Source organism: Cellulomonas sp. SG140 (assembly GCF_025770785.1).
Taxonomy (GTDB): domain Bacteria; phylum Actinomycetota; class Actinomycetes; order Actinomycetales; family Cellulomonadaceae; genus Cellulomonas.
Map to the genome: position 1 here is coordinate 57,466 of NZ_JANZLA010000011.1, position 44,748 is coordinate 102,213.

Annotated in this window: 45 protein-coding genes (1 of these 45 only partly in view); 32 read left to right on the top strand and 13 right to left on the bottom strand. The window is 73.2% G+C overall.

Translation table 11 applies throughout. The annotated features are described in order from the left end of the window. A protein-coding gene (locus N0B34_RS16805) for an extracellular solute-binding protein (RefSeq protein ID WP_263732426.1) crosses the window boundary here: on the bottom strand, nt 1–596 show its beginning. It extends 715 nt beyond the left edge of the window; 596 of the gene's 1,311 nt are visible here — the first part of the coding sequence; its start codon is at nt 594–596; the stop codon falls past the left edge of the window. A 315-nt stretch (nt 597–911) separates the two neighbouring features. On the opposite strand from N0B34_RS16805, the gene N0B34_RS16810 reads away from it, so the two are divergent. From N0B34_RS16810 to N0B34_RS16830, 5 genes are all read left to right on the top strand, one after another. Then, entirely contained in the window at nt 912–1,982 is a 1,071-nt protein-coding gene (locus tag N0B34_RS16810) for a LacI family DNA-binding transcriptional regulator (protein ID WP_263732427.1), read from the top strand. 86 nt (nt 1,983–2,068) lie between these two features. Further along, nucleotides 2,069–3,352: an endo-1,4-beta-xylanase gene (locus tag N0B34_RS16815; RefSeq protein ID WP_263732428.1), complete on the top strand. Its 1,284-nt coding sequence runs from the start codon at nt 2,069–2,071 to the stop codon at nt 3,350–3,352. Nucleotides 3,353–3,433: 81 nt separating this feature from the next. Continuing rightward, on the top strand, nt 3,434–4,984 hold the full coding sequence (gene lysS, locus N0B34_RS16820; RefSeq protein ID WP_412175767.1) for a lysine--tRNA ligase: 1,551 nt from the start codon (nt 3,434–3,436) through the stop codon (nt 4,982–4,984). Nucleotides 4,985–5,007: 23 nt separating this feature from the next. After that, nucleotides 5,008–5,175, top strand: coding sequence for a hypothetical protein (locus N0B34_RS16825; RefSeq protein ID WP_412175764.1), 168 nt, complete (start codon nt 5,008–5,010; stop codon nt 5,173–5,175). 73 nt (nt 5,176–5,248) lie between these two features. Continuing rightward, a complete protein-coding gene (locus N0B34_RS16830) occupies nt 5,249–5,584 on the top strand; it encodes a histone-like nucleoid-structuring protein Lsr2 (protein WP_263732430.1) in 336 nt (111 codons plus the stop codon). A 131-nt stretch (nt 5,585–5,715) separates the two neighbouring features. Here N0B34_RS16830 and xylB read toward each other — a convergent pair whose 3' ends face one another. After that, entirely contained in the window at nt 5,716–7,128 is a 1,413-nt protein-coding gene (xylB, locus tag N0B34_RS16835; protein ID WP_263732431.1) for a xylulokinase, read from the bottom strand. Further along, a complete protein-coding gene (gene xylA / locus N0B34_RS16840) occupies nt 7,125–8,312 on the bottom strand; it encodes a xylose isomerase (protein WP_263732432.1) in 1,188 nt (395 codons plus the stop codon). Before xylA ends, xylB begins: the two co-directional genes overlap by 4 nt. Nucleotides 8,313–8,392: 80 nt before the next feature. Here xylA and N0B34_RS16845 point away from each other — a divergent pair, with 80 nt between their 5' ends. The 4 genes from N0B34_RS16845 (at nt 8,393) to N0B34_RS16860 (ending at nt 13,033) form a co-directional block, all read left to right on the top strand. Continuing rightward, nucleotides 8,393–9,688 carry an ROK family transcriptional regulator gene (locus N0B34_RS16845; RefSeq protein WP_263732433.1) on the top strand — a complete coding sequence of 432 codons (1,296 nt, stop codon included), beginning with the start codon at nt 8,393–8,395 and terminating at the stop codon, nt 9,686–9,688. Beyond that, nucleotides 9,685–10,734 (top strand): lactonase family protein, encoded by a 1,050-nt coding sequence (locus N0B34_RS16850; RefSeq protein WP_263732434.1) that lies wholly within the window; start codon nt 9,685–9,687, stop codon nt 10,732–10,734. The genes N0B34_RS16845 and N0B34_RS16850 overlap by 4 nt, the downstream gene beginning before the upstream one ends. Before the next feature lie 115 nt (nt 10,735–10,849). Continuing rightward, nucleotides 10,850–12,181 (top strand): glycosyltransferase, encoded by a 1,332-nt coding sequence (locus N0B34_RS16855; protein WP_412175765.1) that lies wholly within the window; start codon nt 10,850–10,852, stop codon nt 12,179–12,181. Between the two features lie 111 nt (nt 12,182–12,292). Further along, nucleotides 12,293–13,033 (top strand): phosphoglyceromutase, encoded by a 741-nt coding sequence (locus N0B34_RS16860; protein WP_263732435.1) that lies wholly within the window; start codon nt 12,293–12,295, stop codon nt 13,031–13,033. A 100-nt stretch (nt 13,034–13,133) separates the two neighbouring features. Here the strand turns inward: N0B34_RS16860 and phoU are convergent, their stop codons facing one another. Beyond that, nucleotides 13,134–13,805 carry a phosphate signaling complex protein PhoU gene (gene phoU / locus N0B34_RS16865; protein ID WP_263732436.1) on the bottom strand — a complete coding sequence of 224 codons (672 nt, stop codon included), beginning with the start codon at nt 13,803–13,805 and terminating at the stop codon, nt 13,134–13,136. A 147-nt stretch (nt 13,806–13,952) separates the two neighbouring features. On the opposite strand from phoU, the gene N0B34_RS16870 reads away from it, so the two are divergent. The 6 genes from N0B34_RS16870 (at nt 13,953) to pstB (ending at nt 20,145) form a co-directional block, all read left to right on the top strand. After that, complete coding sequence (locus N0B34_RS16870; RefSeq protein ID WP_263732437.1) at nt 13,953–15,203, top strand: sensor histidine kinase; 1,251 nt, start codon at nt 13,953–13,955, stop codon at nt 15,201–15,203. Further along, entirely contained in the window at nt 15,200–15,925 is a 726-nt protein-coding gene (locus N0B34_RS16875) for a response regulator transcription factor (protein ID WP_263732438.1), read from the top strand. Before N0B34_RS16870 ends, N0B34_RS16875 begins: the two co-directional genes overlap by 4 nt. A gap of 164 nt (nt 15,926–16,089) precedes the next feature. Continuing rightward, nucleotides 16,090–17,220: a phosphate ABC transporter substrate-binding protein PstS gene (pstS, locus tag N0B34_RS16880; RefSeq protein ID WP_263732439.1), complete on the top strand. Its 1,131-nt coding sequence runs from the start codon at nt 16,090–16,092 to the stop codon at nt 17,218–17,220. Between the two features lie 219 nt (nt 17,221–17,439). Beyond that, nucleotides 17,440–18,360 (top strand): phosphate ABC transporter permease subunit PstC, encoded by a 921-nt coding sequence (pstC, locus tag N0B34_RS16885; RefSeq protein WP_263732470.1) that lies wholly within the window; start codon nt 17,440–17,442, stop codon nt 18,358–18,360. Continuing rightward, nucleotides 18,360–19,322: a phosphate ABC transporter permease PstA gene (gene pstA / locus N0B34_RS16890; protein ID WP_263732440.1), complete on the top strand. Its 963-nt coding sequence runs from the start codon at nt 18,360–18,362 to the stop codon at nt 19,320–19,322. Before pstC ends, pstA begins: the two co-directional genes overlap by 1 nt. A gap of 43 nt (nt 19,323–19,365) precedes the next feature. Continuing rightward, on the top strand, nt 19,366–20,145 hold the full coding sequence (gene pstB / locus N0B34_RS16895) for a phosphate ABC transporter ATP-binding protein PstB (RefSeq protein ID WP_263732441.1): 780 nt from the start codon (nt 19,366–19,368) through the stop codon (nt 20,143–20,145). Nucleotides 20,146–20,195: 50 nt separating this feature from the next. Here the strand turns inward: pstB and N0B34_RS16900 are convergent, their stop codons facing one another. Next, nucleotides 20,196–20,699 carry a hypothetical protein gene (locus N0B34_RS16900; RefSeq protein WP_263732442.1) on the bottom strand — a complete coding sequence of 168 codons (504 nt, stop codon included), beginning with the start codon at nt 20,697–20,699 and terminating at the stop codon, nt 20,196–20,198. A 238-nt stretch (nt 20,700–20,937) separates the two neighbouring features. Here N0B34_RS16900 and N0B34_RS16905 point away from each other — a divergent pair, with 238 nt between their 5' ends. The 7 genes from N0B34_RS16905 (at nt 20,938) to rlmB (ending at nt 27,258) form a co-directional block, all read left to right on the top strand. Further along, nucleotides 20,938–21,420 carry a CarD family transcriptional regulator gene (locus tag N0B34_RS16905; RefSeq protein ID WP_122148867.1) on the top strand — a complete coding sequence of 161 codons (483 nt, stop codon included), beginning with the start codon at nt 20,938–20,940 and terminating at the stop codon, nt 21,418–21,420. 48 nt (nt 21,421–21,468) lie between these two features. Next, entirely contained in the window at nt 21,469–22,200 is a 732-nt protein-coding gene (gene ispD, locus N0B34_RS16910) for a 2-C-methyl-D-erythritol 4-phosphate cytidylyltransferase (protein ID WP_263732443.1), read from the top strand. Next, the gene (gene ispF, locus N0B34_RS16915; protein ID WP_263732444.1) at nt 22,197–22,712 is read left to right on the top strand and encodes a 2-C-methyl-D-erythritol 2,4-cyclodiphosphate synthase; all 516 of its coding nucleotides are present in this window, start codon (nt 22,197–22,199) and stop codon (nt 22,710–22,712) included. The genes ispD and ispF overlap by 4 nt, the downstream gene beginning before the upstream one ends. Before the next feature lie 144 nt (nt 22,713–22,856). Then, complete coding sequence (locus N0B34_RS16920) at nt 22,857–23,501, top strand: TetR/AcrR family transcriptional regulator (RefSeq protein ID WP_263732445.1); 645 nt, start codon at nt 22,857–22,859, stop codon at nt 23,499–23,501. Further along, nucleotides 23,501–24,796 carry an MFS transporter gene (locus N0B34_RS16925; protein WP_263732446.1) on the top strand — a complete coding sequence of 432 codons (1,296 nt, stop codon included), beginning with the start codon at nt 23,501–23,503 and terminating at the stop codon, nt 24,794–24,796. Before N0B34_RS16920 ends, N0B34_RS16925 begins: the two co-directional genes overlap by 1 nt. Before the next feature lie 9 nt (nt 24,797–24,805). Beyond that, nucleotides 24,806–26,242 (top strand): cysteine--tRNA ligase, encoded by a 1,437-nt coding sequence (gene cysS, locus N0B34_RS16930; RefSeq protein WP_263732447.1) that lies wholly within the window; start codon nt 24,806–24,808, stop codon nt 26,240–26,242. Further along, nucleotides 26,242–27,258 (top strand): 23S rRNA (guanosine(2251)-2'-O)-methyltransferase RlmB, encoded by a 1,017-nt coding sequence (rlmB, locus tag N0B34_RS16935; protein ID WP_263732448.1) that lies wholly within the window; start codon nt 26,242–26,244, stop codon nt 27,256–27,258. The genes cysS and rlmB overlap by 1 nt, the downstream gene beginning before the upstream one ends. A gap of 10 nt (nt 27,259–27,268) precedes the next feature. Here rlmB and N0B34_RS16940 read toward each other — a convergent pair whose 3' ends face one another. The 8 genes from N0B34_RS16940 to N0B34_RS16975 form a co-directional block, all read right to left on the bottom strand. Further along, nucleotides 27,269–28,546 (bottom strand): DUF4032 domain-containing protein, encoded by a 1,278-nt coding sequence (locus N0B34_RS16940; protein ID WP_263732449.1) that lies wholly within the window; start codon nt 28,544–28,546, stop codon nt 27,269–27,271. A gap of 159 nt (nt 28,547–28,705) precedes the next feature. Further along, nucleotides 28,706–29,827, bottom strand: coding sequence for an ABC transporter ATP-binding protein (locus N0B34_RS16945; protein ID WP_263732450.1), 1,122 nt, complete (start codon nt 29,825–29,827; stop codon nt 28,706–28,708). Nucleotides 29,828–30,056: 229 nt separating this feature from the next. Further along, nucleotides 30,057–31,139: a DsbA family protein gene (locus tag N0B34_RS16950; protein ID WP_263732451.1), complete on the bottom strand. Its 1,083-nt coding sequence runs from the start codon at nt 31,137–31,139 to the stop codon at nt 30,057–30,059. A gap of 188 nt (nt 31,140–31,327) precedes the next feature. Next, nucleotides 31,328–32,524 (bottom strand): EAL and HDOD domain-containing protein, encoded by a 1,197-nt coding sequence (locus tag N0B34_RS16955; protein WP_263732452.1) that lies wholly within the window; start codon nt 32,522–32,524, stop codon nt 31,328–31,330. A 43-nt stretch (nt 32,525–32,567) separates the two neighbouring features. Continuing rightward, on the bottom strand, nt 32,568–33,026 hold the full coding sequence (locus tag N0B34_RS16960) for a flagellar assembly protein FliW (protein ID WP_263732453.1): 459 nt from the start codon (nt 33,024–33,026) through the stop codon (nt 32,568–32,570). Then, nucleotides 33,023–33,934, bottom strand: coding sequence for a flagellar hook-associated protein FlgL (gene flgL, locus N0B34_RS16965; RefSeq protein WP_263732454.1), 912 nt, complete (start codon nt 33,932–33,934; stop codon nt 33,023–33,025). The genes N0B34_RS16960 and flgL overlap by 4 nt, the downstream gene beginning before the upstream one ends. Further along, nucleotides 33,931–35,406, bottom strand: a complete 1,476-nt coding sequence (gene flgK, locus N0B34_RS16970; RefSeq protein WP_263732455.1) for a flagellar hook-associated protein FlgK — start codon at nt 35,404–35,406, stop codon at nt 33,931–33,933. The genes flgL and flgK overlap by 4 nt, the downstream gene beginning before the upstream one ends. A gap of 7 nt (nt 35,407–35,413) precedes the next feature. Further along, nucleotides 35,414–35,899, bottom strand: coding sequence for a flagellar protein FlgN (locus N0B34_RS16975; protein ID WP_263732456.1), 486 nt, complete (start codon nt 35,897–35,899; stop codon nt 35,414–35,416). A gap of 375 nt (nt 35,900–36,274) precedes the next feature. On the opposite strand from N0B34_RS16975, the gene N0B34_RS16980 reads away from it, so the two are divergent. The 10 genes from N0B34_RS16980 to fliG all read left to right on the top strand — a co-directional run bounded on the left by N0B34_RS16980 (nt 36,275) and on the right by fliG (nt 44,609). After that, on the top strand, nt 36,275–37,135 hold the full coding sequence (locus N0B34_RS16980; protein WP_263732457.1) for a sigma-70 family RNA polymerase sigma factor: 861 nt from the start codon (nt 36,275–36,277) through the stop codon (nt 37,133–37,135). A 134-nt stretch (nt 37,136–37,269) separates the two neighbouring features. Beyond that, nucleotides 37,270–38,448: a flagellin gene (locus tag N0B34_RS16985; protein WP_263732458.1), complete on the top strand. Its 1,179-nt coding sequence runs from the start codon at nt 37,270–37,272 to the stop codon at nt 38,446–38,448. A 150-nt stretch (nt 38,449–38,598) separates the two neighbouring features. Continuing rightward, nucleotides 38,599–39,981 (top strand): flagellar filament capping protein FliD, encoded by a 1,383-nt coding sequence (fliD, locus tag N0B34_RS16990; RefSeq protein ID WP_263732459.1) that lies wholly within the window; start codon nt 38,599–38,601, stop codon nt 39,979–39,981. A 19-nt stretch (nt 39,982–40,000) separates the two neighbouring features. After that, nucleotides 40,001–40,426 carry a flagellar export chaperone FliS gene (gene fliS, locus N0B34_RS16995; RefSeq protein ID WP_263732460.1) on the top strand — a complete coding sequence of 142 codons (426 nt, stop codon included), beginning with the start codon at nt 40,001–40,003 and terminating at the stop codon, nt 40,424–40,426. Further along, the gene (locus N0B34_RS17000) at nt 40,423–40,749 is read left to right on the top strand and encodes a hypothetical protein (RefSeq protein ID WP_263732461.1); all 327 of its coding nucleotides are present in this window, start codon (nt 40,423–40,425) and stop codon (nt 40,747–40,749) included. The genes fliS and N0B34_RS17000 overlap by 4 nt, the downstream gene beginning before the upstream one ends. A gap of 162 nt (nt 40,750–40,911) precedes the next feature. Further along, nucleotides 40,912–41,259, top strand: coding sequence for a flagellar basal body rod protein FlgB (locus tag N0B34_RS17005; protein WP_412175766.1), 348 nt, complete (start codon nt 40,912–40,914; stop codon nt 41,257–41,259). After that, a complete protein-coding gene (locus tag N0B34_RS17010) occupies nt 41,259–41,654 on the top strand; it encodes a flagellar basal body rod protein FlgC (protein WP_263732462.1) in 396 nt (131 codons plus the stop codon). Before N0B34_RS17005 ends, N0B34_RS17010 begins: the two co-directional genes overlap by 1 nt. A 2-nt stretch (nt 41,655–41,656) precedes the next feature. Beyond that, complete coding sequence (fliE, locus tag N0B34_RS17015) at nt 41,657–41,998, top strand: flagellar hook-basal body complex protein FliE (protein ID WP_263732463.1); 342 nt, start codon at nt 41,657–41,659, stop codon at nt 41,996–41,998. Beyond that, nucleotides 41,998–43,608, top strand: a complete 1,611-nt coding sequence (gene fliF, locus N0B34_RS17020; protein ID WP_263732464.1) for a flagellar basal-body MS-ring/collar protein FliF — start codon at nt 41,998–42,000, stop codon at nt 43,606–43,608. The genes fliE and fliF overlap by 1 nt, the downstream gene beginning before the upstream one ends. Further along, nucleotides 43,605–44,609 carry a flagellar motor switch protein FliG gene (gene fliG / locus N0B34_RS17025; protein WP_263732465.1) on the top strand — a complete coding sequence of 335 codons (1,005 nt, stop codon included), beginning with the start codon at nt 43,605–43,607 and terminating at the stop codon, nt 44,607–44,609. The genes fliF and fliG overlap by 4 nt, the downstream gene beginning before the upstream one ends. Nucleotides 44,610–44,748 lie beyond the last annotated feature (139 nt).

A 44,748-nucleotide genomic window follows, 5' to 3' on the forward strand; every position in this document is an offset into this window, starting at 1 on the left:
GCGATGGGCTCGATGCCGGCCGCCTTGAGCTTGGTCACGGCGTCGTTCAGATCCGCCATGGTCTTCGGCGTCGAGGTGATGCCGGCCTTGGTGAACAGGTCCTTGCTGTAGAAGATGCCGCCCGGCAGCACCGCGACGGGCATCCCGTAGACCTTGCCGTCCACGGAGAACGCGCTGAAGGCCGCGTCGCCGACGGCCTTCTTGGTGGCGTCGTCGATCGACTTGGTGAGGTCCTGCGCCTGGCCGGCCGCCACGACGTCGGCGAGCTTGCCGCCACCGCGGGCCATGAAGATGTCCGGCGCGTCGCCCGAGTTCAGGGCGGTCTGCAGCTTGCCGTCCATGTCCTCGTTCTGGATGGCCTGGATGTTGATGGTGACGTTCGGGTTGGCCGCCTCGAAGTCCTTGACCGTGCTCTCCCAGTACGCCTTGCCGTCACCCGTGGTCGAGTTGTGCCAGAAGGTCATCGTGACCTTGCCGCCGCCGGCGGCGGAGCTGCCCGTGGACCCGGAACCCGAGCCACCGCTGCTGCACGCGGTGAGCACGAGGGCGCCCGCCGCCAGGACGGCCGCAGCCGCCAGGGACTTCCTTGCCTTCATGAGATCTGTCCTCTTCGTTGAGCTGCACTCAAGTGGTCAGGTCCCCCCGGAGGGGTGAACCGGTGCTCTGCCGGGTCCGGTGCGTCAACCGGGACCGGCGGTGGTGCGTGCGGCGCTAGGCGTCGCGGCGTCGGTCGTCGCTGCCCCGGGGGGCGAGGACCACCCTGGGGGTGGTGACCGTCGTGGTGTCGGGTCTCTTCATCGAGTGGACTCCTCGTCGTCTTCGAGAGGGGGACGCAGGAGCGACTTTGACACCCGTCCGACAGGGCTGTCAAACGTTATCGATAACGTTTTAGTAGCGATACGCTGATCCGCATGGCAGACCGGGTGACCATCACCGACGTGGCACGGGCCGCCGGCGTGTCGGTCGCCACCGTCTCCAAGGTGCTCAACGACCGCTACGGCGTCGCGAGCTCGACGTCGGAGCGCGTCCGCGACGTGATCGCCCACCTCGGCTACGAGTCCAGCCTGGTGGCGCGCAGCCTGCGCTCGCACAAGACGCACGTGATCGGCATCCTGGTCGCCGAGTTCGAGCCCTTCAGCACCGAGATCCTCAAGGGCGCCGCCGAGGCGCTGGGGGACACGGGCTACGAGCTGCTCGCGTACACCGGAGGCCGCCACAACGAGGGCGCGGGCTGGGAGCGCCGCTACCTGTCCCGCCTGTCCGGCACGCTGATCGACGGCGCGGTGCTGGTCACCCCGACGGTGGTCGACGTGCAGTCGACCGTGCCCGTCGTGGCCATCGACCCGCACGAGGGCCCGACGGGCCTGCCGACGGTCGACTCGGACAACCTCGCCGGCGCCGTGCGCGCCACCGAGCACCTGCTCGAGCTGGGCCACCGCCGCATCGGCCTGGTGGCCGGCCGTCCGGACCTCGAGTCGTCCCGCCTGCGTGAGGAGGGCTACCGGCAGGCGCTCGCCGCCGCCGGCATCGCGGTGGACCCGGCACTGGTCCGGGTCGGCGACTACCGCAAGCCGACGTCCCGTGGGCCGGCGACCGAGCTGCTGACCATGCCGGACCGGCCCACCGCCGTGTTCGCCGCCAACGACCTGTCCGCCATCAGCACCATCGAGGTGGCGCGCGAGCTGGGGCTGCGGGTGCCGGAGGACCTGTCGGTGATCGGATTCGACGACATCCCGGAGTCGCGCACCACGACGCCCCCGCTGAGCACCGTGCGGCAGCCGATCCAGCAGATGGGCGCCACGGCGATCGAGCTGCTCATCGCGCTGCTCGACGGCACGCCGGTGGACTCCACGCACGTGCGGCTGCCCACCACGCTGGTGCGCCGCGCGTCCACGGCGCCGGTGCCGTCCCCCGTGGTCCCGGCCACGGTCCCCGCCACCGCCCCCGCGCCGGCCGCCGCCGAGGCGGCCGCGCTCGGCTGACCGGCCCGTCGGCACAGCCGGCACGGCGTCGCGCGCCTCCGGGCGTCGCCCGCCAGACCCTCGTCCCACCGCGCAAAGGAGCGTCCGTGCACGACGTCGTCGTCCCCCGTCCCGCCGAGCTGTCCCACCGCACGGCCCGCACCGTCGTCACGGCCCTCGGCCCGGACGGTCGCCCCCTGGCGGACGCCGACGTGGTGGTCGCCCAGCAGCGGCACGCCTTCGGCTTCGGCAACATCGGGTTCGACCTGATCCCGCTGGCCAACGGCGAGGTCGAGGCCGGCGGCTCGGTGTTCGGCGGCGCCCGCGCCGACCTGCTGCCCGTGCTGGCCGAGCAGTGGCTGGCGCTGTTCAACACCGCGACGCTGCCGTTCTACTGGCGCGGATTCGAGCCCGAGCGCGGGCACCCGGACACGCAGCGGCTGCTGCGCACCGCCCGGTGGTTCGCCGACCGTGGGGTCGCGCTCAAGGGCCATCCGCTCGCGTGGCACACGCTCGCCCCGCAGTGGCTCGAGGAGCTGTCGGTGGACGAGGTCGCCGAGGCGGTGCGCGCCCGGATCACCCGCGAGGTGACGGACTTCGCCGGGCTGATCGACACGTGGGACGCCATCAACGAGGTGGTGATCATGCCGGTGTTCGACAAGGAGCCGAACGGGCTGACCCGCCTCGCGGCGCGGGACGGCCGCGTGGCGACCGCCCGGCTGGCGTTCGAGACGGCGCACGCCGCCAACCCAGCGGCGCGGCTGCTGCTCAACGACTTCGACCTGTCGCCGCGGTACGAGGCGCTGATCGAGGAGTGCCTGGCCGCCGGCGTCCGCATCGACGCGCTGGGGCTGCAGAGCCACATGCACCAGGGCTACTGGGGCGAGCAGAAGACGGCCGACGTGCTGGGCCGGTTCGCGCGGTTCGGGCTGCCGCTGCACCTCACCGAGACCACGCTGCTGTCCGGCGACCTGATGCCGGCGGACGTCGTCGACCTCAACGACTACCAGGTGCCGTCCTGGCCCTCGACCCCCGAGGGGGAGGCGCGGCAGGTGGACGAGGTGGTGCGCCACTACCGCACCCTGTTCGCCCATCCCGCAGTGCACGTGGTCACCTACTGGGGGCTGTCCGACGACGGCTCGTGGCTCGGCGCCCCCGCGGGCCTGGTCCGCACCGACGGCACGCCCAAACCGGCCTACGACGCGCTGCTCGCGCTGGTGAAGGGCGAGTGGTGGCTGCCGCCCACGACCGTCCGTACCGACGCCGACGGCCGGTTCGTGCTCGACGGGTACCTCGGCGACTACACGGTGACGGCATGGGGCCGGCACGGTGCCCTGACGCTGTCCGCCGACCGGCCCGCCGAGTCCGTGGTGGTCGACGCGGCGGTCTGACGGGTCCGGCGCCGCCTGGCCCGTCGTCGCACCGGCCCGGCAGGCCCGTCCGGCGCCGCGACCTAGGATTGCGCGGTGACCGTGAGCCCCACCCCGTCGCAGCCCGCCGCGCCCGTCGAGCGCACGCAGGCGGCCGCCCCCGCGTCCGACGACGTCCCCGAGCAGATCGCCATCCGCCGGGCGAAGCGCGAGCGGCTGCTGTCCGAGGGTGTCGCGCCGTACCCCGTCGGGGTGCCCCGCACGCAGACGATCGCCGCGGTGCGTGCCGCGCACCCGGACCTCGAGCCGGGCCAGGAGACGGACGACGAGGTGGGCGTCGCGGGCCGGGTCGTCTTCCTGCGCAACACCGGCAGGCTCTGCTTCGTCACACTGCAGGACGGCGAGGGGACGCGGCTGCAGGCGATGCTGTCGGAGGCCAACGTCGGCGCCGAGCGGCTCGCGGCGTTCAAGGCCGACGTCGACCTGGGCGACCACCTCTTCGTGCACGGGCGCGTGGTGTCCAGCCGACGCGGCGAGCTGTCGGTGATGGCCGACGAGTGGGCGATCGCCGCCAAGGCCATCCGGCCGCTGCCCAACCTGTACGAGGGTGCCGAGCTGTCCGACGAGGCGCGGGTGCGCCAGCGCTACGTCGACCTGATCGTGCGGCAGGGCGCCCGCGACATGGTCCGCACGCGGGCCGCCGTCGTCCGCTCGCTGCGCGAGAACCTGTGGCGACGCAGCTTTCTCGAGGTCGAGACCCCCATGCTGCAGGCCCGGCCGGAGGGTGCGGCCGCGCGTCAGTTCGAGACGCACATGAATGCGTTCGACATCCCGCTGTTCCTGCGCATCGCACCGGAGCTGTTCCTCAAGCGCGCCGCCGTCGGCGGGGTGGAGCGCGTGTTCGAGATCAACCGGAACTTCCGCAACGAGGGCGTGGACGCCACGCACTCGCCGGAGTTCGCGATGCTCGAGGCGTACGAGGCCTACGGCGATTACGACACGATGGCGGCCCTCACGCAGGACCTGGTGCAGACCGCCGCGCAGGAGGCGTTCGGCACCACCGTGATGACGTTGGCGGACGGCACGGAATACGACGTCGGCGGGCAGTGGACGCATCTGCCGATGTACGACTCGCTGTCCGAGGCGATCGGCGAGGAGATCACGCACGACACCTCCGACGACCATCTTCGCAAGCTGCTGGAGAAGGCCGAGGTGGAGCTGGACCCGGCGGTGCGCAACCACGGGAAGATGGTCGAGACGTTGTGGGAGCACCACGTCGGCCACCACCTGGTCGCACCGACGTTCGTGCGCGATTTCCCGGTGGAGACCTCCCCGCTGACCCGTGACCACCGCTCCAAGCCGGGGCTGGTGGAGAAGTGGGACCTGTACGTGCGCGGCATGGAGCTGGCGACGGCGTACTCCGAGCTGGTGGACCCGGTGGTGCAGCGGGCCCGGTTCGAGGCGCAGGCCCTGCTGGCGGCGCGGGGGGACGACGAGGCCATGCGCATCGACGAGGACTTCCTCACCGCGATGGAGTTCGCGATGCCGCCGTCGGGCGGGATGGGCATGGGGATCGACCGCCTGCTGATCGCGCTGACGGGCCTCGGAATCCGCGACACCATCCTGTTTCCGTTGGTCAAGCCGCAGGGGTAGGTCCTATGTCCGGGTGGGGTGGCGTGCTCGCCGCGGTGCTGCCGTCGATCGGCGTCGGCCTGATCTTCTGGTTCGGGCTGCGTGCCGTGATGAATGCAGACCGCAACGAACGCCGTGCGCAGGCGCAAATCGATGCGCAGCAGCGGCAGCAGTCTCGCGAAGAAAATGTGGACGGCCCGCCTACCGTTTGACGGACTTTTCACGGGGGTGTCATCCTGGGCGCGTCGGCGCACAATGCGCTGGCGGGACCCCCGGGAGCACGCAATGGCACAGAAGGTCCAGGTTCTCCTGGTCGACGACCTCGACGGCGGAACTGCTGACGAGACGGTCACGTTCGGTCTGGACGGCGTCTCGTACGAGATCGACCTCACGACGGAAAATGCCGCCAAGCTGCGCGACGCGCTCGCCCAGTGGACCGGTCACGCACGCAAGGTGAGCGGTCGCGGCGGTGCCGCGAAGACGTCGGCAGCGCCCCGCGGGCGCGCCTCGCGCGGCGACGCGCAGGCGATCCGCGACTGGGCGAAGGCGAACGGCCACCACGTCTCCGAGCGCGGCCGGATCTCGGCCGAGGTGCGCGCGGCGTACGAGGCCGCCCACTGACGCCTCGCACCCACGAGCGACGAAGGGGCCCGGTCACCTGATGGTGACCGGGCCCCTTCTCGTCGGCCGCTTCGTCGTGACCCCGCACCGGCTCGTGCCGCCGGCCGGGAACGGCCGAGCTTCCCCGACCCTCAGTGCACCCGCTCGAGGGTGAGCTCGCGGGCGGCGGCGTACCGCTCGCGCACGTGCGGCTGGGGGTCGCCGGTGAACCGCTCCGGCTCGCCACCGAGCTGCCATTCCGGGGGAGTGTCCCCGCCGGACAGCACCCAGGCGGCCTGGCGGGCCGCACCGTCGGCGACGTACTCGCCGGCCGGCGGCACCAGCACGTCGAGCCCCAGGACGCCGGGCGCGAGCCGGCGCACCGCCTCCGAACGGGCCCCGCCGCCCACCAGGAACGCCCGCTGCACGGGCACCCCGACGGCACGCAGCGCGTCGATGCCGTCGGCGAGCGAGCACAGCAGCCCCTCGACGGCGGCCCGGGCGATGTGCTCGCGGGTCGAGCTGGTCAGCGTCATCCCGTGCAGGGACGCCGTGGCGGTGGGCCGGTCGGGGGTGCGCTCACCCTCGAAGTACGGCACCAGCACCAGGCCGTCGGCACCGGAGGGTGCGGACAGCGCGAGCCGGGACAGCTCGTCGTAGTCCACGCCGAGCAGCCGGCACGCCCAGTCCAGGATGCGTGAGGCGTTCAGCGTGCACGCCAGCGGCAGGTACCGCCCCGTCGCGTCGGCGAAGCCGGTCACCAGGCCGGACCCGTCGGCGGTCGGGGAGTCGGCGACCGCGGCCACCACGCCCGACGTGCCGATGGACACCGACACGTCGCCCGGGCCGAGGCCCAGGGCCAGCGCCGCGGCGGCGTTGTCCCCGGCACCGGGGCCGAGCGGCACCCCTGCGGCCGTTCGACCCGCCACGTCGTGCGGACCGAGCACCCGCGGGAGTGCGGGGGCGCTGCCGAGCGCCCGCTCCAGCAGGTCCAGCCGGTACGCCTCGTCGAACGGCGACCAGTAGCCCGTGCCGGACACGTCGGACCGGTCGGTGGCCAGGCCCTCGAAGCCCAGGGCGTCGAACCCGCCGGCCAGCCGCCACGTCAGCCAGTCGTGCGGCAGCGCGACGGCCGCCACGCGGGCCGCGTTCGCCGGTTCGGCGTCCCGCAGCCAGCGCAGCTTGGTGACCGTCAGCGACGCGACCGGCACCGAGCCGATCGCCGACGCCCACGCCTGCGGACCGCCGAGCTCGTCGATCAGCTCGCGTGCCGCCGGTGCCGACCGCGTGTCGTTCCACAGCAGCGCGTCCCGGACCACCTCGCCGGAGGCGTCCAGGGCGACCATGCCGTGCTGCTGCCCGCCGACGGCCAGCGCCTCGACGTCGTCGAGCCCGCCCGCCTGGTCGATCGCGACCTGGAGGGCCGCCCACCACGCCTGCGGGTCCACCTCGGTGCCGTCGGGATGCGCCGCGCGACCGGAGCGCACCAGCGCTCCGGTCGCGGCGTCCCGCACGACGACCTTGCAGGACTGGGTCGACGAGTCGACCCCGGCGACGAGGTTCATCGCGCGCCGAGAGCGTGCTCGAGCGCGAGCTGGTTGAGCCGGACGAACCGGAAGCCGCGCGCCGCGACGGCGTCGACGTCCAGGTCCTCGAACGCGGACCGGTCGGCCAGCAGGTCGGCGATCGTCTCGCCCTCCGCCATGGTCGGCTGGGCCAGCTCGAACACGCCGGCCTCCTCGAGGGCGGCCTGCACCTCGGGGTCGGCACGGAACGCCTGCGCGCGCTCCTTGAGCAGCAGGTACGTCGCCATGTTCGCGGCGGCGGAGTCCCACACGCCCTGCATGTCCTCGGTGCGCGAGGGCTTGTAGTCGAAGTGGCGCGGGCCGGTGTACGTCGGGCCGCCGGACGGGAAGCCGTTCTCCAGCAGGTCGACGGTGCCGAAGGCCGAGAACAGCTCGCCGTGGCCGAACACCAGGTCCTGGTCGAACTTGATCGACTTCTGGCCGTTCAGGTCGATGTGGAACAGCTTGCCGGCCCACAGCGCCTGCGCCAGGCCGGTGGTGTAGTTCAGGCCCGCCATCTGCTCGTGGCCGGTCTCCGGGTTCAGGCCGACGATGTCGCCGTTCTCCAGCTTGGCGATGAAGGCCAGGGCGTGGCCGACGGTCGGCAGCAGGATGTCGCCGCGGGGCTCGTTCGGCTTCGGCTCCAGCGCGATGCGGAGCTTGTAGCCCTTCTCCTTGATGTACGCGGCGACGGTGTCGATGCCCTCGGCGTAGCGCTCGTGGGCGGCGTACAGGTCCTTGGCCGAGTCGTACTCGGCGCCCTCGCGGCCGCCCCACATGACGAACGTGTCGGCGTCGAGCGAGGCCGCCAGGTCGACGTTGCGGAGGATCTTGCGCAGGCCGTAGCGGCGCACGCGGCGGTCGTTCGAGGTGAACGCGCCGTCCTTGAAGATCGGGTGGCTGAAGGTGTTGGTGGTCACCATCTCCACGGTGATCCCGGTCTCGGCCAGCGCACCGCGGAAGCGGTCCAGGATCTTCTCGCGGTCGGCGTCCGAGGAGCCGAAGGGCACCACGTCGTCGTCGTGGAAGGTCACGTGCGCGGCGCCGAGCTCGGCGAGCTTGTGCACCGACTCGACCGGGTCGAGCCACGGGCGGGTGGCGCTGCCGAACTGGTCCTGCGCGGCCCAGCCGACGGTCCACAGACCGAAGGAGAAGTGGTCGTCACGGGTGGGGGTACGCGTCATGGGGAGTGCTCCTCGTCGAGTTGCCGGGCGTATTAGTTCCCGCCATGAATTTATCGAGGCCGGGCGGTAGGGTCAAGCCCGTGCCGGCAGCCGACCCGTGGGCCTCGCAGTCCCGCGGCGCCCGTTCGGGCGTCGCCCGCCAGGAGCACCTGCGCGAGCACAACCTGTCCGTGGCGCTCGCTCACGTGCTGGACGCGCGTGAGCCCCCGTCCCGCGCCGAGCTGGCCGCGGTCACCGGGCTGGCCCGCCCCAGCGTCACCTCGCTGGTGGAGCAGCTGATCCGCGGCGGCATGGTGCGCGAGCTGATGCCGCGCCCGGCCCAGCGCGCCGGGCGGCCGGCCGTGCCGCTCGCCCCGGCACGGGGCACCTTCGCCGGCATCGGCATGGAGGTGAACGTCGACTACCTCGGCCTGCGGGCGGTGGACCTCGCCGGCACCGTGCTCGCCGAGCGGGTCGAGGCGGGGGACCAGCGGACGCGGTCGCCGGAGCAGACGCTCGACCGGCTCGCCGAGCTGGTCGCGGGCGTGCTCGCCCGGCTCGCCGGCCAGGGCGTGCGGGTGGTCGGCACCTCGCTCGCGCTGCCGGGCCTGGTGGACGCCGGCACCGGGCCGCTGCGGGTCGCGCCGAACCTCGGCTGGCGCGACGTGGACGTGGTGGGCCGGCTGGTTCGGCACCCGGCCCTGGCGGACCTGCCGCCAGAGCTGGCGAACGAGGCGAAGCTCGCCGCGCTGGCGGAGGCGCGGGTGCGCCGCGGCACCCCGCAGCCGAGCTTCGTGTACGTGTCCGGCGAGGTCGGCATCGGTGGTGCCGTGGTGCTGGGCGGTGAGCTGTTCCGGGGCCAGCACGGCTGGAGCGGCGAGATCGGGCACGTCGTCGTCGACCCGTGCATGCCGGGGGGCCCGCGGCTGGGCACCCTCGAGGCGCGTGCCGGGCAAGAGGCGATGCTGCGGGTGGCCGGGCTGCCGGACGGTGCGCCGGTGCACCGGCTGGTCGCGGCCTGCGCCGCCGGGGACGCCCGGGCCCTGGCGGCGGTCGCCGGCGCGGGACGGGCGCTCGGCATCGCCCTGTCGGGCGTGGTCCACGTGGTGGACGTCGACCAGGTGGTGCTCGGCGGCACCTTCGGCCAGCTGTACGGCTACGTGCGTGACGAGGTGTCCCGGGCGCTCGACGAGCTGGTGATCACGGCGCCGTGGTCGCCCGTGACGGTGGGTGCCGCGCGGGCCGGGGAGTTCCCCGCGATGAGCGGTGGGGCGCTGGCGGCGCTCCGTCGACTGGTGCAGCAGCCGTCGGCGTGGCTGGATCGGAGCACGACCACCACGACGACGACCACCACGACGGCGGGGACCGCGGCCACCGCGGCGGGAGGACCGGCATGACGATGCTCTGGATCGGTACGTACCCCAGTGCGGGCTTCGGCACGCCGACGGGCCGCGGCGAGGGGGTGTGGCGCGTCGAGCTGGACGCGCTCGACGGGATGCTCGGCATCCCGCAGCAGGTGGTGGTCACGCCGGCACCGTCGTTCGTCGCGACCCACCCCGACGGTCGGACTGTGTACGCCGTCGACGAGAGCTCGCCGGGCGCCGTCAGCTGCTTCGCCGTGCGGGACGGCGCGCTGGTGACCACCGCGACGGTGCCGTCCGGCGGGTCGGCTCCGTGCCACCTGCTGCTGGACGCCGAGGCCGGCCTGCTCTACGTCGCCAACTACGCCGACGGCGTGCTCGGGGTGCTGCGCCTGGCGGCCGACGGCACGCTCGCCGACGACGAGCCCGCCCAACGGCTGCCGGGCGACGGCCACGGCCCGCGCGCCGACCGGCAGGAGGGCCCGCACGCCCACTACGTCGTCATGACCCCGTCCGGCGCCCACGTCCTGGTGATGGACCTGGGTGCCGACCAGGTGCGCCGCTACGCACGGGACGTCGCCGGTCGCCGGCTGGTCCCGGCCGGCGTCGCCGCCACGCTGCCGCCCGGCACCGGTCCCCGGCACCTCGCCTTCAGCCCCGACGGCCGGTTCGCCTACGTCACCGGCGAGCTGGACGCGTCGGTGCACGTGCTCGCGTGGGACGGCGCGACCGACACCGGCACGTCGGTGCAGGTGCTGCCGGCCACCGCGGCGCCCGCCCGCCCGGACGCCGAGGTGAAGCCGGCGCACGTGCTGATCGACGGCGACGAGGTGGTGGTCGGCGTGCGCGGCACGGAGGTGCTGTCCCGGTTCACCCGCCATGCCGACGGGCTGCTGACGCACCGCGCCGACGACGCGCTGCCGGGCCGCACCCCGCGGGACCACGAGGTGGTGGCCGGCTGGACGATCGTCGCCGAGCAGGACTCCAGCGCGCTGACCGTGCTGGACGGTGACGGCGGCGTGGTGTGCACGCGCTCGCTGCCGGTGCCGGCCTGCGTGGTCCCCGTCGTCGACCTGCGGTGACTCGACGCGCCGTGAGTCGACCCGCCGTGGGTCGACGCGCCGTGACGGGACGGGAGCCTGCCGGCTCCGCCGACGCACGCCCGCGCACGCCTGCGCCGAAGGTGAGAATGACCCGGTGAGCACCGAGCACGCACCGCGCGTCGCCATGCTCTCGGTGCACACCTCGCCCCTGGACCAGCCGGGCACGGGCGACGCCGGCGGGATGAACGTCTACGTGCTCGAGCTCTCCCGGGCGCTGGCCGCCCGCGGTGCCCGCGTGGAGATCTTCACGCGCGCCACGTCCTCCGAGCTGCCGGAGACGGTGGTGCTGGGCGGTACCGACGCCGCCGGAGAGCCCCTTTCCCGCGCCGACCGGCGCGCGGTGCTGCTGGCGGACGACGTGCCGGCCGGCGTGACGCCGCCCGTGCTGGTGCACCACGTCCCGGCCGGACCGTTCGAGCGGCTGGACAAGCGGGACCTGCCGGGGATGCTGTGCGGCATGACCGCCGGAGTGCTGCGGTCGGAGGCGGCCCGCCGTCCGGGCTGGTACCAGGTGGTGCACTCCCACTACTGGCTGTCCGGGCAGGTGGGCGCCGTCGCTGCCGCGCGCTGGGAGGTGCCGCTGGTGCACACCGCCCACACGCTGGCCCGCGTGAAGAACGCGGCGCTCGCGCCCGGTGACGACGCGGAGCCGGTGGTGCGCGTGGTCGGGGAGGAGCAGGTGGTCGAGGCGGCGGACGCCCTGGTGGCGAGCACGCCGGCGGAGGCGCGCCAGCTCGTCGAGCTCTACGGTGCCGACCCCGCTCGCGTGCACGTCGTCGAGCCGGGGGTGGACCTCGACCGGTTCCGGCCGGCCGACGCCGCCACGCGTGCGGCCGCCCGTGCGCGACTCGGCCTGCCCGCCGACCGCCGGGTGGTGCTGTTCGCTGGCCGGGTGCAGCCGCTCAAGGCCCCGGACGTGCTGGTGCGGGCGCTCGGCGTGCTGCGCGCGACGGGCCGTCCGGTGCCGCTGCTGGTGGTGCTCGGCGGGCCGAGCGGCCGGTCCACCGCGGTTCGCGAGCTGGTGGCGCTCGCGGCGGCCCTCGGCGTGGGCGACGACCTGCTGGTGCACCCGCCCGCGGCACGGGAGGACCTGGTCGGCTGGTACCACGCGGCGGACCTGGTGGCGATGCCGTCCCGCTCGGAGTCGTTCGGACTCGTGGCCGCGGAGGCGCAGGCGTCCGGCGTCCCGGTGGTCGCCGCCTCCGTGGGCGGGCTGCGCAGCATCGTGGACGACGGGCGCTCGGGCCGGCTGGTCCGCGGGCACGACCCGGCGGTGTGGGCGGACGTGCTGGGGCAGGCGCTGGACGACGACGGCACGTTGGCGGCCTGGGGCGAGGCGGCCCGGCCGAGCGCCGAGCGGTTCGGCTGGGACGCCGCAGCCGACCAGGTGCTCAAGGTCTACGCGGTGGCGGCCGAGGCCCGCTGACCCGGTCCCGGCCGAGGTCTCCGCGGAGGTCTCCGCAGAGGTGTCCGCAGCGGTGTCCGCGGGGGACCCCAGTCCTGCCGGGTGCCGCCCGCCTGCGGCAGGATGGACGCCATGACCTACACCCTCGTGCTGCTCCGCCACGGCGAGAGCGAATGGAACGCGAAGAACCTGTTCACCGGCTGGGTCGACGTCGCGCTGTCCGAGAAGGGCGTGCAGGAGGCCAAGCGCGGCGGGGAGCTGCTCAAGGCCGAGGGCGTGCTGCCGGACGTGGTGCACACCTCGCTGCTGCGCCGCGCGATCACCACCGCGAACTACGCCCTGGACGTGGCGGACCGCCTGTGGATCCCGGTCAAGCGCAGCTGGCGCCTGAACGAGCGGCACTACGGCGCCCTGCAGGGCAAGGACAAGAAGCAGATCCGCGACGAGTACGGCGAGGAGCAGTTCATGCTCTGGCGTCGCTCGTACGACGTGCCGCCGCCGGACATCGAGCTCGGCTCGGAGTTCTCGCAGGACGCGGACCCGCGCTACGCCGGCGAGCCGATCCCGCGCGCCGAGGCCCTGGCCAACGTGCTGACGCGGGCGCTGCCGTACTGGACCAGCGACATCGTCCCCGACCTGCAGGCCGGCAAGACGGTGCTCGTCGCGGCCCACGGCAACTCGATCCGCGCGCTGGTCAAGCACCTGGACGACGTGGACGCCGACACGATCGCCGGCATCAACATCCCCACCGGCATCCCGCTGGTGTACGAGCTGGACGAGGAGACGCTGAAGCCGACCGTCCGCGGTGGCAAGTACCTCGACCCGGACGCCGCCGCGGAGGCGATCAAGGCCGTGGCGAACCAGGGTCGCTGACCCGTCCCGCAGCACAGACGAGGGCCCCGCTCCGAGCACGGAGCGGGGCCCTCGTCGTTCGTCGTGCGACCGGCCGCAGGGGCGGCCCGGGTGCGGAGCGTCAGTGCGCGCGCAGGCTGGTCGGCTCACCCTTGGTCAGGTCGCCGGTCACGAGGTACACCACGCGCTGCGCGATGCTCACGCCGTGGTCGCCGAACCGCTCGTAGTACCGGCCGAGCAGCGTCACGTCGATCGTCTGCTGCGGGGTGGCGGACCACTCGCCGCCGAGCATCGCGGTGAACGTGTCGGCGTGCAGGGCGTCGAGCAGGTCGTCGTCGGACTCGATCGACTCGGCCACCGCCAGGTCACGGGTCTCGAGCAGCGTCGTCATCCGACGCGCCACCCGCACCGCGGCCTCGTGCATCTCGGCGAACGTGCCGGACAGCGACTGCGGCACGGCCTGCCGGGGGTACCGGCCGCGCGCCACCTGGGCGACGTGCCGCGCCAGGTCGCCCATCCGCTCGAGCGTCGCGCTCATCCGCAGCGCCGAGACGACGATGCGCAGGTCGGTCGCGACGGGCTGCTGCTGGGCGAGCAGGTGGATGCACCGCTCGTCGAGGTGACGCTCGAGCTCGTCGATCGCGAGGTCGTCCACGATCACCTGCTCGGCCAGCCCCAGGTCGGCCGTCGCCAGGGCGATGCCCGCCGACGTGATGGCCTGCTCGACCTTGCGGCTCATGGCCTGCAGGTCGTCACCGAGCGCCTTGAGCTCGGCGTCGAAGATCTCGCGCATGAACGTCCTCTCCCGCTTGTGCGGGTGCCAGGGTGCCAGGTCCAGGTGAACGGAAGGGCCCCCCCAGGTGAACACTGGGCACTGTGCCACGGCACGGGCCCGTCCGGTGGGACCTGGCCGTGGCGTCGGCCCCTAGGGTGTGGCGCTGTGGACACCGAGCTCGCCTGGTTCGTCGGAGGCCTCGTCGGGCTGCTCGTCGGAGTCGGTGCGACGCTCGCGTTCCGATTGAGCGAGCGTGCCCAGCGTCACGTCCCCCCGCAACCCGAGCCCGAGCTGGACGAAGGCCTGGTCCGCGCGCTCGCGGTGCTCCGGTCGTCGGCGATCGTGCTGGACGACGCGGACCGGGTGGTGCGGGCGAGCCCGCCGGCGCACGCCCTCGGCCTGGTGCGGGACGGCCGCCTGGCGCACGCGGCGGTCCGGGACATGGTGGCGGAGGTCCGCCGCGACGGCGTGATCCGGGACGCGGAGCTGGACCTGCCGCGCGGCCCGGTCGGCTCGGGCACGCTCCTGCTCGAGGTGCGGGTCGCCCAGGTGATGCCGCACCTGCTGCTGGTGCTCGCGGAGGACCTGACGCAGGCTCGCCGGCTCGAGGCGATGCGGCGGGACTTCGTGGTGAACATCTCGCACGAGCTCAAGACGCCGGTCGGCGCCCTGTCGCTGCTCGCCGAGACGGTGCAGGACGCCGCCGACGACCCGGCCGCCGTCCGCCGGTTCGCGGCCCGGATGCAGTCCGAGGCGCAGCGGCTGGCCCTGCTGGTGCAGGAGATCATCGAGCTGTCCCGCCTGCAGGTCACCGATGCGCTGCAGGACATGGAGCTGGTCGACGTCGACAGCGTCCTGGCCGAGGCGGCGGACCGCGCCCGCACCACGGCCAGCGGCAAGCGGATCGTCATCGACGTCGGCGGGCAGACCGGCGCACGGGTGTTCGGCGACCGGAACCTCCTGGTCACGGCCGTGCGCAACCTGCTCGACAACGCCGTGGCGTACTCGCCGGACGCCACCCGCGTCGGCGTCGGCGTCTCCACCACGGCCGACCTGGTGCAGATCGCCGTGGTCGACCAGGGCGTCGGCATCCCGCCCACCGAGCAGGACCGGATCTTCGAGCGCTTCTACCGGGTGGACCCGGCGCGGTCGCGGAACACCGGGGGGACCGGGCTCGGCCTGTCGATCGTCAAGCACGTGGCCGCCGACCACGGCGGCGACGTCACCGTGTGGTCGCAGCCCGGCCGCGGCTCGACGTTCACGCTGCGCCTGCCGCGGGCGGAGGAGCCCAGCGGCACGCCCACCAGCAGCACGCCGACCAGCAGCACGCCCACCAGCAGCACGCCCACCAGCAGCACCGCCGAGCCGGCGTCGTCCGCCGGCCGTCCCACGTCCGCCCCCGGGAGCGCCCAGTGACCCGCATCCTGCTCGTCGAGGACGAGGAGTCCTACCGCGAGCCCCTCGAGTACCTGCTACGCCGCGAGGGGTACGACGTGGTCACGGCGGCCACCGGCCCCGACGCGCTGGACAGGTTCGCGGAGACGGGTGCGGACCTGGTGCTGCTCGACCTGATGCTGCCCGGCCTGCCGGGCACGGAGGTGTGCCGGCGGCTGCGCGCGGTCAGCGACGTCCCGGTGATCATGCTGACCGCCAAGGACGGCGAGATCGACAAGGTGGTCGGCCTCGAGCTCGGCGCTGACGACTACGTCACCAAGCCGTACTCGTCGCGCGAGCTGCTGGCGCGCGTCCGCGCGGTGCTGCGACGCCGCGAGGCGGCGGTGGCCTCCGCGGCACCGGCCGCGCCGGACGACGACCTGCCCGACGAGGACGAGACCCGGCTGGTGCTGGGCCCGGTCGAGATGGACGTCGACCGGCACGTGGTGAAGGTGCACGACCAGCCGGTCGCCTTCCCGCTGAAGGAGTTCGAGCTGCTCGAGCTGCTGCTGCGCAACCCTGGGCGGGTGCTGACCCGCGGCCAGCTGATCGACCGGATCTGGGGCGCGGACTACGTCGGGGACACCAAGACGCTCGACGTGCACGTCAAGCGGGTGCGGGCGAAGATCGAGGACGACCCGTCCACCCCGCGCCTGCTGACGACCGTGCGCGGTCTGGGCTACAAGCTCTCCGCCGACGAGTAGCCCCGCTGCGGGGGCTGCGCCGCCGGACTCGGACGCGCGACCAGATCGTCGTCCATCGTTCACCCGGGGTTCACCTTCCGCCGGGGAAGCGGTCACCTCGGGTCCCTAACGTCTGCCCTCGACAGCGCCGCGCACGGCGCTACGACGAGACGATGGGGAACATAGTGAAGCGAACGCACGCAGTGGGCGCCGCCGTGCTGGCTGGGCTCACCGCCCTGGCGCTGGCCGCTTGTGGCTCGGACAACAACAACGCCACGGCCGGCAGCGGCTCGTCGGCGACGTCGGGCTCGGGCGCCACGAGCGCCGGACCGGCCATCTCGGGCACGTTCTCCGGCGCCGGCTCCTCCGCGCAGCAGCAGGCGATGCAGGCCTGGATCGCCGCCATGCAGCAGAAGAACTCCGGGCTGACCGTCAACTACGACCCGGCCGGGTCGGGTGCGGGCCGCCAGCAGTTCCTCGCCGGTGGCGTGGCCTGGGCGGGCTCGGACGCGGCGATGAGCACCGACGAGCTGACGCAGTCGCAGAAGGTCTGCGGCACCGACGGCGCCTGGGACATCCCGGTGTACATCTCGCCGATCGCGGTGGCCTTCAACCTCAAGGGCGTCACCTCGCTGAACCTCGCACCGGACACGATCGCCAAGATCTTCACCGGCGCCATCACCACGTGGAACGACCCGGCGATCGCCGCGGACAACCCGGGCGTGACGCTGCCGTCGACCAAGATCACCACCGTGCACCGCTCGGACAAGTCGGGCACGACGAACAACTTCACCGACTACCTGAACAAGGCCGCCGGTGACGTGTGGACCAACGCCAAGAACGACGCCTGGCCGCTGAACGGTGGCGACTCGGCGCAGGGCACCTCGGGTGTCGCGGGCGTCCTGACGAGCACCGACGGTGCGATCGCGTACATCGACGAGTCCGGCGTCCCGCAGGGCGTCGGGGTTGCGGCGCTCAAGGTCGGCTCCGCCTGGAACAAGCCGTCGGCCGACGGTGCAGCCGCCGTGGTGAACGCCTCGCCGCTGGCCACGGGCCGCCCGGCGAACGACATCGTGGTGAGCATCGACCGCAAGGCCTCGGCTGCCGGCGACTACCCGCTGCTGATGGTCTCCTACGGCATCGCGTGCTCCAGCTACAGCGACGCCGCCAAGGGCACCTTCGTCAAGTCGTTCCTCGGCTACGTGGTCTCGGACGCGGGTCAGAAGGCCGGCGCCCAGGCTGCCGGCTCGGCACCGATGACCGGTGCGCTCGCCCAGAAGGCAGCGGCCTCCGTCGCGGCCATCAAGGTCGGCTGACCGGCCCTGCCGGCATGACGCACACCTGCCGGTGGCAGGGTCGCCCCCGAGGCTGCCCCTGCCACCGGCAGTAGCGTTCGGCGAAGTTCCCGTTGACCATCAAGCGATGAGAAGGTCCCTGTGGTGAGCGCACCCACGCTCGATGCATCGAAGGCCCCGCGGGGCGGTGACGGCACCGGTCAGCGGACGTCCCGCTCGACGCGCGTCCCGGAACGCGGCATGTCGCGCGTGTTCCGCTGGGCCGCCACGGCGGCCGGTGTGCTGCTGCTGCTGGTGCTGGCCGCGGTGGCCGTCTTCCTGCTGATGCGCGGCTGGGCCGCGTTCACGGCCTCCCCCGAGACGCTGCAGACCGAGGGCAACCTGCCGCCCGGCGCGCACAACCTGGCCGAGTACATCGGCCCGCTGATCTTCGGCACGCTGATCGCCGCGGCGCTGGCTCTGGTGCTGGCCACGCCCGTCGCCGTGGGCATCGCCCTGTTCGTGTCCCACTACGCACCCCGGCGCGTCGCCGGTGCCGTCGGGTTCGTGATCGACCTGCTCGCGGCGATCCCGTCCGTGGTCTTCGGCCTGTGGGGCGCCCAGATCCTCGCGCCGCGCATCGCCCCCCTGTGGCAGTGGGTGGCCGACGTGCTCAGCGCGATCCCGGGGGTGACGGTGCGGGCGACGGCCACCGGTCGCTCGATGGCCACCACCGCCCTGGTGCTGGCGATCATGATCCTGCCGATCATCACGGCCGTGTCCCGCGAGGTGTTCAAGCAGACGCCGCACCTGCACCAGGAGGCGGCGCTCGCCCTCGGCGCGACGCGCTGGGAGGTGATCCGCATGGCCGTGCTGCCGTTCGGGCGCTCCGGCGTCGTGTCCGCCGCGATGCTCGGCCTGGGCCGCGCGCTCGGCGAGACGATGGCGGTCCTGATGGTGCTGTCCACCTCGAGCGGCGCCGGGTACTCGTTCCAGATCTTCGACTCCGGCGTGCTCCAGACGATCGCGGCGAACATCGCCGCGAAGTTCCCCGACTCGAGCGGCCTGGCGGTCAACACGCTGATCGCGACCGGCCTGGCGCTGTTCGTCATCACCATGGCGGTCAACATGCTGGCGCGCTGGATCGTCTCGCGCCGCAACGAGTTCTCCGGAGCCAACTGATGAGCGCCACCAGCCCGTCGGCCACCGCCTCGACGACGCCCGACAACGCGCTCCGCGAGCTGCTCACGTCGGTCGACCGCGGGCGGCAGCGCAAGAACCGGATCATGACCGGCCTCGTCTGGGCCGCCTTCGTCCTGGCGGCCACGCCGCTGGTCTCGCTGCTGTGGACCGTGCTGAGCCACGGCCTGACGAAGTTCACGCCGTACTTCCTGCTGCACTCGATGCGCAACGTGTCCGGCGGGATGGACGCCGGCGGTGCGTACCACGCGATCGCCGGCACCCTGCTGATCACGCTCGGCACCACGGTGATCTCGGTGCCGATCGGCCTGCTCGCGGCGATCTACCTGGTCGAGTACGGCAAGGGACCGCTCGCCCGGGCGGTCACCTTCTTCGTCGACGTGATGACGGGCATCCCGTCGATCGTCGCCGGTCTGTTCGCGTTCGCGGTGTTCGCCATCTTCTTCGGTCCCGGCGTCCGCCTGGGCGTGATGGGGTCGGTCGCGCTCGCCCTGCTGATGATCCCCGTGGTGGTCCGCTCGTCGGAGGAGATGCTCCGGCTGGTGCCGAACGAGCTGCGCGAGGCGGCCTACGCGCTGGGCGTCCCGAAGTGGCTGACCATCGTCAAGGTGGTGCTGCGGACGTCCGTCGCGGGCCTGACCACCAGCGTGCTGCTCGCCGTCGCGCGGGTGATCGGCGAGACCGCACCGCTGCTGATCGCGGTGGGCACCACGGCGTCGATCAACTTCAACCTGTTCGCCGGCCGCATGATGACGCTGCCGGTGTTCATCTACGACCAGTACCACCAGGGCCCGGCACGGTGTGCCCGGAACGCCACCAACTGCCTCGTGTCGATCAACCTCGACCGGGCCTGGGCCGCGGCGTTGACCCTCCTCCTCATCGTCGTCATCCTCAACCTCGTGGGTCGCCTCGTGACCTGGCTGTTCGCGCCGAAGCTGCGCTGAGCACCACGAGACCCCGTCGCAGAGAGCAGAGAGCGAGACCCGCATGGCACAGCGCATCGACGTGAAGGACCTGAACATCTACTACGGGTCCTTCCTCGCCGTCTCGGACGTCAGCATGTCGATCGAACCCCGCAGCGTCACCGCGCTCATCGGTCCGTCCGGCTGCGGCAAGTCGACGTTCCTGCGCTCGCTGAACCGCATGCACGAGGTGATCCCCGGCGCGCGCGTCGAGGGCACCGTCGCGATGGACGGCATCGACCTGTACGGCCCCGCGGTCGACCCGGTGGCGGTGCGCCGTCAGGTCGGCATGGTGTTCCAGCGGCCCAACCCGTTCCCGACGATGTCCATCGCGGAGAACGTCCTGGCGGGCGTGCGGCTGAACAACAAGAAGATCTCCAAGTCCGACGCCGCCGACCTGGTGGAGCGCTCGCTGGTGGGCGCCAACCTGTGGAAGGAGGTCAAGGACCGCCTCGACCGGCCGGGTTCGTCCCTGTCCGGCGGTCAGCAGCAGCGCCTGTGCATCGCGCGCGCGATCGCCGTCACCCCGCAGGTGCTGCTGATGGACGAGCCCGCCTCGGCGCTCGACCCGATCTCTACCCTCGCCATCGAGGACCTGATCTCCGAGCTCAAGGCGAGCTACACGATCGTCATCGTCACGCACAACATGCAGCAGGCCGCGCGCGTCTCCGACCGCACCGGCTTCTTCAACATCGAGGGCGCCGGCAAGCCGGGGCGGCTGGTGGAGATCGACGACACCGCGACGATCTTCTCCACCCCGCGGCAGCAGCAGACCGAGGACTACATCTCCGGCCGCTTCGGCTGACCGGGCCGGTCGGGTCGTCGGTCGGGTCGTCGGTCGGGTCGTCGGTCGGGTCAGGAGGAAGCCGACGGCGACGGCAGCACCGACGTGTACTGCGGCAGGGCGGCGTCCACCACGGGCACCTGCACGGCGGCCGAGCCGGCGGACGGCACCTTCAGGGTGACCGTGGTCAGCGCACCGGGCTCGGCGTCGAGCGCGTGGATCGGCATCGTGCGGCCGGTGTCCGACCCGGTGCCGATCAGCACCGACCCGTGCCCGGGCACCGTGAACGTCGACGTCTCGCCGGACACGGCCACGCTGACGGTCAGCGCGTCCGCACCGGTGTTCACCAGCCCGCCGGACAGCGCCGCGACGCGGCCCTTCGCCGTGCCGGCGACCAGCAGGTTCGTCGTCTCGAGCGGGCCGAGCGTCGCACGCACGCCGTCGGCCGGCGAGTACGGGCGCTGCGTCTGGATCGGGTTGGTCGCCGAGCAGCCGGCGAGCCCCCCGACGAGCGGCAGCGCCACCGCGAGCACCGCGACGGCGATCCTGCGGCGGGGGCGGCGGGTGCTGGTCACGGCTCCTCCTGTGCACGGCCTGCGGCCGCAGCGCGGCCCGGTGCCCCCGGTACGGCCCCGACATGTGGGGAGGACCTTGGTCCTGGGCGTGCCCAGCCTAGCGGGCTGCCCCCCGGCGTGCCGCCGCGGGACCGGGCTCCGGACGTGCCTGCTGACCTGCGACGACGGCAGGAACCGCACCATTTGGCCGGAAATACGGCGTGATAGGATAGGCCACTGCGAAAGGGGACACCTGCAGATGACTTTCACTGTTGGGGAGACCGTTGTCTACCCGCACCACGGTGCAGCGTTGATCGAAGAGATCAAGACCCGGACCATCCGTGGAGAGGACAAGATCTACCTCAAGCTCAAGGTCGCGCAGGGTGATCTGACCATCGAGGTGCCGGCGGAGAACGTCGACCTGGTCGGCGTGCGCGACGTGGTGGGCCAGGAAGGTCTGGAGCGCGTCTTCGACGTGCTGCGCGCCCCCTACACCGAGGAGCCGACCAACTGGTCGCGCCGCTACAAGGCCAACCTCGAGAAGCTGGCGTCGGGCGACGTCATCAAGGTCGCCGAGGTGGTGCGCGACCTGTCGCGCCGCGACGCCGACCGCGGCCTCTCGGCCGGCGAGAAGCGGATGCTGGCGAAGGCCCGTCAGATCCTCGTCTCGGAGCTCGCGCTGGCGGAGCACACCGAGGAGGAGAAGGCCGAGGCCATCCTCGACGAGGTGCTGGCCTCCTGAGCCGCCTCGCGCCACCGACCTGCTGACCAGCGCCCGAGGAGCACGGCCGTGACGGTCGCCGCCATCCTCACCGCCGCCGGGAGCGGATCCCGACTGGGCCACGTCCTGCCCAAGGCCTTCGTGCCGGTGCAGGGGGTGGCCCTCGTCGTGCATGCGGCGCGGTCGCTGCTGGCGGCACGGCCGGCCGACGGGCCCGGTGTCGAGCGGCTGGTGGTCACGGTGCCCGCGGGAGAGGTGACTGCCGCACAGGCGCTGCTGCGGGCCGGGCTGGGTCCGCGGGCGTCGTTCGTGGTGGTGGCCGGCGGCGCGACGCGGCAGGCGTCCGTGGCGGCGGGACTCGCGGCGGTCCCGGACGACGCGACGGTGGTGCTGGTGCACGACGCGGCACGGGCCTTCGCACCTCCCGAGCTGGTCGCGCGGGTGGTGCAGGCCGTACGGGCAGGGCACCCCGCGGTCGTGCCGGGGCTGGCCGTCACGGACACGATCAAGCGGGTCGGTGCCGGCGGCGCCGAGGGTGCGCCGGTGCTGGCGACCGTCCCGCGGGAGGAGCTGCGTGCCGTGCAGACGCCGCAGGGGTTCGACCGCGACGTCCTGGTGCGGGCGCACCAGGCGGGGGCCGACCGGGCGGTGGGCGAGGCGACCGCGGCGTCCGACGACGCCGGGCTGGTCGAGGCCCTCGGGCTGCCGGTGTGGATGGTGCCCGGGGACGAGCGGGCCGTGAAGATCACCACCCCGCGGGACCTGCACCTGTCCGAGGTGCTGGCGGCGGTGGCGCCGTGACGACGGGCGAGCCGCTGGGCGGGCGACTGCCTCGCACCGGCATCGGCGTGGACGTGCACGCCTACGACCCGGACCCCGCCGAGGGAGCCGTGCTGCACCTCGCGGGCCTCGAGTGGCCGGGGGAACGGCCGCTGGCGGGCCACTCCGACGCCGACGTCGCCGCGCACGCCGCCGCGGACGCCCTGCTGTCGGCCGCCGGGCTCGGTGACCTGGGCTCGCAGTTCGGCACGTCGGACCCCGCCTGGGCCGGCGCGGCCGGCACGGCCCTGCTGGCGGAGACGGCGCGGCGGGTGCGTGCCGCCGGGTTCGTCGTCGGGAACGTCGCCGTGCAGGTGATCGGCAACCGGCCGCGTCTGGGGTCGCGGCGGGACGAGGCCCAGGCGGCCCTGTCGGCGGCGGCGGGGGGCCCTGTCACGGTCTCCGCGACCACCACGGACGGCCTGGGGCTGACCGGCCGCGGGGAGGGCGTCGCGGCCGTCGCCACGGCGCTGCTGCTGCCCGTCGGCGCCTGAGAGCCGGTCGCCGCAGGGCCGAGCGGGTGACCGCCTCGCGCGTGGGTGCGGAGTGCGCGGTACTTATGACTATCGTCATCCTTGGTTATTCGCCTCGTCGCGGCGCTGCGGTGCCGCGAGCGGCGCCGGTACAAGGAGGGCCCCATGAACCGACTGCCCGTCGCCGAGCGGCGCGAGCAGCTGATCGACGCGGCCATCCGCGTCGCGAGCCGTGACGGCATCGACGCCGCCACCGTGCGCGCCATCGCATCCGAGGCCGGTGTCTCGCTCGGGGTGGTGCACTACTGCTTCCGCGACAAGGACGAGATTCTGCGGTCGATGGCGCACTACATCACCCGCCAGAACCTGACCACGGGCCTGCAGCAGATGCCGCCCGAGGGCGAGGCGGCCGAGATCATCCTCGGCGCGACCCACCTGCTGTGGTCGAACATCGCGCAGACCCGTGGAGCCCAGCTGCTCAGCTTCGAGCTCACCACGTACTCGATGCGTCACCCTGAGGTGCGGCAGGTGTCCGCCGAGCAGTACTCCGTCAGCCACGAGGCCGCGCGGACCTTCCTGGAGAGCGTCGCCGGCGCGGCCCACGTCGAGTGGACGCTGCCGCTCGCCCAGCTCGCCCGGCTGGTCGTGATGGCGACGGACGGCATCACGCTCGCGTGGCTCGCCGACCACGACGGCGACCAGGCGCTGTCCGCCCTCGAGGTGTTCGGCTCGTTCCTCGCCTCCCACATCCGCCCCGCACAGGTTCCCGCGGACGCCCTCGAGCAGCCGCTCGCCGACCAGCCCGCCTGATGGCGTCGCCGGCGGACGCGCTGCCGCGCAGCCTCGCCGTCCCGGTGGCGGCTCGTCGGGCGCGCATCGCGGTCTCGGCGGCGTTCGCCGCCCAGGGGCTGTCCTACGCGCTCGCGCTGAACAGCCTGCCCGTGCTGGAGCGCCGGCACGGCGTCGGCACGGGGCAGGTGACCCTGGTGATCCTCGGCGTGTGCCTGGTGGCGGCCGGCGGCACGGTGCTGGCCGACCGGCTCGCGGCCTCCGCGGCCGGCAGCCGAGGCGGGCTGGTGGCGGGGCTCAGCGTGCTCGCGGCCGCCCTGGTCGGTGTCGCGGCGGCCCCGTCGTTCGCGGTGCTGGTGGGGGCGTTCCTGCTGTACGGCCTCGGCCTGGGGCTGGTGGACGCGTCGGTGAACATGCAGGCCGTCGCGGTCCAGCACCGGTACGGGCGGTCGCTGCTCGCCGGGTTCCACGGGGCGTGGTCCTTCGGGGGGATCGCCGGTGCCCTGCTGGTGGCGGCGCTGGCACCGCGCTGGCCGGCGGACCCGGTGGTGGCGGTGATCCTGCTCGGCACGCCGGCCGCCGTCGCAGCGGCGGTGCTGGTGCGACGCGCCGGGTGGTGGTCCGGGGGTGCGGCCACCGTTGCCGCCGGGACGGCGGCTGACGAGACCGCGGCGACCCGGACGGTGGCGGACGGCGCGGAGCCGTCGGCCGCGACCGCCGTGCCCGGGTCGCGCGCGGTCGTGCCGTGGCGGCCCGTGGTGATGCTCGGGCTGGTGGTGGTGGCGTTCTACATCGTCGACTCGGCGGTGTCGGCCTGGAGCGCCCTGTTCCTGGCGCAGGACGTCGGGGCGCCGACGCACGTGCAGCCCCTCGGCTACGCGGCCTACCTGGGCACGACGCTGCTGTCCCGGGTGGTCGGCGACCTCGGGGTCCGCCGTGCCGGCCGGGCGGCGGTGGTGCGGGTCGGTGCGGTGCTGGGCACCGTGGGTCTGCTCGTGGTGATGCTGTCGCACGGCGCGTGGCTGGTCGTGGCCGGCTTCGGCCTGGTGGGTCTGGGCCTCGGCGTGGTGCCGCCCCTGGCGTTCTCGGCGGCCGGGGACGTGGCGCCCGGGCACGCCGATGCCGTCGTCGCACGGCTGAACTACTTCAACTACGTCGGCGTGGTGCTCGGCGGGGTCGCGGTGGGAGCCGTGGGGTCCGTCCTCACCCTGCGGGCCGGATTCGTGGTGCCCGCGGTGCTGGTGCTGGCGGTGGTGCTGGTCGCGGGCGTGCTGGGCACCCCTGGCGGGCGCGGGTCCACGCAGCCGCCCCGGTAGCCTTGGCCGGTGACCCTCCGGCTCTTCGACTCCGCGACCCGCGCGGTGCGTGACTTCGTCCCCCTCGTCGAAGGCCGGGTCGGCATCTACCTGTGCGGCGCCACCGTGCAGGCGCCACCGCACGTGGGCCACGTGCGGTCGTCGATCGCGTTCGACGTGCTGGTGCGCTGGCTGCGGCGCAGCGGCTACCAGGTGACGATGATCCGCAACGTCACGGACATCGACGACAAGATCCTGGCCAAGGCGGCCGACGCCGGGGTGCCGTGGTGGGCCTGGGCGATGGCCAACGAGCGGGCGTTCACCGCCGCCTACGACGCGCTCGGCGTGCTGCCGCCGGACTACGAGCCGCGCGCCACCGGCCACGTGCCCGCGATGGTGGAGCTGATGACCCAGCTCGTCGACACCGGCCACGCCTACCGGACCGGTCCCGGCGACGTGTACTTCGACGTCCGGTCCTACCCGGCCTACGGCGCGCTGACCAACCAGCGCCTGGACGACATCGTCGAGACCTCCGACGAGCCGGCCGACGGCGCCGACAAGCACGACCCGCACGACTTCGCCCTGTGGAAGTCGCCGAAGCCGGGTGAGCCGGACACCGCCGCGTGGGACACCCCGTTCGGCCGCGGCCGGCCCGGGTGGCACCTGGAGTGCTCCGCGATGGCGCGCCGGTACCTGGGCGACTCGTTCGACATCCACGGCGGTGGCCTGGACCTGCGGTTCCCGCACCACGAGAACGAGCTCGCGCAGTCGCGGGCCGCCGGGTACGGGTTCGCGCGGTACTGGCTGCACAACGGCTGGGTCACGCAGGGTGGCGCGAAGATGAGCAAGTCGCTCGGCAACGGGCTGCTGGTCTCGGCGGTGCTGGCTCAGACGCCGGCGGCGGTGGTGCGGTACGCGCTGACCGCCGTGCAGTACCGCTCGATGCTCGAGTGGACGGACGGCACCCTGGCGGAGGCCGCCGCCACGTGGGACCGCCTGGCCGGGTTCGTGGCACGGGCGGCAGAGAGGGTGGGGGCGGCGGACGCCGCCGCCGTCGCCTCGGCCGAGCTGCCCGCGGACTTCGTCGCGGCGATGGACGACGACCTCAACGTGCCGGCCGCGCTCGCGGTGGTGCACGAGGTGCTGCGCGCCGGCAACTCGGCGCTCGCCCGCGGTGACGACGAGGCGGTGCAGGTCGCGATGGTCGAGCTGCGGGGCATGCTCGACGTGCTCGGCCTGGACCCGGCCGGTGAGCAGTGGGGGTCGGTCCGGTCGGACGACCGCGAGGCGCGCGCGCTGGACGCCCTGGTCGGTGCGGAGCTCGCGGCGCGGGCGCAGGCCCGGGCCGCGAAGGACTTCGCGACGTCGGACGCCATCAGGGACCGCCTCGGCGCCGCCGGCATCGTGGTGGAGGACTCGAAGGACGGTGCGCGGTGGACGCTCGCCGCGCGGGACGAGGAGAGCTGATGGCCGGGAACTCGCAGCGACGCGGTGCGACGCGCAAGGCAGGGTCGAAGAAGGCCCCCGGCGTCGGCACCGGCGGGCACGGCCGCAAGGCGCTGGAGGGCAAGGGCCCCACGCCCAAGGCGGAGGACCGGCCCTACCACGCCGCCCACAAGCGGAAGGTGGCGCAGGAGCGGGCCGGTTCCGCGGCACGCCCGGCGTCCACCGGACGGCCCGGCGCAGGACGGCCGGGTACCGGCCGGTCCGGCGCGTCCGGCCGCGGCCGGCAGACCCCGGGCAAGGAGGTGGTCGGCGGTCGCAACTCGGTGCTCGAGGCGCTGCGCGCCGGCGTGCCCGCCTCGACGGTCTACCTGGCCGCCAAGCTCGAGGCCGACGACCGCACCCGCGAGATCATCGCGATCGCTGCCGACGCCCGGATGCCGATCCTCGAGGTCAGCCGCCTCGAGCTGGACCGGCTGACCGACGGCGGTGTGCACCAGGGCGTGGCGCTGCAGGTGCCGGCCTACGTGTACGGCGATCCCGACGACCTGCTGGACACCGCCGAGCGGTCCGGCCGGCCCGCGCTGATCGTGGCGCTTGACGGCGTCACCGACCCGCGCAACCTCGGTGCCGTGCTGCGCAGCGCCGGGGCGTTCGGCGCGCACGGCGTGCTGGTGCCGTCGCGCCGCTCCGCCGGCGTCACCGCGGCGGCCTGGAAGGTGTCCGCCGGTGCCGCCGCGCGGGTGCCGGTGGCGCGCGCGACCAACCTCGCCCGCACCCTCGCCGAGTACCGGCAGGCCGGGGTGTTCGTCGTCGGCCTGGACGGGCACGGCGACGTCTCGGTGGCCGACCTGCCGTTCTCCGGCGACCCGCTGGTGCTGGTGGTCGGCTCGGAGGGCAAGGGGCTGTCGCGGCTGGTGCGCGAGCAGTGCGACGCGGTGGCGGCGATCCCGATCGCCTCGGCCGTCGAGTCGCTGAACGCGGGCGTGGCGGCGGGGATCGCCCTGTACGAGGTGGCGAAGGCCCGCTCGGTCGGCTGACGCCCCGCCGTCAGTCGGCGACGGGCTCCTCCACGCTGGGGATGGCTCCGGTCTCGTCGCGGATGTCGCCCGGCAGCCCGCCGAGGATCGCCTGCTCGTCGGGACGCAGCGGCAGGATGGTCGACAGGTAGGACGCGACGGCCTGCTCCATCGGCACGTCGCGGTGCTCCTGCTGGGACAGGTACCAGCGGTGGTCCAGCAGCTCGTGGAACACCTGCGCGGGCTCCAGCTTGCCGCGCAGCTCCCGCGGGACGGCCCGGACGGCCGGTTCGAACACCTCGGTCAGCCAGTCGTGGGCGACGAAGGCCTCGTCCTCCCGCTGCCGGTCGGTGGCCGCGCGGTACTCGTCCAGGTCGTTCAGCAGGCGCCGGGCCTGGTTCTCCTGCACGTCGAGGCCGGTGAGGCGCATCAGGCGGCGCGAGTGGTGGCCGGCGTCGACCACCTTGGGCTGGATGCGCACCGTGGTGCCGTCGACGTCGGTGGTGATGTCGATCTCGTCGACGTCGAAGCCGAGGTCGTTGAGCCGGTCGATGCGGGCCTGCACGCGCCACCGGTCGCCGAACCCGAACGACTCCACCTCGGTCAGCGCCCGCCACAGCTCCTCGTAGCGGACCGCCAGCGCGTCGCCGATCGCCACCGCGTCGGTCTCGTCCTCCAGGAACTCACCGGCCTGCAGGTCCATCAGCTCGCCGATGATGTTGACCCGTGCGATCTCCAGGTCGTACGACCGCTGCCCGTCGGTCAGCTTCTCGTGCAGGTCGCCCGTCTCCGCGTCGACCAGGTACGCCGCGAACGTCTCCGCGTCGCGGCGGAACAGGGTGTTGGACAGCGAGACGTCGCCCCAGTAGAAGCCGGCCAGGTGCAGCCGGACCAGCAGCACCGCGAGGGCGTCGATGAGGCGCGTGGCCGTGTCCGGTCGCAGCGACTGGCTGAACAGCGCCCGGTAGGGGAGGGCGAACTGCAGGTGCTCGGTGATCAGGGCGGCCTCGAGCGGCTCACCGTCCGGGGCGTGCCGACCGGTGATCACGCCGACCGGCACCACGCTCGGCACGTCGAGCCGGCGCAGCTGGCGCAGCAGCTCGTACTCCCGGAACGCGACCGTCTCGCCGATCTCCTTGACCGCGATCACCCGGCCGGACAGCCGGGCGAACCGCACGATGTGGCGGGAGATGCCGCGCGGCAGCGCGGCGAGGGCCGACGTCGGCCAGTCCTCCAGCGCGATGTGCCACGGCAGGTCGAGCAGCGCCGGGTCCGCCGAGGCGGCGGTGATCTGCAGGCTCTGCGCCATCGTGGTCCTCTCGGCGGGCTGGGCGGGCTGGGGCGGGCTGGGTGCCCGTCGGTTCGGGTCGGTCCGGCGAGGTGAGCGGCTGCGTGAGCTGCTCCGGGACGACGTGAGGGGCGGGACCGGGTGCCGGTCCCGCCCCTCACGGGCGTCACGTGGAGCGGATCAGAAGCGCTCGCCCGTACCGGCGTGGAACAGGTGCAGGTCGTTCGGACGCACCTTGACGGCGATCTTCTCACCCTTGGCCGGGACACCACGCGGGTCGATGCGGACGATCACCTGCGCGTCGCCGGCACCGGAGTGGATGGTCTCGGCGTTGCCGAAGTCGTCCGTCAGCGAGCCGTACACGAAGGCGTCCGAGCCGAGCTCCTCGACGATGTTCACGGACACCGGGATGGCGTCCGGGGTGCCGACCGGCACCACGTCGAGGTCCTCGGGGCGGAAGCCGACGGTGATGTGGCCCTTGTCGTCGTCCGTCATGGCGCCGATCGCCTCGCGCGGCAGCGTCACGCGGGAGCCACCGAGGTTGGCGGCGCCGTTGAGCACCGGGAACGTGCCGATGTTCATCGCGGGGGAGCCGATGAAGCCGGCGACGAAGACGTTGGCCGGGTGGTCGTACATGTCGCGCGGGGTGCCGACCTGCTGGAGCAGACCGTCCTTCAGCACGGCGATCCGGTCACCCATCGTCAGGGCCTCGGTCTGGTCGTGCGTGACGTACACCGTGGTGACGCCGAGGCGGCGCTGCAGTCCGGCGATCTGCGTACGCGTCTGCACGCGCAGCTTGGCGTCGAGGTTCGACAGCGGCTCGTCCATGAGGAACACCTGCGGCTGGCGGACGATGGCGCGGCCCATGGCGACGCGCTGACGCTGGCCACCGGAGAGGGCCTTCGGCTTGCGGTCGAGGTACTGGGTCAGGTCGAGGATCTTCGCCGCCTCCTCCACCCGCGTGCGGATCTCCGCCTTGGGGGTGCCGGCGATCTTCAGGGCGAAGCCCATGTTGTCCGCGACCGTCATGTGCGGGTACAGCGCGTAGTTCTGGAACACCATCGCGATGTCCCGGTCCTTGGGCTGCACGTCGGTGACGTTGCGGTCGCCGATGAAGATGCTGCCCGAGTTGACGTCCTCCAGGCCGGCGAGCATGCGCAGGGAGGTCGACTTGCCGCAGCCGGAGGGGCCGACGAGGACGAGGAACTCGCCGTCCTCGATGTGCAGGTCGAGCGAGTCCACCGCGGGACGCTCGGTGCCCGGGTAGATCCGGGTCGCGTGGTCGAAAGTGACCGTAGCCATGACTGTGCCAATCCCTTCACCGGCAGGTACGTGCCGGACGATCCGAGTGAAGAGCTGCCCCGGACCACAGCGGACCGGGGAGGTGTCGTCGTCGACACCGTCGACGACGACGGGTACGCGGACCGAGAGGTCCGCGCGCAGTCATCATGCCACAGGGGTCGACGGAGGAGCTGGGCCCCCGGTCCTCGGACGGCCGGGGTGAACCGGTCGGGCGCCTGCGGGCCGCAGGTCAGCCGGCCGGGGTGGCCGTCGGCGTCGGGGTGGGCGTCTGGGTCGGGGCGGGGGTCGGCGTGGGCGTGGCCGTGGCGGCCGACGCCGAGGCGGCGAGCGAGCTGTAGACGGAGGCGACGAACGTGGAGAACGCCGTGGTGTCGTCGACCGAGCCGGTGTAGGGCCGGCCCGCGACGTCGACCGTCACGCCGGTGACCCCCGAGCGGTCGGTGGCCTGCTGCGCCCAGTCGACGTAGCGGCGGCTGGTGATGCACGAGCTCACGGTGCTGGACGTGACGCCGGCGTTCTTGACCAGCGTGACGAGCTGCGCCTGGGTCAGGCCCGCGGAGCCGAAGGTGTGCTGCGCCGTGAACAGGGCGTCGTTGACGGCCAGGGCCGAGCTCGGCTGGTAGCTGGCGACGCAGGCGAAGGCGTTCGCGGCGCGCAGCGCGTAGTCCTGGGCGGTCGTCTCGGTGTTGGGGGTCGCGGTCGGCGTGGGCGTGGCCGACGGGCTGGCGGAGGACGACGTCATGGGGGTGGGCGTGGCCGACGGGGTGGCCGAGGGCGCCGCCGGGGTGCTGGTCGTCGGGGTGGGCGCCGGGGTCGGGGTGTACGCCGTGCGGCCGGACGCGAGCGCCACGGGCCTGATCTCCAGGGTGGCGGCCCCGGACGTGACCCACTGCTCGATGGTGCTGCCGTTGGCGGCCCAGAACGCCGCCGACCGCGGGTCGCCGTAGTCGAGGCTGACCACCAGGTCGAGCGCGCCCGAGCCCGTGCTGACCGGGTGCGGGGTCGGGGTGCCGCCGGCCGGGATCGGCGGGTTCGTCGCGGGGGCGAGGGTGCTGCCGTCGCCGGTGATCAGCAGGCCGTCGCTCATCATGTTCCGCGGACCGACCTGGAGGGCGCGGGCGTGCGCCTGCACCGCGACGGCCACACCGGCGATCACCACGACGACGGTGCTCACCGCCCCCACGCGCAGGGCGATGCGGCGTCGTCGGGCGCGGGCGGCCCGGCGCTCCCGCTCCAGGCGGGCCAGCTCGCGGTCCTCCGCGCGCCGCTGCTTGCGGCTCACCTTCTGCTTGGCGGACCGGTTGTAGCTCACGGCGCGGGCACCCCTTCGTTGCGGCGGCCGGACCCGCGCCCACGCGACCGGGACGTCGCGGCGGCCGTGGCCGGGCATGACGTTCGCAGCCTGGCACGGCGGGCTGGCCGTGCGCCTGAAGTCCGCTGAGAGGTTGCTGTGCACCGCCTCCCGGCCGGCCGCCCGCGCCGGGCGCCCCGCTGGTGCCGTCAGGCCGAGACGGGCTCCACGCACAGGGCGGTCGCGGTGGACAGGGCCGCCGGCACCGCGTCGAGGTAGGCGTGCGCGACGGCGAACGGGTCGATGCCGGTCGCGATGACGGCCTGCGGGTCGTCGGCCTCGTACGCGACCACGGCCTCGAGCACGGATCCGTACCGGCCGGCCCCGTTCAGCAGCGCGTCGGCGACCTGTGCCGAGACGCCGGTGCGCCGCACCATGGTCGCCAGGGACAGGTTCTGCTGGGCGCTGACCGCCGACAGCAGGCCGACGGTGTAGCCGGTCTCGTCCGTGAGTGCGCGGCAGGCGAGCGCGCGGGTCAGGACGGCCCACAGGGGCCCGACGGCCGTGGGGCGGGCGTCGATCAGCGAGGCCATCGCCAGGGCGGCCAGCCGGCGGGCACCCATCAGCACCACCGCGGTGCGGACGGAGTCGACGGTGCGGGCGAGGGCGAACGCCGAGGAGTTGACCATGTGCAGCACGCGCACGGACATCTCGGGGTCGCTGGCGACCATGTTCGCCACCGCGGTGAAGTTGATCTCGTCCTCGACGGACAGCAGCCGCACCAGCTCGAGGCACTGGAGCTCACCGGCGGAGCCCTCGCGGGCCTGCGCCTCCTCGCGGCGCACCAGCATCGGGCCCTGCAGCAGGTCGGCGCCCGCCTCCTGGGCCGCCTGCAGGTCGCGTGCGGTGCCCACGCGCTCGGCGATCACCTGGCCGCCGAGGGCGTGCGCCCGCTCGACCAGCGTGCGCAGCCGCTCCGGCTCCGTGGTCGCGTCCACCTTGGCCCAGCCCGCCAGGGGCAGCAGCGCGTCCTGGCCCGGGGTGGCGGCGTAGTCGCCCAGCACCGTGCGGACGTCCCGGGTGCGCAGGGTGACCACGTGCGTGGCGGCATCCGGATCGGCGGCCATGCGAGCCGTCAGCTCGAGCCAGGTGCCTTGTGCAGCCACCGGCAGGGGGACGGCGCCGGACAGGATGCGGGCGGTCGCCCGGAGGATCACCGGGGCGTCGCCGGCGAGCTCGGTCAGGTCCAGCTGGGCGTAGTGCGCCTCGACCAGGTCCTCGGCGACCGGGTCGGTCGCGACGGCGGAGGTGGCGGCACGCAGCGCGTACGCGCGCACGTTGCGGTCGGCGTCCACGACGGGCTGTCGGTAGACGGCGACCGGGGACGACGGCGACGAGAGGGGCATGCCCCGTCCATCGGCTGGTCAGGGCCCGTCGTGAGGGTTCGGGTCAGCCCAGCGGGGCGCGCAGCGGCAGGTCCTCGTCGAGGACCGTCTGCACGGCACGGCCGTTGTGCGGGTTCACCACGAGCGGGGCGAGCAGGTTGGCCGTCGGGTGCTCACCGTCCGCCTCACCCGGGTGCACCACGCTCAGCAGCACCGGGTCCGGCGCGGGACCGGCAGCGGGGCGCCCGCGCACGCCGTCCAGCGCGTCCGTGGGGATGGACGGCGCGTAGTCGGGGAAGAACAGGCCGGGGCTGACGACGAACAGCCGGACCCGCGGCGCCGCCGCGTCGGGCGCGCTGCGCAGCGCGAACAGCAGACCCTCGTCGTCCAGCGCGTCGAGGGCGTACTCCGTGCGGCCGGGCAGGCCCGGGAGCGGGTCGGCGAACCGCAGCACGGCGGGGACCTGGCGGGGGCCGGCCGCGGTGGACACGGTCACGGTCTGCGCCGCGGGGGCGGGGGTCACTTGAGGAAGTCCATCAGCGTGGGCTGCAGCACGCGACCGGTGGCGCCGAGAGCGCCCTGGTAGGCGACCTCCTGCGACTTCAGCTGCATGATCACCTCGGCCAGGTCGATGTCCTGCAGGCCGGAGGTCTGGGTCTTCACCGTCTGGCTCGCGCTGGTCAGGTCCGCCGTCGAGGCGTCGAGCACCCGCTGGCGGCTGCCGACCGAGGCGGCCTCGTTGGTCACGGCGTTCAGGTGGCCGTCCAGCTGGGACAGGTACTGGGTCGGGTCGCCGCCGGCGTTCAGCGTGCTGGCGATCGTGTCGAGCGTGGCGAACACCGAGCTGGTGCCGTTGCCGAACACGGCGGCACCGTCGGAGTCGACGCGGACCTGCGTGTCCGTACCCACCTGCCGCTGCACGGACGAGCCGGCGACGCCGTTGAACGTGTAGGTCGGGTTGCCGCTGGCGTCGGTGCCCACGGTGTACGCAGCACCGGTGTTGGCGGTACCGGCGAACACCGTGCGACCGAGGAAGGTGGTGTTGGCCTGCTTGAGCAGGTCGTCCCGGATGCCGGCGATCTCGGTGGCCAGCGCCTGCCGAGAGGTCAGGCCGTAGGCGCCGTTGCCGCCCTGGACGGTCAGGTCCCGGGCGCGCTGCAGCGCGGTGGTGGTGGACGACAGGGCGGTGTCGATGGTGGTGAGCCACGACGTGCCGTCGGAGGCGTTGCGGCCGAACTGGTCGAGCTGGCGGGCCGAGGCGTTCAGCCGCATCACGTCCGAGGTGGCCGACGGGTCGTCCGACGGCAGCTGGAGCTTGGTGCCGCTGGACATCTGCGCCTGCAGGGTGGCCATCCGGCTGAGGTTGGACTGCAGGTTGCGCAGGCTCGAGGCCTGCACCGTCTGCTGCGTCACACGGCCGAGCATGCTCATCTCCCCACGGTTCCGGTGCGGTTGATCAGGGTGTCCAGCATCTCGTCCATCGCGGTGATCACCCGGGCGGCGCCCTGGTAGGCCCGCTGGAAGGCGAGCATCGAGACGGTCTCCTCGTCGGTGTCCACGCTCGCGCCGGACTGCTGCGCCGTCTCCGCCGAGGCGCGGGCCTGCTCGGCCACCCCGCTGCGGGACGAGGCCGACGCCGACATGCTGCCGACCTGCGCCACGGCGGCGGCCCACACGGCACCGGGACCGGTCGAGCTGTCGGCGAGCGCGGCGATCTTCTGCCCGACGGAGCCGTCGAGCGGCCCGCTGCCGGGTGCCGCGACGGCGATCTGGTCGGGGGTGCTCAGCGCGACGGAGATGCCGGCGGCCGCGGACCCGCCGCTGATGGTGAAGAAGTTGGTGCCGCCAGGGGCGGTGGAGCCGGCGCTGGCCTGGGCGACGGTCTGACCCTGCTGGTGCAGGGCGTTGACCCCGTCGGCGAGGGCCTGCGCCACCGAGTCCAGGCTCGCGGCGGCCTCGGTCAGCATGCCGCCGGTGCCGGACGCGTCCGGCGGGGCCAGCACGGTCAGCAGGCCGGCGACCCGGCCGCCGGACAGCGCCGCGTCCTGCGTCGGGGCGTCGGCCCACACGACCCGGACGGCGGCCGCGACCACCGGCGGGACGGCCGAGGGGTCACCGGTCGCACCGGAGAACGCTGCCGGGCCGCTGACGGCGAGCTGCCGCACGTGGTCGCCGGACACCAGCATGTTGCCGCCCACCATGACGTCGAGCTGGCCGTCGGCCCGCTGCCGCGCCGTGGCGCCCACCAGGCCGGACAGCTGCGTGACCAGCTGGTCGCGCTGGTCGGCCAGCTCGTTGGCGCTGCCGCCGGAGTTGGTGATGTCGAGGATGCGCTTGTTCAGGTCCGCGACGTTCGACGCGAGCGTGTTGGTCTGGTCCACCAGGGTGCCGGCGGTGGTGCGCGCCTGCTGCCACTGCGTCTGCAGGTCGCCGTACCGGGCGTGCAGCGTCTCGGTCACCTGCCGCGCGTCGTCGAGCAGCACCGTGCGGGCGGCGGCGTCGTCGGGGGAGTTGGCCACGTCGTGCCAGCCGGCCCAGAACGTCGACAGCTGGGAGGACAGGCCGGTGGTCGACGGCTCGCCGAGGCTCGTCTCGAGCGTGGTGTACGCATCCGCGCGAGCGGCCAGGAAGGAGGCGGTGCCGGTGTGCGAGCGCAGCTGGGTGTCGAGGAACTGGTCGGACAGCCGGGAGATCCCGCTGACCTGCGTGCCCATGCCGACGCCGTCGGAGGTGGCGAACATCGACGGCACCTGGGCGCCGGGCACCGAGGCGAGGTCGACGCGCTGCCGGGTGTAGCCGGGGGTGTTGGCGTTGGCGATGTTCTGGCCCGCCACGGTGAGCGCCTGCCGCTGGGCGATCAGGGAGCTCAGGGCGGTGCCGAGGCCCGAGAAGGTGCTGGCCATCCCCGCCTCAGATCGACCGGTCGAGGACGCGGGAGCCGTGCTCGGCGAGCACGGCCGCCTGGCCGGACCCGTCGTACGTCTGCACCGAGTCCTGCAGGGACATCAAGGTCTCCTGCGTGGCGCGGTGCGACATGGCCAGCAGCTCGCGGTTGTCGTCCGCCAGCCGGCTGATCTCGCCGGTGAGGGACAAGAACGCCTCGTGGTGGGCGCGCAGCAGCTCGTCCCACGGCTCCGGTGCGGCGTCGGCGAGCGCACGCAGGCCGGCGTCGGCGCTGAGCCCGAGCTCGCGGGCGGCGGAGTCGGCGGCGACCGCACGGGCGATCTCGGCGGAGCGGATCTCATCCAGCACCGCCTCCACCTCGCGCGTGGCGTTGGCGAGCCAGCGGGTGCGGCCGCTGCTCAGCACCAGCTGCTCCTCCTCGAGCTTGAACAGGAGCAGGTCCAGCAGGTGACGTTCCTGCCAGAGGACGTCGGACAGCTGGGTCAACGACATCTCTCTGCCCTCCTCTCGTGCGCGGTCCGGTGGTCGGCGGGTGAAGCCGCGGTGAACTCTGCCGTAGGTATCGGCCGGTACCGCCGGGATCTGACCCGAACGGCCCAATCCGACGTTGACCTGCATACCGAGCGGTAGCCCCAGAGCGACGATGACCAGCATGTGAGACGGGTGTGCAACGTCGTAGGAATCGGCGATGTGACGTCGGTCACACGCTTCCGGGGAAGTGGAGCGATCTGACGGAGAACGTCCGAATTTCCGCGGAACCATACGTCCGGATTTGTTGCACGCCCGACGCAATGACCCCTTCGGGCGTTCCTCGCCGCTGCGGGGAAACCGTTCAAGTCCCCCCGTGGGAGCGACGACCTTTCTCCCATGAACGCGCACGACGAGCTGGTGGTGAACAACCTCGCGTTGGTCGGCTACCACGTCACCGAGCTGCTGCACCGCGTCCCGCCGTCGGTGACGCGCGACGAGCTGGCCTCCGCCGGTTCGCTCGCCCTGGTCCTCGCCGCCCGCAGCTTCGACCCCGAGGCCGGGGTGCCGTTCGCTCGTTACGCCTCGCTGCGCATCAAGGGCGCCCTGCTCGACGAGCTGCGCTCGATGGACTGGGCCAGCCGCTCCGCCCGCCGCCGGGTCCGTGAGCTGTCCGAGGTGACCGAGCGCCTGCGCGCCACGCTGGGCCGCGAGCCCAGTCGGGACGAGCTCGCCTCCGCCCTCGGCACCGACGCCGCCGGTGTGGACGTCGCCCGGCACGACGCCGAGCGGCGCGTGCTGTCCATCGACGCCTCCGAGACGCCGATCGCCGACTCCATCGCCGACGACGACGCGACCCCCGAGGAGCAGGTGCTGGCCGCCGAGCAGCGGCACTGGCTGCGTGCGGCGGTCGAGGTGCTGCCGGAGCGGCTGCGCGCCGTGGTCAGCGGCCTGTACCTGGAGGACCGGTCGATCGCCGACCTCGCCGACGAGCTCGGCGTCACCCAGTCGCGGATCAGCCAGCTGCGCACCGAAGCCCTGGGGCTGCTGCGCGACGGCATGAACGCCTCGATGAACCCCGGGCTGGTGCGCGGCGGCGAACGTCCCGGCGGCGTCGCCGAGCGGCGCCGGCAGGCGTACTTCGCCGCGGTCGCGGCGCGTGCCGCGATGCCGGCCAGCGTGTACGGCGCGCACGTGCCCTCGCCGCGGACCGGCAGCGCGATGCCGACGGCCTTCGCAAGCCGGGCGCTCGGCGCCTGACGCCTGCGCCGAGGCGATCTGCGCACCGCGACGAAAAGTCCGCGCAGAACTCCTCAGACCAGCGCCACCGGTGGCGATGAACGGGGTGTGCCCACGGATGGGCCGCCCGACCCGAACTCAGGAGGAAGAGAACGATGGGTCTCTCGATCAACCAGAACATCGCCGCGGTCAACGCGTACCACAACCTGGCGAACACCCAGAACGACCTGTCCAAGTCCCTGGAGAAGCTGTCCAGCGGCTTCCGCATCAACCGTGCCGCCGACGACGCGGCCGGCCTGGCCATCTCCGAGGGCCTGCGCTCGCAGATCGGTGGCCTCAAGGTCGCCGTCCGCAACGCCCAGGACGGCACCTCGGTGGTCCAGACCGCTGAAGGTGCGCTGAACGAGTCGACCTCGATCCTGCAGCGCATGCGCGACCTGTCCGTGCAGGCCTCGAACGACGGTGGCCTGTCCGCCGACGCCAAGGGCAACATCCAGTCCGAGATGACCCAGCTCAAGTCCGAGCTGAGCCGCATCGCGAACACCACGCAGTTCAACGGCACCAAGCTGCTGGACGGCTCCTACAAGGGCGTCTTCCAGGTCGGGGCCAACCAGGGCGAGACCATCACGGTCCAGGTGGGACAGGCGATGGGCGCGGCCGGCCTCAAGGTCGACGGCGTCGACGTGACCGCCGCCGCCGGTGCCGGTGCCCTCACCGGCTCGACCACGACCGCCGCCGCGGTGGGCACCGCGTCGGTCGCCACGGTGGACGGCAGCAAGGACTACACCGCGCTCGCCAACTGGGGCTCGAAGCTGAACGGCTCGATCTCCTTCAACGGCAACAGCCTGGACCTCGGCACGGTCGACGTCGCCTCGGGCGCTGCGGTGTCCGACAAGGTGACGGCGCTGCAGAACGCCGCGAACGCGACCTTCGGCACCGGCAAGGTCACCGTCGCGGCGACGGCCACCGGCCTGACCTTCACGGGTACCGCCGCGGCCGCCGGTGCGACGGCGCAGGACCTGGCGAACGCGACGGTGTCGTTCACCGCCGCGACGGGCGCCCAGATGGCCATCAAGACCATCGACACCGCGATCAGCACGGTCTCCACGGTCCGCGCCAACCTCGGCGCCGTGCAGAACCGCTTCGACCACACGGTGAAGAACCTCAACGTGGCGGTCGAGAACCTGTCCGCGTCGGAGTCCCGCATCCGCGACACCGACATGGCGTCGGAGATGGTCTCGTTCACCCGGGCCCAGATCCTGTCCCAGGCCGGCACCTCGATGCTGGCCCAGGCCAACCAGCTGCCGCAGAGCGTTCTCAAGCTGCTCCAGTGATCCACCCGGTGACCGGCTGACGGTCACCAGACGCGAGCGCCCCCGCGGCGCCCGCACCCGGCACCGGCGGCGACGGGCTCCTTCCCGCGCCGCCGGTGCCGTCTGAACCACCGAGCACCAACCCGGTACCCGACAGCAAGGACGGATCTCGTGGCGACCAGCAGCATGGGCATCGACGGCCTGGTCAGCGGCCTGAACACGACCGACCTGATCAACCAGCTGATGTCGGTCGAGTCGGGCCCGCAGACCCTGCTCAAGACGCAGCAGTCCGACACCCAGACGTTCGTCGCCGCGCTGCAGTCCCTGAACACCAAGGTCGCCTCGCTCGGCACCGCCGCCACCGCAGCGTCGACCGCCACGTCCTGGGGCGCCCTGACCGCGACCTCGTCCGCCACCTCCGTCACCGCGACGGCCACCACCAGCGCCTCGCCCACGCAGGTCAGCTTCACCGTCGACAAGCTGGCGCAGCGGCAGGTGTCGCTGACCGACGTCTTCACGGACGTTGCGTCCTTCACCGGCACCGGCAACTCCCTGACCCTGACCTCCGCCGCCGGCTCCACCCAGATCGACACCACCGGCATCACCAGCGTCGCCGGCCTGGCGAGCGCGATCACCGCGTCCAACGCGGGAGTGTCCGCGGTCGCGGTCCAGGTGACCGGTGGCTACCGCCTCCAGCTCTCCGCCAAGCAGACCGGTGCCGCCAGCGCGTTCCAGCTGTACCAGGGCACCCCTGCCGACGTGACCGCCGGGACCGCGACGGCGAAGACGCTCACCTCGCTCACCGCCGCGCAGGACGCCCAGCTGACCCTGTGGCCCGGGACGTCGGCCGCGCAGACGTTCACGTCGACCACCAACACGTTCAGCAACGTCCTGACCGGGGTGTCGATCACCACCAGCGCCGTCGAGACCAACCCGGTGACACTGACGCTCGGCCGCGACACCACCGCGCTCAGCACGCTCGGGTCCAACCTGGTCAGCCAGCTGAACCTGGTGCTCGGCGAGATCAGCAGCCGGACCAGCTCCACGACCACGACAGACCCGACCACGGGCGGCACCGTGGTGACACCCGGCATCCTCGGCATGGACTCGTCCGTCAGCACGCTGCAGCAGCAGCTGACCTCGGCCGCGTCCTACCCGGTCAACGGCGTCTCCCCGTCGACCATCGGGATCTCGATCCAGCGCGACGGCACCTTCGCCTTCGACCAGGCCGCCTACAGCGCGGCGCTCGCAGCGGACCCGCAGAAGGTGCAGGACGTCGTCTCCGGCCTGGCCGCCCGCGTCGCCGCGGTGACCACGTCGACGTCGGACCCGACCAGCGGCACCCTGACCGCCGAGATCACCGCCCAGCAGGGCGTGGTGAAGGACCTCGGCGACCAGATCAGCCAGTGGGACGTCACCCTGCAGCTGCGGCGGGAGAGTCTGCAGACGACGTACTCGAACCTCGAGGTGACGCTGTCCAACCTCAAGTCGCAGTCGAGCTGGCTGGCCAGCCAGCTCGGGTCGCTCAGCGGCTCGTCCAGCTCGTCGAACTGACACCACCGGAGGACTCCTCATGTCCGACCTGCGCGCCCGCTACCTGGCGGACTCCGTCGCCACGGCCTCGCCGGCGCGGCTGCTGACACTGCTGTACGACCGGCTGCTGCTGGACCTGCACCGCGCCACCTCGGCGCTGGAGACAGGCGACCGTGGCGGCGCCGGCAGCCACCTGGCGCACGCCCAGGACATCGTCTGCGAGCTGATCTCCACGCTGGACGTCTCGGCGTGGGAGGGCGGCAACCGCCTGATGTCGCTGTACGGCTGGCTGCTGAACGAGCTGCTCACCGCCGGCACCGCAGGCGACGCCGCCCGCGTCGAGGCCTGCCGCGGCGTGGTCGCCCCGCTGGCCGAGGCCTGGCACCAGGCGGCCGACGCGCTCGCCGGGGCGGACCGCCCCGCGGCCGAGCCCGTCGCGGCCACCGGGCTGCTCGGCGTCGCATGACCACCGGGTGGTCGGACGCCTGGGAGCAGGCGCTCGACGCACTGGAGCTCGACGTCGCCGCGGCGGAGCTGCTGCTCGCCGCCGCGCACGGCACCGGGGGCGGCATGGCGCCCGCCGTCCGCACGTGGCGGCCGCCCGTGGACCTGGGCCCGCTGCCGGCCAGCCTCGAGGAGCGGGCGCGCACGCTGCGCGACCGTCAGCTCGAGGTGGCGAAGGCCGTCTCGGAGGCCGTCGTGCGGTCGCGGCGGCAGCTCGCGGCGACCCGGGCCGTGCTCGGCACCGTCGCCGAGCGGCGGCCGGTGTACGTCGACCTCGACGGCTGAGGCGCGCGAGGCCGAACCGGACGTATCGCACCTGATCAGACGGCTTCTGCAGAACTTCTCAGCACCCTCGGCGACCTGCCGATCGACAGGGCTGAGCACGGATCGCTCGACCCTCTGGCCACGGATCGGCCTCTCGTACTCGTCGATGAGGTGTGCACGGCCATGGGTCTGTTCGACTCGGTGAGCTATGTCGCGCTGCACAGTGCGCTGGACGGGCTCGCCCTGCGTCAGCGTGCGATCGCGGACAACGTCGCCAACATCAACACCCCGGGGTACACGGCCCGACGGGTGTCGTTCGAGCAGGCGCTGAGCGCGGCCGTCAGCAACGGGTCCGGTGCGGTCGCCGCCACCGAGTCGCGGTCGCTCGAGCCGACCCGCACCGACGGCAACAACGTCAACCTCGACACCGAGACCGTGCTGAACATCGACACCAACCTGCGCTTCCAGCTCGCGTCGCAGGCCGTGTCCAGCCAGCTGTCCGCCGTGCGCGCCGCGATGCGGACCGCCTGATGACGATCTTCGGCGCCCTCGGCATCGCCGGCTCCGGCCTGACGGTGCACCGCAAGTGGCTCGACGCGGTCAGCGACAACCTGGCCAACGTCAACGACGCGACCAGCACCTCCCAGTCGGCGTTCCAGGCCCGGTACGTGGTGGCCCAGGAGATGGGCGGCGAGGGCGGCGTCGCCGTCGCCGGGGCCGTGCTCTCCGGCGACACCACCGGTCGGGTGGTCTACGAGCCCGGCAACCCGCTGGCCGACGCCCAGGGCAACGTGCGGTACCCGGAGATCGACACCGCCAGCCAGATGACCCAGCTGATCATCGCGCAGCGCGGCTACCAGGCGAACGCCGCGGTGATCGAGCGTGCGACCGAGGCCTACCAGGCCGCTCTCCAGATCGGGAAGTGACCATGAGCGTCTCCGCGATCGGCGCAGTCGGCGCCGCGAGCCCTGCCCTGACCGCCCTGACGGGCGTCGCCGGCGTCACCCCGACCACGGCGGCCGGCTCGACCGCCGGCACCACGGCCACCTCCGGCGCGGGCTTCGCGAACGTGCTGTCCGGCGTCGACCGGCTGCAGCAGCTGCAGTCCACGGCCCAGGACCTGTCGGTGAAGGCCGTCACCGGTGACCTCACCGACGTGCACGACTACACGATCGCCGCGTCCGAGGCGAACCTGGCGATGGAGCTGACCGCGGCGGTCCGCAACAAGGCGGTCGACGCGTTCAACGAGATCATGCGGATGCAGGCCTGATGCCCGCGCCGCTGCAGTCCGTCATCGCCCGCCTGCAGGCGGCGGTGCGGCAGTTCTCGATCGCCCAGCGCACGTTCGCGGTGCTGGCCGTCGCCGCCCTGGTGCTCGGTGGCGTGGCGCTGTCCAGCTACCTGACCAAGCCGACGATGGGCCCGCTGTTCAGCGGTCTGTCCGGCGCGGACGCCAGCGCGATCGTCGACCAGCTCGGCTCCAAGGGGATCAAGTACCAGCTGGCCGACGGCGGCTCCACCATCCTGGTGCCGCAGGACAAGCTGTACGCCGAGCGCATCGCGATGGCGGCGGCCGGCCTGCCGGCCAACAAGAGCGGTGCCGGGTACTCGCTGCTCGACTCGATGCCGGTCACCGCGTCGGAGTTCCAGCAGAAGACCACCTACCAGCGCGCGCTCGAGGGCGAGCTGGCCAAGACGGTCGGCGCGATCGACGGCGTCGACCAGGCCACGGTGCAGCTGGCGATCCCGGACGACTCCGTCTTCGTCGAGAAGAAGAAGGACCCGACCGCCTCGGTGTTCGTGCGGACGCGCACCGGCGCGACGCTGAGCAACGACCAGGTGCAGGCGATCGTCCACCTGGTGTCCGCGGGCATCCAGGGCATGACGCCCACCGACGTCGCCGTGATCGACGCGTCCGGCAAGGTGCTGTCCGCCGTCGGCACCGGCACCACCAGCGGCCCGATGTCGTCGGGCGCCACCACCGACTACGAGGCCCGCGTGCAGCAGGCCGTGCAGCGGATCCTCGACCCGCTGGTCGGCGCCGGGAACTCCGCGGTGACCGTGACCGCGCAGCTCGGCACGTCGTCCAGCCAGACCACCACGGAGACCTTCTCCGCCACGCCGACCACCCCGCCGCTGGCGTCGTCCACCAAGACGGAGCAGTACAGCGGCGCCGGCGGTGCCGGTGCGGCCGGCGTGCTCGGCCCCGACAACATCGCCGTGCCGTCCGGCTCGAGCACCAGCGGCACCGGCAGCTACACCTCCACCAGCACCGACGTGACCAACTCGGTGAACAAGAGCACCCAGGTGGTCACCACCCCGCCGGGCGGCGTGCAGCGGCAGTCGGTGTCGGTGGCCGTCGACGCGAAGGCGGGCGGCGCGCTGGACATGACGGCGCTGACCCAGGCGATCTCGGCCGCCGCCGGCATCGACCCCACCCGCGGCGACACCATCTCGGTGCAGCGGATGGCCTTCGACACCACGTCCGCGCAGAACGCCGCCACGGCCCTGGCCAAGGCGGACGCGGCGACGGCGGCCGAGAAGAAGCAGTCGATGATCAAGCAGGCCGCGATCGCCGGCGCCGTGCTGCTGCTGGTGGTCTTCCTGATCGTGCTGGGCATGCGCCGGTCCCGCCGGGCCCGTCGCGAGGCGCTCGACCTCGGGTCGCTCACCGCGGTGGACGAGGGCTTCGACCTGCCCGACGGCATCGACGGGGCCGCCCTGCACCCGGTGCTGCCGCCCGGCCCGTCGCCCCTGCTGCCGGACCCGCGCGCCGTGCGCCGTGAAGAGGTCGAGGCGATGGCGGACGAGCAGCCCGCCGAGGTCGCCGAGCTGCTGCGCGGCTGGCTGGCCGCACCGTCCTCCGGGCGGCGGCGATGAGCCTCGGGCTGACCGGGCCGCAGAAGGCCGCCACGCTGCTGCTCCAGCTGGGCAAGGACCGTGCCGCCCGGGTGCTGTCCCAGCTCACCGAGCAGGAGATCGAGGAGCTGACCGCCGAGATCCTGCACCTGGAGCGGATCGACCCCGAGGTCGCCGGCGAGGTGCTCGACGAGTTCTGGGAGGCGACCAACACCGGGCCGTCGTTCGGCGGCGGCATGGGGCTCGCCCAGCGGCTGCTCGAGGCGTCCCTCGGCACCGAGCGCGCCGCCGGGATGATGGAGCGGCTGCAGACGACGCTGGCGGGTCAGCCGTTCGAGTTCCTGCAGCAGGCCGACGCCCGGCAGGTGGTGTCGCTGCTGTCCGGCGAGCACCCGCAGACCGTCGCCCTGGTGCTGGCGCACCTGCGTCCGGAGCACGCGTCCGCGATCCTCGCCGGCCTGCCCGGCGCCGAGCAGGCGGACGTCGCGCACCGGATCGCCCTGATGGAGCGGGCCTCCCCGGACGTGGTCGCCGTGGTGGCCGAGAGCTTGCAGCGCAAGGCGTCCGCCGTGCTGGCGCCGCGGGAGCTGGCGGCGGTCGGCGGCGTGCAGCCGCTGGTCGAGATCATCAACCGGGCCGACCCGGGCACCGAGAAGGCGATCCTCGAGGGGCTCGCGGCGCGCGACGAGGCGCTGGCCGAGGAGGTCCGCAGCCGGATGTTCGTGTTCGCGGACATCGTGCTGCTCGAGGACCGCGCCATGCAGCTGGTGCTGCGCGGCGTCGAGGTGCCGGCGCTCGCCCTGGCGCTCAAGGGCTCCGGCCCCGAGGTGCGTGACACGGTGCTGCGCAACCTGTCCGAGCGGGCGCGCGAGAACCTGCTCGAGGAGATCGAGCTGCTCGGCCCGGTCCGCATGTCCCAGGTCGAGGACGCCCGCGCGGGCATCGTGCAGGTGATCCGCCGCCTCGAGGAGAGCGGGCAGATCACCATCCGGCGCGACGCCGAGGACGAGTACGTTGCCTGACTCCGACGTCGTCGCCGTCGCCTTCCCCGCGCTGGACGCGCCGGGGAGCGCCGGGGTGCCCACGCAGCGGTCCGGCGACGGCGCGCACGCGGCCGGCTTCGCCGCGGGGTTCGCCGCGGGGGCGCGGGCCGCCGCCCGG

Coding starts and splice junctions, on each gene's coding strand:
- N0B34_RS16810 (WP_263732427.1), top strand. CDS start 912: ATGGCAGACCGGGTGACCATCACCGACGTGGCACGGGCCGCCGGCGTG.
- N0B34_RS16830 (WP_263732430.1), top strand. CDS start 5,249: ATGGCACAGAAGGTCCAGGTTCTCCTGGTCGACGACCTCGACGGCGGA.
- xylB (WP_263732431.1), bottom strand. CDS start 7,128: ATGAACCTCGTCGCCGGGGTCGACTCGTCGACCCAGTCCTGCAAGGTC.
- xylA (WP_263732432.1), bottom strand. CDS start 8,312: ATGACGCGTACCCCCACCCGTGACGACCACTTCTCCTTCGGTCTGTGG.
- N0B34_RS16850 (WP_263732434.1), top strand. CDS start 9,685: ATGACGATGCTCTGGATCGGTACGTACCCCAGTGCGGGCTTCGGCACG.
- N0B34_RS16860 (WP_263732435.1), top strand. CDS start 12,293: ATGACCTACACCCTCGTGCTGCTCCGCCACGGCGAGAGCGAATGGAAC.
- phoU (WP_263732436.1), bottom strand. CDS start 13,805: ATGCGCGAGATCTTCGACGCCGAGCTCAAGGCGCTCGGTGACGACCTG.
- pstC (WP_263732470.1), top strand. CDS start 17,440: ATGTCGCGCGTGTTCCGCTGGGCCGCCACGGCGGCCGGTGTGCTGCTG.
- pstA (WP_263732440.1), top strand. CDS start 18,360: ATGAGCGCCACCAGCCCGTCGGCCACCGCCTCGACGACGCCCGACAAC.
- pstB (WP_263732441.1), top strand. CDS start 19,366: ATGGCACAGCGCATCGACGTGAAGGACCTGAACATCTACTACGGGTCC.
- N0B34_RS16905 (WP_122148867.1), top strand. CDS start 20,938: ATGACTTTCACTGTTGGGGAGACCGTTGTCTACCCGCACCACGGTGCA.
- N0B34_RS16920 (WP_263732445.1), top strand. CDS start 22,857: ATGAACCGACTGCCCGTCGCCGAGCGGCGCGAGCAGCTGATCGACGCG.
- N0B34_RS16925 (WP_263732446.1), top strand. CDS start 23,501: ATGGCGTCGCCGGCGGACGCGCTGCCGCGCAGCCTCGCCGTCCCGGTG.
- rlmB (WP_263732448.1), top strand. CDS start 26,242: ATGGCCGGGAACTCGCAGCGACGCGGTGCGACGCGCAAGGCAGGGTCG.
- N0B34_RS16940 (WP_263732449.1), bottom strand. CDS start 28,546: ATGGCGCAGAGCCTGCAGATCACCGCCGCCTCGGCGGACCCGGCGCTG.
- N0B34_RS16945 (WP_263732450.1), bottom strand. CDS start 29,827: ATGGCTACGGTCACTTTCGACCACGCGACCCGGATCTACCCGGGCACC.
- N0B34_RS16955 (WP_263732452.1), bottom strand. CDS start 32,524: ATGCCCCTCTCGTCGCCGTCGTCCCCGGTCGCCGTCTACCGACAGCCC.
- flgL (WP_263732454.1), bottom strand. CDS start 33,934: ATGAGCATGCTCGGCCGTGTGACGCAGCAGACGGTGCAGGCCTCGAGC.
- flgK (WP_263732455.1), bottom strand. CDS start 35,406: ATGGCCAGCACCTTCTCGGGCCTCGGCACCGCCCTGAGCTCCCTGATC.
- N0B34_RS16975 (WP_263732456.1), bottom strand. CDS start 35,899: ATGTCGTTGACCCAGCTGTCCGACGTCCTCTGGCAGGAACGTCACCTG.
- N0B34_RS16980 (WP_263732457.1), top strand. CDS start 36,275: ATGAACGCGCACGACGAGCTGGTGGTGAACAACCTCGCGTTGGTCGGC.
- N0B34_RS16985 (WP_263732458.1), top strand. CDS start 37,270: ATGGGTCTCTCGATCAACCAGAACATCGCCGCGGTCAACGCGTACCAC.
- fliS (WP_263732460.1), top strand. CDS start 40,001: ATGTCCGACCTGCGCGCCCGCTACCTGGCGGACTCCGTCGCCACGGCC.
- N0B34_RS17000 (WP_263732461.1), top strand. CDS start 40,423: ATGACCACCGGGTGGTCGGACGCCTGGGAGCAGGCGCTCGACGCACTG.
- N0B34_RS17005 (WP_412175766.1), top strand. CDS start 40,912: ATGGGTCTGTTCGACTCGGTGAGCTATGTCGCGCTGCACAGTGCGCTG.
- N0B34_RS17010 (WP_263732462.1), top strand. CDS start 41,259: ATGACGATCTTCGGCGCCCTCGGCATCGCCGGCTCCGGCCTGACGGTG.
- fliE (WP_263732463.1), top strand. CDS start 41,657: ATGAGCGTCTCCGCGATCGGCGCAGTCGGCGCCGCGAGCCCTGCCCTG.
- fliF (WP_263732464.1), top strand. CDS start 41,998: ATGCCCGCGCCGCTGCAGTCCGTCATCGCCCGCCTGCAGGCGGCGGTG.
- fliG (WP_263732465.1), top strand. CDS start 43,605: ATGAGCCTCGGGCTGACCGGGCCGCAGAAGGCCGCCACGCTGCTGCTC.